Here is a 48,464-nt window from a genome sequence, read left to right on the forward strand (position 1 = left end):
AGACGGGGGGGGGGGGGCAGCAGCCCCCCCCGCCGTTTTCCTCCCCATCCCCCACTGACCGCGCCGCCGATGCGTGGCGCTGCGAAACGAACCCGGACGATCTGCCATGACCAAGCCTAAGAACGCCCCCAAGAAAACGCTCTGCGCCACCGATCCGAACGCCCCGCTTCGCGCTCGCATCCGCTTGGTGTTCCAGCCCGGCATGACGATCACCGAACTGGCGCGCAAGACGCAGGCGGAAGTGTCGAAGGTCAAGGATGCCGTCCAGAAGCTCCGCCGCCGTGGCGAGATCACCTGCGACGTGCCGCACAACCTGCCGGGCCACGCGCTGCGCAAGGAGTTCTCCGGCCCGACGATCACGGCAGAGATGCGGGCCAACTTCTGCCGGGCGGTTCCGGAGGACATGGCCGCTCAGATCGCCGCGTTTCCGGTGAAGAAGGTCACGAAGCTGCCGCCGGCCGGCTACCAGTCCAATTTCCCGCAGTTGCTCGGCTCCAAAGCCGCTTGGGTGGGGTGAGCCATGACCGGACGCGCCTGCACCGTGAACCCCTTCGAGCCGGGCAACTGGTCTCCGACCATCGCCGAAGTGGACGCACGCCCTGCCCCCGCTGTGGCCCGTGGCAATTGGGCGACGATCCACCCGACCGTCTACCCCAACCACGTCGCCCCTGTCGTCACTGAGCGTGACCGCGCGTCCATCGCCGCGGCCATGCACAAGGTCCGCCGCTTCGACAGCGCCGGCCGGGAGATTGCATGATGCCCGCAAAAGACGATGCCCGCCGCGCTCTGATTGCTGAGATGCACTCTCAAGGCATGAGCGATGTCCAGATTGGCGAGCGCCTTGGCGTGTCGAAGTCTGCCATCTGCCACATCCGCAAGGACATGGGCCTCCCGGCGGTGACGCGAGGCGGCCACAAGCAGCTTGTCACCGACGCCGACCTGATCAAGTGGGAGGCCGTTGGCATGAGCCGGCAGGAAATGGCGGAGCGGTCAGGCGCATCGCGCGTCACGATCACCAAGCGCCTGTGGGAACTCCGGAAGAAAGAAAAGCGGGCTGCGCAGGTTTCCGCCAGCGTGGTCACTGACGATGAGGAAGACGACGAGCCGACACCGACGATCATCGGCGACGCTCTGTTCCTCTCCGCCTTTGCCTCGGTCCGCGTGGCTCTTCCGACCAACTCCCGCCGGGCTGAGATCAGCAACCGTGACGGCCGGCTAATCGGCCTGCCGGTGATGATGTCCGCGCCCTCCAGCCTGTGCATGGGGGGCTGATATGGCCGCGCCCGAGAAAGCCATTCACATGGCTGTAGCCCGTTACCTCGCTCATGCCCTGCCGCTGCGGGCCGTGTGGCACCACTCACCGAACGGTGGCAGCCGGCATGTTCTGGAGGCGAAAGCCTTCCGTGACATGGGCACACGCGCCGGCTGGCCGGACATCGAAATCGTGTGGGAAGGTCGCGTCCACTTCATCGAGTTGAAGGCCGACAAAGGTCGCCTCTCTCCGGTGCAGAAGGAAGTCCACGCCGCCCTGAATGCAGCCGGCGCGACCGTCTCCGTCTGCCGCTCCATCGAAGACACTGAAACCGCGCTGCGCAGCCTGGGTATCCCGTTGCGCGCCAGCATCCAAGGAATTGCAGCATGAGTGACGTTGGTGGAATTGCCGCTGAGCGGCTGAAAAGCTTTGTCGAACGGATCGAGAAGCTTGAGGAAGAAAAGGCCGGCATCGCAGAAGACGTTAAGGAAGTTTACGCCGAGGCGAAAGGGACTGGTTTCGATACGAAGATTATACGACAAATTATCCGGCTGCGAAAGATGGACAAAGCCGACCGGCAGGAAGCCGAAGCTATCCTTGAACTCTACAAAGAAGCGTTGGGCATGGTGGAGTGAGGAATGTCCATTTCAAATGACTACTTCCTGATCCGCAACGCCATCGTCCGCGCCCGTGAGGCTGCCGGCATGTCGGTTGCGGAAGCTGCCCGGCGGTTAGGCGTTGCTCGCTCCACCGTTTCGGCCTGGGAGACCGGCCAGAACTTCATCCCGGCGGACAAGCTGTTCGGCTACGCGAAGTTGGTTGGCCTGCGCATCGTCGCCAACGTCGAACCCTCCCCGATTGAGCTTGCTGTGCGCCGTGCTGCGCCCGCCCTGGAGGCCGTCCAATGACCCCCTACGAAACCATCGTCATGACCGCCAAGCCCCATGCCAACGGCTATGCCGCCGACATGCGCCGCGGCTACGACGTGGCCGCTCAGCAACCGCTGCTGACCCGCGCTTGGTGGAGCACTCACCCTGTCACCAACACCCGGCCGCCTGTGGTGTGGCCCGTCAAGACGGAGGCGTGAGCATGTCCAAGCCCGCGCCAAAAATCCCCGCCTTCATCCGCCACAGCCAAGAGATGACCGACCGGCTGGAGTTCGCCGTCCTGCCCACGATGTTCGGCTCCGTCCTCAAGGGGATGCGCGAGAACCGGAACTATCGCGCCAACCCGCATGAACTGGCCTGGGTCGCTGCGACGTACCCAGACTTTGAGGAAGCCGCGGCGCAAGCGGTGGATGGGTTGCCGAAGCCAACAGGGAAGGGCGTCCGCGTCTTCGCTGATACGGTTGCCGCTTATGCCCTGAACGGCAACGGCATCAGCATGGCCCCCGGCTCTCTGCTGATGGCAACGGTCTACTGGACCAAGACCCTGATCGAAGCCGACTATCTGGTCCTCTACGAAGGCTCGCCATTCGAGCGCGGATACAAGTTCTTCTGGGATGAGGTGATGCTGCACCACGGCTCCGACCGCTGGTCGCCTCGCATCAAGGAACTGGACGGCTTCGCTGACCAGATCGTCCCGATCATCAAGCGCCGCATGAAGGTGCTCGGGCTCCTCACGCCGGCTGCCCAGCCCATCAGGGAGGCCGCGTGATGTCCACACACAGCGAAAGCCTCCGGATAGCGCAAGAGCACTGCAAGTGGGCTTGGTTCGCCGGCTACACGCCGCGGGCCGTCATAGAGAGCGTCATCAACCGCCCAACCAAGTCGGCCTTTCAGTTCACCTGGGACGATGCTCTGGCCGTCGTTCTGGCGTGGGCTGACGAGATGGGCGCAACCGGAATGCGGAGGGCGGCTTGATGCTCTCCACCAACCAATCCAGCGGCAAGGGGTGGCCACCCCTGGCACGGACGGCCCGCGCCGTGCCGGCCGCTGGACCCTACAGCGGGCAAGAGTGGGCACATGAGATGGATGGGGAAAAGAGCTTCTTATTGGCGCTCGGAAGCCGCGCCTATAACCGCCTCTATGGTGACGATGATTTCAGCGGGGACAAAGAGCACTTCGCCATGGTCGGCGATGAGATCAATGGCCTGTGTGGCGATTGGGAAAATGCGCGCATCCTGTGCCAGAGCCAGATTGAAGAGATACTGCTTGGGCAGATCATCTTCCTGTATGACGGGTACAAGCCCGTTCAGTTTGACGAAACGCCAGATCTTCCGAAGGAGCGCGAAGACTGGAGGACATGGTTCTCCATTCAGGCTCCCATCGGGAAGTTTAGGGCTGACTTCCTCTTCACTTGCATTGCGCAAGGGCATGTACGGCGTCTGGCTGTCGAATGTGACGGCCATGATTTCCACGAGCGCACCAAGCAGCAAGCGCAGAGAGATCGCGCCCGCGACCGCTTCATGGTCGCCGAAGGCATCACCGTAATCCGGTTTACCGGCTCCGAACTGTACCGCGACCCGATGTCTTGCGGCGAGCAACTGCAAGGCGTTCTGGAGAATTGCATGGACTCCGCCATGGTCGCGGCCGGGATGGTCAATGGCAGAAAGGACAGGCCATGAGCGCCACGCGCCCTTGGATGAAATTCTATCCGACCGACTGGCGCGGTGATCAAGCCTTGCGGGTTGTGTCGCTGGGGGCGCGGGGGCTGTGGATCGAATGCATGTGCATCATGCACGAGGCTTCTCCGTACGGCCATCTGATCATCAACGGCCACGCAGTGACAGACGCGCAACTCGCGGCGCTTGCCGGCACCGTCCCAGACCAGATCACAGCTCTGCTCAACGAACTGGAAACGGCGGGGGTCTTCTCGCGAAACCGCAACGGCGTGATCTACTCCCGGCGCATGACCCGTGACGAGAAGAAGCGGAAGGACGGGGAAAAATCCGAGAAGACAGGCACTTTGCCCAATAGCAGAAGGGGCAAGCAAGCGTCTGAGAAGTCTGGGAAAAATCCGCCACCCCCTGGGGTGGACGGTGGGGTGGTTGATCAACCACCCCTCACCCAGAAGCCAGAAGCCAGAGAAGAACCTACCAAAGAGGCTACCGCCTCTTTGGGCGCCGATGGCGCCAATGAGAACCAAGAGCCGTCCGAACGGGACTTGGTTTGGAAGAACGGCCTTCGCTGGCTGATGAAGCAGACGGGGCTGAAGGAGCCGAAGGCAAGAGGACTGATCAGCGCGTGGTGCAAAGGCGGAAACGAGGCCCTGCTGCTGTCGGTCCTTCGGGACTGCCGCGATCACCAGCCGCCGATTTTCGATGTCGTGCCTTGGATATTCGCAACCCTTGAAGACCGGAAGACCCGCAATGTCCGACAAGCCGAACAACATCGTCCCGCTGCCCGCACGTACGGGGAAGATGCTGACACCCGCCGCCGTGCGATCTTCAAGTCTCTGGCTGGGGACGTGGAGCCCAGCGGAGCCGCTGCCTGAGGGCGCCTCCGAACATCTCCCGGTGCTGGTGGAGGCGGCGGAGCGCGCTGTCGCCCCGGCGGATGTGAAGGCGTTCGCCGTCGCCATGGATGCCCTGGTGCAGTGGGTGGAGGTGTTTGGCGTCATTCCGCTCCCGGCGGACCCGGACAAAAGAGAGGCGCAGATCGGCGCCATCGTCGCCGGCTACCGCGCCCCACTCGCTGACCTTCCGGCCGACGTGCTGGTGAATGCAGTGCGCGCCACCATCGCAAACCATCAGTTCCGCACGCTGCCGATGCCGGCCGACATTCGGAAGTATGCAGAGGCCGAATTGCGCGAGCGGCAGGCCCGCATGCTGCGGCTCAAGACGGCTCAGCAGATTGCCGAGAGGCAGGCCAAGACGACCGCCGACTATGCGTTCCCCCGCGAGCGCACCCACGAACAGATCGCCGGCTTCTCCGCCGTGGTTGCCGCGGTCTCCCGCATCGACGCCGCTCCGAAGGCCATGCCCACCGAGCGCTCCGACCTCCACCCCGAAGACGACGACCGCCGTGCCGCAATCCTGCGTGTGCAGCAAGAGACGCGCGGCCTGCGCCGCATCCCCAAGCCATGGGAAGCCAAGCAGTGACCGCCCTTTCCTCCTGGGAGAAGACCCAATGAACGACGTCAACACCCCATTTTCGCCCGAAGAACTGGCGGAAGCCTGCATCGCTGACATGGAGGGCTGCACCTATCGCGGTCGCGTGGATGCCATCGCCGCCGCGATCCGAGGCGCCGTTGAGGCTGAACGCAAGAGCAATTCCAAGACGGCGGAAGCGACCGCGTTGCGCGACTTCGGCCGGCTCCCGTTCGGTCAGTTCGCATTTGCGCAGGAAGTGTCGATGGCTGCGGCGAAGGCGATTGACCCGTCGCGGTATCCGTCCACCACCTCCACGGAGGCCGCCCAATGACCGCGGCCAAGAACTCCACCCGCCAGATGCACGTCTACCGCGGCACCCCGCATTGCTTCGTGATCGGCGGGGAGGCGGAAGCCCGCGCTCTGCCGATCCGGGCGCTATGGGCCGCAGACGGCGGGGCATCGTGCCGACTGCATGCCACGCCGGCAGACAGCGAAGACGCCCTCTGGCACACGGGCGGATGTGCCGGCTGTGTCCGCAAGCTTCGGATGGAGCTTATCCGGGACGGCAAGCTGGAGCCTCACCCCTCCGTGAAGACCGGCCCGCTCCGTAATGGGGTGAAGGTCGCCGCCTGAACACTCGTTCCGCCCCTCATATCGCGCCGCTGGATGCGGTCTGAGGGTATGGCCGCTACCCATGTAGCCGGGAAGGGCAGAGGCCACTCAGAGACGCGCTGATGAGTCGGCGGAGCGGGCAGGGCATGCGGCGGAATGGCGACGTTGCCAGCGTTAAGACTACGGCAAGCATTGAGGCAAGGGCGCCGCAATTGAGGCAAGGGAAAAGCGGGGCGGTTGCAGTTTTGCTCTTCACGCGCCGCAAGTTGTGCTACAATCCAGCCCTAGAAACAGTTCGGGCCGGTTGGGCGCTGTAACGCCACCGCCGGCCCTGACCACTACGATAAACGGGAGTTACGTAATGGCTACTGATGAATTTGCCGGGAACGGCGCTGAAATGCAAGTCCACACTCCGGGGCCGTGGCTTGTGCAGCATGAAGGCAATGGCGAATTGGTCGTTTGGACCCGCCAGCCGCACACTGGCGCGCTCGCCACTGTCCACAGTGAGGACATCAACGGCGAATATCCGGCTGAGGCCAACGCCCGCCTGATCGCCTCTGCCCCCGATCTGTTGTCGATTGCAAGGCGTTGGATGGCGCTGAACGGTGAGTGGCACCCAACGCGCTACGCGGCAGAGAAGGCGCGTCTCATCGACGACACGCGCGCCGCTCTCCGCAAGGCGGGAGTAACGGACAATGGCTGACCTGTTCGTCTCGTATCAGGCAAAGATCGGCGAAGGCGCCATGTCCTTTGGTTGCTGCACGCTTGGCAACATCGGCGAGCCGCGCACAATGGACGCTGTTGAGCAGCTTCGCCTGTTCATCCAGAGCGATCTGCAAAGCCGTGGCAATCCATCGCCTTCCGTCGTGATCCTCTGGTGGAAGGAGTTGGGGCAATGACCACCTCACCCCGCGAAGCTCTAGAGCGCCTGACCCGCTGGCGGGACGTAGGCGACGGCCCTGTTGGCTACACCGCCGGCAATGAGGCGTTCGCCGCTGACGTGGCAGCTTTGCTGGACCTCGTACAAAAGCAGCACGAAGCGCTTGTGAGAGCCACGGTGCATCTCGTTGGCGCCGCTAGTGCCTATCGGACCCATGCCCGCCGGCATCACACGCTGACGCCGCGCGCTGTGACTGACCCTCTATTCACCACACGGGCCGCAGACTTTGAGCGTGCCGCTGACAGCGCCGGGATGGCGTGCCGTACGCTGTGTCTCCCGCCCGCCCCTGCGGAGGACAAGCCATGAGCGGCTTTGCTGTCGGGATGGCCGTTGGCGCCGTGCTGGTCTTCGCCCTCACGGTCGCCGCTAAGAACCGTGGGCCGTTGGACGACACAGACGACCACGCCACCGGCACCCGCTCCAACATGCGGGTTCTGATCGACCACAAGACGGGCTGCCAATACCTGCTGTCGGACGGAGGCGGATTGACGCCCCGTCTCGACGCCACCGGCAAGCACATCTGCGCCAAGGAGGTCCCCCATGGCTGATACCCTCACCCCGGAACAGCGGGCGCGAGATGTCCTTTCGGCGATCTGGAACGGAAGCGATGCCGTTCCCGCCATCGCGCACACCATCCGTGCAGCCGAGACGGCGGCCGTAGAGGCAGAGCGCGCCCGATGCGCCAAGATTGCCGACGAATGGCACGAGTGGTACGAGAAGCCCGGCTCCGGAACCCGGCACGCACAGCGGATCGCGCACCATATTCGCAACCCGGAGGCCGACAATGCCCGCTAACCCCTCGCTCATCGACACCTTGGCGCGTGACCTGTGGCTTGCCGATGCCCGCGCATGGCTTGCAGTCGCGCGACGCCTGGATGGGTTTGGGCTTCCGCCGGATGGTGACATCGACCCTGCTCAGTACGGCGAGCAGGCCAACATGCCGCTTTCCGGCCCGAGCTTCCGCGCCAAGTGGGAAGGGCAGGCTCGCGCCGCTCTCCGCTCTCTGCTAGAGGCCGGACCGACCGGCGCAATGCTTCCGGCGATCCTGACCTATGCTGAGAGCCAAACCGACATGGACGACGACGATGGCCCTGACGAGGCGAAGTGCCTTGCCTGGGACATTGCGCAGGGCATGAACGCTGCGCTCCGCGCCGCTCTGGAGGAAACCGGCAATGTGTGATCACGATCCGAACGACGCTACCATCCTCCCCGGCTTCATCGGCCCGACACAGGCCATGGGCGGGACGGACGGCATCCTAAGCCAAGACGAACTGGACGAACTTCTGGGCATCGGCAGACCGCTTATCGGTGGACCGCAGCCGTCCGCCCCGATCAGCCCGCAGGAGATTGTCGCATATCTGCGGGAAGCGGCAGGCGCCCCACCCGGACAGCAATCGCCATGGGATCATCTCGTCTGGCGGTTTGCTGCCGACGCCATCGAGGCGCTTACCGCCGAGAATGCCCGGCTGACCAGCGAACGGGACAAGGCGTTGGCTGAGTTCCGATGCGCGGAGCAAGAGCGCGACGTGTTTGTCCGCCGCGTTGACGAGCTTGAGAATATCGGTCCCGCTCGCCTCCTGCGGCACGAGAACGCCGAACTCAAGGCGGAGGCGGAGACGCTTAAGGGCGCTATCTGGCACGCCATCCAGTTTTCCCGTCGGCTACCGCACGACTACGACCACAAGCGGGACTTCACCGGAGAGACGGTCCCCATCAGGCGCGAAGCGCTTGGGCGGCTCTACGAGGCTGTCGGACACAGGGCCGAGGCGCCCGTTCAGGCGCCCCGCGAAATGCTGGAGGCTTTCGAGCGGATGAATGCCGACATGCAGGAGCTTTCAGACTTCGGACAGCGGTACCAGCCGGAGACCTACGCCACCACGGATCACGGCTGGTACGCCACCCACCGCGCCAATGTGGAGGCTGCCCACGCAGCAGCGGCGGCTCGTGCTGGGCTCCAGCGGTGCATCGGCCGCTTTGCCGAGGTCGCAGCCCGGCCCGACGAAGCCGAAGGCCTGCGCCCCCTGACCGAAGACGAAATCGCCTCACACAGCTACCTGCTGACCCGCGCCAAGGCCGGCGGCATCGACATGGACCTACTCGGCAAGCTGTGCCGCGAAGAGCCGGACGCCGACACCAAGCGGGAGGTGGACGAGATGATGGACGGGATAAAGGCCATGGACGGTAGCCCAAGCATCCTCTGCCATCCGGAATGGCCCACGCTGATGGCAGAAGCCTTGGCGCAGGTAAAGGCGGGAGACTGAGCCATGACCGACGCTGAGTTCATCGCCCTGCCGCTGGACGCCCAACGCGCCATCCTAGACGAGATGCGAGAGGGGCAGGCTCTTGCCGATCGGTGGGAGAGGATCGCCAGAAAGGCTATCCGCCTCGCTGGGCTTTCCGCCTTGGTCATGCTCGCCACCAACGCCATGTGGCTGTGGCTGGTTGTCGATCTGGTTGGCCGCGTCGGATCGCAACAGTGACCAGTATAAAGCTGGGAGGACTCTACGTCTACAAAGACACCGGACAGCCCGTCACCATAACAGAGGTCACTGAGCGTGACATATGGTGCGTGTTTGATTACGGTGACGGGAAGTGCGGAGTGGTGCTAGGACACGAAAGCGCCGCCGATGCGTTGCGCGAATACACGCCGCCGAAAGAATAGCCCTTCGGCGGCGTCTGCTGGTGTGGTAACATGCAGCCGTGCAACTGACCCGTCGTAGGATGGAAGATGTCCGCCCTTCAGCCCGTTCCGAACGCCCGCCGCGTCGGTGTGATTAGCCACCAAGCGCCCGTCCGGCAGTGTCAGGATGAGGTGACGGACTTAGGCACGCCGCAGACCCGCAAGCGGCTCCAGACGGACAACTGTCTGCTGATGCTCCACAAGGACCAGATCACGCAGGAACAATACGATGGGACGTGCCTGATCCGTGCCGCCTACCTGCTGATCGTCAACGGCATGGACGCCAAGGCCGCCACCTACGGCGAGCGGTTCGGCCATGGCACGGATGACTATGAGTCCGTGTGGGCCGTCATGGCTCAGGAAAATTACCTTGACTGGGTGGACGCCATGGCGGAGCGGGCGGCGGCCAACGCCAGAGCTAAGCGCGGCGGTAACAGGTGGCGTACGTGGCTCCCCATGGCCGTCATTGTGGATGGCATCACATGCCAACAGATTGCCGACCAGCGGGGCATGAAGACGCAGACGGTGGCGGAGTATCTGCGGGACGCATTAGACCTGTACAACGATGTGCGGTTCGGGCGGATCAAGCGGGACCGGAGGATGGCGGCCTAGCGCCTCAGTCTGGCGCACCAAACGAGCGCCTTGAGAAGCACGACGGCGGCGTCAGGCATGGGGCGGCGCCCCGTCAGCCAAGCGGACACGTCAGGAGCGCGGGCATTGGCCCCGGTGGTCCGATTGTAGCGGCCCATGAACTCCACATTGGACATGCCGAGCAGTCGCAGGATGCGGCGGGCGCGGTTCGGATCGAAGTTTCGGCGGTTTCGTATCGGCATGGGCTGATAGTGGCACGGCGGAGAAAATGCGGCAAGAGCCTAATTCCCTGTTGACGGCATGAGGCAAGTGCCTTACATTCGGTTCATCAAGACGACGCCAGCCACGGAGCGAACCATGAAGAACCTGACCAACGCCGACCGCGCCGCCGCCCTGAAGATGGTTGAGGGTTGGCTGGCTGGCGAAATCCTGAAGGAGACCGGCGCTTCTGTGCGGGTGCAGCGCGGCTCGCGCGGCAAGTGGTCTCTCTGGGGTTCTGCTGATGCCGTCGAGGCCGCGATGGCGATGGTGCTTGGTTCTGGCGTCGCCACCGAACAGGACCGGGTTGAGGATGACGGCGAGGTGTTCTCGTACTTCACCATCCACGGCGAGGCGTGATGGGTATTAGGGAATATCTGGAGGCCGTAAGAGGTCTCCAGTCTGCTGAGGGGCGTCATGCTGGCGTCCTTCGCGGCGGGCACACTGACGGAGAGTTCTTTTTCTACAACGGGAAAGGCTGCTGGAAGGTGCCTGTTAGCGAAGTGACAGAGTTCGTCGTTAGGGGCGGCGTCATGTATCCAGCTAAGGGCAAATGATGGCTTTGGTAGTGCGGTAAAGGGAAGCTTGACCCACGTCTCGTCCGGTACAGGGACACCAACAGCGGGAACCCGGCTAGACAGCCCGCGAAGAGATAGCGGCAGTAGCGCGCCGCCCGCACCACCAAGGCCAGCATTGGAGGCGACAGTGCCAGAGAAAAACATCCCCGTCATGAATTGCATGATGGTTTCCGTGATGACCGATGAGGGAGCGGATAAGCTGACGCTTGTCATTGAGTATATGGACGGCTCACTCGATTACGTGGACATGACGGCTGCGCAAGCGGTCAGGGTTGCGGGATTGCTGGCGCCGCAAGCTCGTGCGTATGAATGCCTTGATGAACTCTGCTTTGCCATCGAGCAGATGCAGGTTTTTGGAGACGACACAGGCGTTGAAGTCTGCCTAAAGGCTGCAAGAAAGCTCCTGCGCCAGCGTAATGAGACGGCAGGAGGACGTGTCAATTTTCAATCTTCAATCTGCAAGGAGGAATGAATGCGACATCCGAAAGGCCCTGGCGGTATCATCCCGATCATAGCGATTGTCGTCACGCTGCTGTTCATTTGGATCGTTGGCCCACCGCCGCCGTGAGGCCAAACCACTAAGCAGCCAGATATTATTTGGAGGGAACAGTGGAAGATAGCACGGCATTTGCGAGAAGCGCAGGGGTCCACTTAGGTAATGCGGTGATTGAGTTAGCGTCAGCATTGGCTTCAGCTGGAGGTGATAAGAAAGCGTTCCGATCAAGGGTTCAGAATGCCCTGGAGCGCGTGCGGGACGCGGAAGACGCGCTAATCAGGGCGGATATGGCTATTGTAACGGAAAGCAGCGAGCACAGAGCCATGACGGCTGGATGGCCTGCGGCTTCTGGGTGACAGCAACCATGCAATGGCGCAATCTAACCCGGTTGCGCCACCACACCACATTTTCGCTTGACCGATTGGGACAGTTGAGCGTACGTTCCAGATAGTGAACAGAATTGCGCCCGGCGGTAACTCGCTCGGGCGCTTTGTCGTTTTGGGGCCAGCGATGAGGAACCGTCCGGTCCAGATCGTGCGCGGCTCTGACTGGTGCGTTCCCTGGGAGGTTCGGAACGTTCCGGACGACGGCGTTCCGCTCGCCAGCTTCCGCACGCAGGGCAAGGCCCTAGGCTACTGCGCCACTGTCGGAGCCAAGGTTGTGGAGGTCATCCATGCCGGACAGCCCCAGCGACGCGCCGTTACCTGACGAACCCGCCACCGACGAAGCAGAGCCCGAATATGCCGCTGCTGTCGCTTTGTATCGTGAAGCTCTACCACGCCGGCCGATTATGACGGCGGGCGTTGAGGACTGACGCCATGGCCGACCCTACCGCTGACGCGCCTTCGTGGCTCACATGGGTGTTCGGCGGCGGAGCTGGCGTTGTGGCCCTCTACAATGCGTGGCAGTTCGTCGGCGCAAAGCTCAAGGCCGGCACGGCGGAGGCGAGGGCGGAGCGACAGGCGGCGGTCAAAGAGGCCGCAGAGAACGACATCATCAAGACGCTCCGTGAGCAGTTGGCCGAAGAGCGCCGCCAGCGGAGCGAGGATGTGGCCCAACTCAAGGCGCAGATAGCCGAGTGCCGCAAGGAAATCGGTGAGCTTCGCGAGCAGCTTGACGACGCCCTAGAGGCCCGCGTGCAAGCCATGCTGGAGGCCACCAGGGTCCGCGAGCAAAACGCACAGATCGAAACGCGGTTGGCGGAAGTCGGTCGCGAAAACACCGCGCTTGTGCTGGCTCATGGCGAGTTGGCCGGGTGGGTGATCGGGCTAGACCTTCCCGAAGGCGCCCGGCTTTCCCCGATCTACGGCAAGGCCAAGATTTGGCTGGAGCACAACCGGGCGCGATTATCGGACGCAGCGTGACGCCGCTTACCTTTGCCACCTAAGAGGCCATTGATCCGGCGGAAGCTTCTCTAGCAGCTCCAGCACAGGCATCCACGGCTTGGGTAGCGGACGGCTCCCATTCGTGACCGCAACGACGTGCGTGTATTGGCTTTCCATGGCGTCGGCGAACCGGCGCTTCCATCCGTAGCCTCCTAGAAGGGCTTCGGCGCGGCGGCAGAAATCGGCCGCTTTCGGTGTCAGGTGCATCGCTCCCCCGCAAACAATTACGCGCTGCGTAATTCTAGCATGCAGGATCGCCCATGACGACGTGCCAAGAGATTTGCGACGCCGCTTCCCACTGCGCCCCCTGCGCCCTAGACGCTGAGCTAGACCGCGTGAGCCGTGGCCGCATCGCTCCGTATGTGGAGGGCAGCGACGACACGGGCCGGTGGGCAGTGCTGAACGGTCGCTTCGTGCGCCACCCTGACGAGGATTGACGCCATGCCCGCCTGTCTCCACTGCGGCCTGACGGATGGCCGCCACTTCGACGGCTGCAAGGCGGCCCCTACCGTCGTCGGCTCCATCATCGCCATGTCAACGCGCCGCGCCTACGTCGTCACGAAGGACGCCGATGGCATCGACCGGGTGCGCGAGACGCGAGACGCCGGCTTCTACGATCCGCCGCCTGCGATCGGTGACACGCTGGTGAGGCTGGCTGACGGCACGCTGTCGCACAAGCCCGCACGGAGCGCCACGCAGAATGACGACATGCCGATCTGCGGGCCTGAGCGATTGGGCGACGGCCTGGACAGACTGGCGCAGACGCTCGCTGAGCGCGAGAGGGAGTGGTGATATGCTCAAGCTGACCCCCTATCCCCGCGCATCGTCCGGCAGCAAGTCCACCGCCGCCCGGATCGGCGACACGCTGTCGCTTGCCGGCGCCACCGAGCTTGCCGAGCGCATCCAAGCCCACTGGCACGGCCATCCTGTCGGGGTGCGCGTCGAGCCCATCCAGAAGGTGGACGGCGCCTGCATCGGCTACTGCGTCCGGTCCAACTTGGTCAACGGCCTTCCCCCGAGGTGAAGCCATGCTGATCGGCATCCTTGCCTTGGCTGGCTTGGCCGTGAATGCCTTTGGCGCTTATGCGGTTGGCGGTTGGCCCGCTGCCCTTTCCGTATTCGGTGGGTTCGGCGCTGGGTGGATCGCCCGCATCGGGGCCGCAAGGATGGAGCGAGACCTATGAAGCGCGTTCAGGTGATCGTGGAAGTCGATGCCGACGACAAGGTGTACATCGGTGACATCAACGGCGCCATTGGCGCGGCGCTCGAAGCCGCCGGCTCTGTCGATGTCCGGGGCGGACAGGTGTTCATGCGCACCGCTCGCGTCCTCAACAGGGCTGTCGCTGAGGCTGCCCGCAGACGGTACGACGACAAATGACCCGTTCCATGGCCCCCACCATTGCCGCCGTAGAGCGCATCACCCCACCCGCCGGCCCATCCGTCAGCCGCCTGGCCGAAAGCTACAACAATGGACACGCTGACGGCGTAAAGGCTGGAAGGGCCGAAGCCTTCGCCACGCTGCGATGGGCAGCAATCCCACTCCTACTCATTGGATACCTTACTGCCTGTGCCGTGCGCCTCATGTGAAAGGCCGGCTTGGGTGATCGGATAGAGGTGATGGGATGCCGTCCAAGCCTGCGCTGCATCGCGCCCCCGGATGGGCTCCGTTCAAGCGCGTCCGCACTGACCGGATAGACCGGGAGTACGGAACGCAGCGATGGCGCAAGCTTGCCCTCTCCATCATCGAGAGGGACCGCGGCATCTGCGCTATCTGTGGCCTGCCCGGCGCTGACACTGCCCACCACAAGATGGAGAAGCGGGAAGGCGGGAAGGACGAGCCGACCAATCTGGAGGCGGTCCACAGAGGGTGCCACAACGCGGCGCACGGAGCGCGCGGAAGGGGCAGGGCATAGGGGGGGGTGCATCCCTGGGCAGGTTGGGGTAGCGACCGGTCCGGGAGGCTTTCCGTGCGTGTGCAAAACCACAGCAAAAAGGTGCAACATGGCGCGACCGCGCAAGCCGACCGTGCTTAAGGTCGTCGGCGGCACTGCTCAGCCGTGCCGCATCAACAAGGCTGAGCCCAAACCGGAGCGCGGGAAGCCGTCTCCTCCGGCCCATCTGTCCGACAAGGCAAAGACGGCATGGGGAGAGGCGTCGGTCATCCTCGACCGCATCGGCGTTCTCACTGAGGCCGACGCCATCGCTATGGAGGGGTTGTGCGAAGCGCTCGCTGATCTGCGGACGGCACGGCAGGCGCTCGCCTCCTACGGCGGGAGCCTGACCTACGAGACCATGACGAAGGACGGCGGCAAGATGCACCGCGCCTATCCTGAGGTGGCGATGGTTGCCGACGCTGACCGCCGCCTTTCGATGTGGCTGGCGAAATTTGGCCTGACCCCTGCTGACCGCTCGCGCGTGTCCAGCGGCAACGACGACAAGGGCAAGGCCGATCCTTGGGCGGATTTCTGACATGGCGATAGCGAAGCGCAAGTCTGGAGGCGGGGCGCCCCCTTCGGCCCCGACAGGACGGCGCGACTACATCGCCATCGCGAATGGCTACATCGCCGATGTGGTCAGCGGGAAGATACCTGCCTGCAAATGGGTAATCGCCGCATGTGAGCGGCAAAAGCGCGACTTGGCCCGACAGGGCGATAAGGCATGGCCCTATCGGTTTGACGAGGAAAAGGCGTCTCGCATCTGTCGCTTCGTCGAGAACATGCCCCACACCAAGGGCAAGTGGGCGATCAAGAAGGCCGGCGACCCGCGCAGCAACCGGCTGCGGCTGGAGCCGTGGCAGGTTTTCCGGCTGACCACGATTTTCGGGTGGGTGAAGAAGGAAACCGGAACTCGACGGTTCCGCCGGGCATATAACTTTGTGCCCAGAAAGAACGGTAAGTCGGCAGAGGTGGCCGCGGTCGGCCTCTACATGCTGGCCGCCGATGGCGAATACGGCGCTGAGGTCTACTGCGGCGCGACCAACGAGGTGCAGGCGTGGGAGGTGTTCCGCCCCGCCAAGCTGACCGTTGAGCGCGAGACTGCTTTTTCTGAGAAGTTCGGTCTTCTGGCGAACGCGGCGAACATCAACCGCCTAGCCGACATGAGCCGGTTTGAGCCGATCATCGGCAAGCCCGGTGACGGCGCTTCCCCCTCTTTCGCCATCGTGGACGAGTACCACGAGCACCAGACGAACGACCTGTACGACACGATGGAAACCGGCATGGGCGCGCGTGAGCAGCCCATGATGTGGGTGGTGACGACGGCGGGCGATAACATCGCCGGCCCCTGCTACGACATGGACAGCCACGCTAGGAAGGTGCTGGAGGGACTGATTGAGGATGAGGAGTTGTTCGCCATCATCTACACGATTGATGACGGCGACGACTGGAAATCCGAGATGGCCCTTATCAAGGCCAACCCGAACTATGGCGTGTCGGTCTCGGCGGAATTCCTTCGGTCCAAGCAGGCTGAAGCCGTAAAGCGCACCTCTAAGCAGGGCGTTTTCAAGACGAAGCACCTGAACCTTTGGGTGCAGTCGCGGCAAGCCTGGATGAACATGGATGCGTGGCTGAAGTCTGGCGATTGCCCGGACATCGAAGAATACAGCGGGCAGCCGTGCCGACTGGCATTTGACCTTGCGTCGCGCACCGACATCGCGGCACGGGCTCAGTTGTTCACGACGCTTGAGGATGACGGGAAGACGCACTTCTGGCTGTACACGAAGCTGTACATGCCTTCGGAGAGCGAGCTTTTCGACAAGGTTCCGGCGCTGCGGCATTGGGCAGACGAAGGGCACATCGAGCTAACCGATGGTAACGAGATCGATCTGACCAAGATCGAGACGGACGCCATCGGAGAGCCGTGCGGCGGGCAGCGCGAAGGCGGCCTTGTGACTGAGTTCGAGGTTACAGAGGCGGTATTCGACCCTTGGCAGGCGACGCAGATGCGCCAGAACTTCCAGCGCGAAGCATCGTCGGTCCAAGTCATCGAGTTCCGAGCGCTGACGCAGAACTTCAGCCCGGCGATGAAGGAGTTGGAGGCGGCGGTTCTCTCTGGCCGCTTCCATCATGACAACAATCCGGTGATGAACTGGATGATGTCCAACGTCACCGTTAAGCCGGATGCGAACGACAACGTGTTTCCCCGCAAGGAGAAGCACGAGAACAAGATCGACGGCCCGGTGGCCGCAATGATGGCTATCGCCCGCGCTATGACTGGTGACCCGGACGGCACCGTTCCTGACGACTACGACCTACCTGTATGGGGCTAGAGCATGGCTGAAGCAAACACGACCGCAACGGGCGCCGTTGCGATGGACGCTGCGCGCCTTGTGCTGGCCGTGGTGGGTGCCGGGCTGATCGGGTATGGGGCATGGCTCCACTATCCGCCGGCCGGTTTCGTCTCTTCCGGGGCTCTGGTCTTCGCGGTCGCGGTGATCGGGGCGATGAGGGCGCGCTGATGGGCTGGCTAGGTGACTTTCTCGGCGGTGGCAGCGTGAGCGCCATGGAAGCCGGGAGCCAAACCAGCGGAACGGGCGACCCATCCGGTTGGCTAACCGATCTGTTCGGCGGGATGATCACAGAGACCGGCATTCGGGTGTCGATTTCTGACGCTCTGACGGTTCCGGGCGTGGCCGCGTCGGTCCAAGTGCTGTCGGATGACCTTGCCAAGGTGCCGATGTACCTGCATCGCAAGCTGCCGAACGGCGGTAGCGAGTTGGCGACGGATCACCCGCTCTTCCCGTTGCTGGCCGGCTGGCCGGCGCCGTGGCTGTCCACCTTCAACTGGCGGCGGACGCTGATCCACAACACGCTGACGCGCGGGAACGGCTTCAGCCGGGCGCGGTGGTCGGCTGAAGGCATCGTGGAGAGGATCACCAACGTCCAGCCGGGACGGATCACCACCCGGTGGACGGACGACGGAGAGCCCTATTACGACCTGTCCGGCACGACCTACGAGCGCGGGCTGTCGTGGAGGGACATCATCCACGTACCGTATCGGGCGTCCAGCGACGGGGCGGAGAATGGCGGCGTCTTCGGCGTCTCCCCGATCCACCAGCACCGCGAAATGCTGGCCTTGTGCATCGCAACTGAGCGGTTTGCGGCGAAGTTCTTCAAGAACGGTGCCCGGCCGTCTGCCGTGGTCGAAATGGACGGGAAACTGCCCAACGATCAGGTTGCGGCGCGCATCCGGGCAAGCCTGGAACGCACCTACGGCGGCGTAGACAACGCCTTCAAGATCGCGGTGCTGGAACTCGGCATGAAGCTGAAAGAGTTCAGCTTCAACAACGCCGATAGCCAACTTGTCGAGATCAGGAAGGAGCAGGGCGTCCAGTGCGCGCAAGCCTTTGGGGTTCCGCCGCACAAGATCGGCATCCTCGATCGCGCAACGTTCTCGAACATCGAGCATCAGGCCATCGAGTACGTCACCGGCCCGCTTTCCGCTTTGGCGGAAGCGCTGGAGTCTGCCATTGAGACGACGTGCCTCTCCGCCGCAGAGCGGGGCGTGTACTTCATCGAAGTGGACTTGGACGAGTTGAAGCGCGGCGACATCCTGAACCGCTACCGCGCCTATGCCATTGGCCGGCAGTGGGGATGGCTGAATGCCGACGAAATCCGCGAGTGGGAGCGGCAGAACCCGCTACCGGATGGGGCGGGCAAGGAGTTCCTGAAGCCCCTCAACATGATCCCGGCCGGGACAGACCCGACGCAGGACCAACCAGCGGACAAGCCGACCGCGCCGAACAAGGACTAAGCCCATGACCACCGTATTTGACGCGCTCACGGCGGAGCCGTGGGCGATCCAGGCCGATTGGCTGCACCGATTGGCATCAATCGCTCAGCGCGGCACCTTGGACAAGGAGGCCGCGGAGGCGGCGCGCTTGCTGCGGGAACAGGAAATGGCGATTGCCGCCGGCCCCTCCGCCCGCCGGCTGGAAGGCGCCCGCTATGCGATGGTGACGCAGGATGGCGTCGCCATTCTGCCAGTGTTCGGGCCGATCTTCCCCCGCGCCAACCTGATGACGGAGGTTTCCGGGGCAACGTCGGCCGGCGCGCTGCTGAACGACTACCGGTTGGCGCTGTCCAACCCGGATGTCGGCGCGATCATGGCGCTGATGGACACCCCCGGCGGCGCGGTCTCCGGCATCAATGCGGTGCATGACGCCATTGCTGCAGGCCGGAAGCAGAAGCCCACCAAGGCGTATGTGACCGGCACCGCGGCGTCGGCCGGATACTGGATCGCCTCTGCGGTCGGACCCGGCAACATCGCCATGGACCGGACCAGCATCGTCGGAAGCATCGGCGTTGTCGCTGCCATCCCTAAGCAGGTTGAACCTGGGTCCGATGGCGTGATGGCTGTGGAGATAGTCTCCGCCAATGCGCCGAACAAGCGACCCGACCCGACCACCGAAGAGGGCGCAGACACGATCCGCGCCACGCTCAACGCCATCGAGACGCAGTTCATCGCCGATGTGGCGAAGGGACGCGGCGTGTCGGTCGAGAAGGTCAAGAGCGACTTCGGCAAGGGCGGTGTAATGGTGGGCCAGGACGCAGTGACCGCCGGCATGGCCGACAAGATCATGAGCTATGACGCCGCCTTCAGCGAGTTGGCGGCCATGGTTCGGAATAAGCGGCGCGCTGACGCGCTGCGCAAGTAATCCCCCGGCGAAGGCTTGGGGTTCGTGGGCGCCGCAAGGCGCCTTTTTCGTTGGGCAACCTACAGGAGAATACAATGCCCCTCGATATCGTTGGCCTTCGCCAGGACCGCGCGAAGGCTTATGAGGGTCTGAACGCCATCCTGACCGCGACCGATGGCCGCGCCATGACGGCCGATGAGCAGGCGCAGTTTGACGCCGCCGAAGCCTCCGTGAAGGACTTCGACGCCAAGATCAAGAACGCCGAGCGCGTGCAGGCCCTTCGCGCGAACACCGCCGTCCCGTCGCGCGCCTCCGTCGCCGATGATGACCGCGGCACCAAGGCCGCCGCTCCGGTCGCCCCGGCGGCTCCCGCCGCCAAAGACGAGCCCGGCATCGATCTGGCCCGCTACACCCGCGCCATCGTCGCGGCCAAAGGCAATCTGGATCAGGCGGCTACCTGGGCATCGGCGCAGTTTGGTGAGTCCCACCCGGTGGTGATGGACATCAACTCCGCCATGCAGACGAACGACATGGCCGGCGGCGGCATCTTCGTTCCGGAGCGTCTGTCCAACGAGCTGATCGGCCTGCTGTACCCGAAGACGGTCATCCGCCGGATTTCCCGCGTGGTCCCGCTTGTCGGCGGCACGGACACCGTTCCCACCGTCGAGAAGGGCATCAACGCCTATTACATCGGCGAAGGTGACGACCTGACCACGGACGAGCCGTCGTTCGGCGCTCTGTCCTTCAAGGAGCGCGAGATCGCCTCGCTGGTCCCGCTGAGCAACAAGCTCCTGCGCCTGTCGCGCGTCGGCATCGACCAGTACGTGCGCGACATGATGCTGGATGGCTTCGCTCAGGCGGAAGACAACGCCTTCCTTCGCGGCGCCGGCACGGGCGCATCGCCGAAGGGCCTGCGCTACTACATCCCGCCTGCGCAGATTTACGATGCCAGCGGCGCCGCGACCCCGACCGCCGCTCAGGTGGACAGTGACACCCGCAAGATGATCCTTGCTCTGTCGCTTGCCGAAATCCCCATGACCAACGTCCGTTGGCTCATGCATGACCGCGTGTTCATGTATCTGGCCGACATGAGGGACAGCAACGGGAACAAGGTCTACCCGTCGCTGGAGGCGGCCAACCCGACCTTCCGCGGCTACCCGGTGGAGCGCTTCAACCGCATCCCCACCAACCTGTCGGACGGCTCCAACTCGGACTGCACCGAACTGTACCTGGGCGACTTCAGTTTCTCAATGGTCGCCGACAGCTACGCCGTCCGCATCGACGCCTCGGATACCGCCTCCTACAAGCAGGGCGGCAACATGGTGTCGGCCTACAGCAAGAACCAGACGCTGATCCGCGGTCTGGCCGGGCATGACTACGGCATCACCCGCCCCAAGGCGTTCACGATGCTGAACAAGGTCCGTTGGGGCGCCTAAGCGCCCCTTCACCTCTGACCAACAGGAGACAGCAGAATGTTCGCTCTGGAGCGAAACGTCGTCGCTGAGACGACCCCGATTGCCTTCGCCCTGACCCCGACCAGCGCTACCGCTGGCGGATCGGGCGACAACACCGCCGCGAACGGCGCCAGCATCGATGTGACCGGCTTCTCCGCCGGCCGCGTTGAGTCTGTCGGCTTCCTGATCGGCGCGACCGCCACTCTAGCCGCCACCAAGACGCTGACCGTCACGGCCAAAATCCAGACGAGCGACGACGGCTCCACCTGGACCGACGCCAAGGCGGCGGCCACCGTCCTGACCCTGACCGGCGCGACCGGCGGCAGCACGGAAACCGGCGTCGGCAAGATCGGCGTCTCGCTGGAGTACTGCGGCAAGTACGTTCGGGTGGTCGCCACCCCCGACCTGTCCGCGACTGGCACCGATACGGCCAGCATCTTCGGCACCGCCATCTTCGGCGGCGCTTACAAGAAGCCGTAATGGTCATCGTCCGCTTCCGCCGGAACGCTCCCCCGTATGCCGCGGGGGAGTTGGCGGGCTTCCCGACTGAAAAGGCGGATCGCCTTGAACAGGAAGGGGTGGTGGAGCGCCATTTGGCGGAAGAGGACGCGCCGGCCGCCCCCGATGCTTTCGATCCTGCCACCGCCGACGCTGCCGCCCTTCGCGCCTTCCTGATGGAGCGTGGCGTATCCGTCCACCACAAGACGGGCGAAGCGAAGCTCCGCGAACTGGCTGCCGCCGAACTGGCGAAGGAGTGACCATGCCGACCCTGACCGTCTCCGCGCCTGTCGCTGATCGCTCGCTGGTGTCGCTGGCGACGGTCAAGGCCGAACTCGGCATCACGGACACTGCGTCTGACACGATGCTAACCCGGTGGATCAAGGAACTGAGCGACAGCGTGTGCGAGGTCTGCGGCGTGGCTGCTGACCAAGCCGGCCGGCGGACTTTCCTGTCGGAAGGCGTGACCATCGCCTACCGGGCGCAGGAAATTCCCGAAGGGCTTGACCCGGCGCCGCTGATCCTGCCGTGGCGCGTCCCCGTTTCCATCTCCACCGTCACTGTCGATGGAACAGCGCTGACCGTCGCCGACGACGTAGAGGTGGAGCCCATGGCGGGGCTGCTGTGGCGCCTCAACGCCGATGGCTGCCGGACCCGCTGGGAACAGTCGAGAACGCTGCTGACCGGCACTGCCGGATGGGCGCTTTCCGATGTGCCGGCGGCAATTTCCAGCGCCGTAACCGATGCCGTTCGGTATCGGTGGTACGCACACACCCGCGGCGATCCGCTGTTGCGTTCCTACGAAAATCCCGATGTTGAAAAGCTGACCTACACCGATACCGATAAGGTCGAGATGACTAACGGCCTGCCGGATGCCGTCGTCGGTCGCTTGGCCCCATACACGAACATGGTGATCGGATGAGCGCATATGACCGCTTCGCCGCGTCTCTGCGCCGTGCGGGCCGCCAAATGTCGCTGAAGCGCCGCGTCGGGACCACCAATGCATTTACCGAATGCACAGTCTATGGCAAGGCGCGCTTCTATCAGCCTACGGAACTGATCGGGCTTGTGAAGCAGGGCGACCGGCGCATCCGCATTGCACAATCCGATATCGCCGCAGCCAGTTGGCCGGGGCCGCCCAAGGTTGGCGACTTACTGGACGGCGGGGCTGTGCAGGGCGCTGAGCATCTGTACGACGGCGAAACGCTCGTGGGCTTCGTCGTGTGGGTTAGGGGGTAGGGATGACCAGCGTTGTCGTCTATGACGCCGTCAGAGCGAAGGTAGAAGCTGATTGGTCCGCTACTCCGGTATCGTGGCCCAACGAAGCCTTTGACCCGCCGTCTGGTGAGCATTGGATTGCCCTCGAATTTGAGGGGCGGCTTTGGTCGCAAGAAAGCGTCGGCGGCGGCGATCCTGCTGAAGAGCGGTGGGACGAGAATGGAACCATATGGGTCCACTCCATCGCTCCTATTGGGGTTGGTGAACGAACGCAGCGCCAGAACGCCACTGACTTCATCAACCTTTTCCGCGGCACCGAGATCGGCGCCATTGAGTTTCAGGATTGCGAGATCGCGGCCGGCGGCGCTGACGACGACGGCTTGTGGTGGCGCATCACCGGCCGGATTGACTTCGTGAGGAAATGACAATGGACAAGCACACCGTAGCCAAACCCTTCGCCACTCTGACCCGTCGGTTCGCGCCTGGGCAGGAAATCACCGCCGCCGACATCGACGGCGCCGTCTCCTTCGCCGATTGGATCAAGCTGGGCTACATCGCCCCGCCCGCCCCGGCGCCCAAGGCCGCCAAGGAAGCCCCTGCGGCGGACTGACCGCCCACAACATCGAGACCATCGGCCGCCCTTGGAGGCGGCTTTTCTTTTGGCTGAGGAGAGCCGCCAGAAATGACCAGTTCCAACCGCGTCCAACTTGCCGCCGTTCTGGAAAGCACCATCGGCACCACGCCCGGCACCCCGCGCATGCGCAAGGTCCGCATGACCGGAGAGAGCCTGAAGTATTCCCCGGCCTTCGTGGACAGCGACGCAATCCGCGATGACCGCATGAGCGATGCACCGATCCAAGTGTTCAAGGAGAACAGCGGCGGCGTCAACGTCGAGATGCACTATCCGGTGCCGGACTCTGTGCTGTCCAACTTCATTGCCTCCGCGATGTTCCGCGACTGGATCAACACCCCGACACGCTACAATGACGGAACGGCCGACAGCGTCATCACCGACATCGGAACCACAGCCAACACGATCGCCTTCACGACCGGCGCGGCCTTCGTTGTCGGGCATCTGGTCCGCAATTCCGGTTTCGGCGTATCGGGCAACAACGGCTTGTTCCCGGTGACGACCGGCGGCGCTACGTCGCTCGTCTCCACTGGTGCCAGCTTCACGGCGGAGACGGCGCCGCCGGCTGAGGCGAGGGTGAAGGTTGTCGGCTTCCAAGGAACGAGCGGCGACATCACGGCCACGTCCACCGGCCTTGCGTCCACGACGCTGGATTTCACGACGCTGGGAATTTCGCCCGGCATGTTCTTCAAGATCGGCGGGACTGGCGCCGGCTTCCGTTTCGCGACCGAGGCGCTGAACACCTGGGTTCGGGCTACCGCCGTTTCTGCCCACGCCATTACCTGCGACCACCTGCCGTCCGGCTGGACGACGGACACCGGTTCCGGAAAGACGATCCGGGTGTTCTTCGGCGATTGGGTCTACAACGGGACCAGCAAGATCGCCATGACCTTCGAAAAGGGGTTCCTGGGGCAGGCCACGCCGACGTACATCGTTCAGCGGGGCATGATCGCCAACCAGATGCAGACACAGGTTCAGAGCCGCCAGAAGATCACCGGAAGCTTTGAGTTCATCGGCATGACCGGCGGCGAAAGCACGTCCACCCTGGATGCGGTTCCTGACGATGCGACGTCCAGCATTGTCGCTCCCGTAATGGCCGCCAACGTCAACCTTGGCCGGGTCAATGAGTACGGCTCCGCTGTTCAGTCGCCCAACTTCGTGAAGAGCATCGACTTCACGGTGAACAACAATATCTCGGGCATTGAGGCGGCTGACAACGACAGCTTCGTGGGGCACCGGGAAGGCGAATGCACCGTCACCGGTAGCATCGACACCTATTTCGGTTCCGACGCGATGCTGGCGCGGTTCTACGCCGGCATGCTGTCCAGCCTCAACTTCCGCGTCGCCAAGAACAGTCAGGCGCTCGTCTATCAGTTCCCGGCGATCACCTACAACAGCGATGGCAACCCGAATGCCGGCGGCAAGAACCAGGATGTCATGCTGAAACTTGGCTTCAAGGCCAGCAAGGACAGCCTGATCGGCGCGCACGTGGCGCTCCAGCGCTTCGAATACTACCAGGACTAAGCGAGACCCCGCGACCAACGGGAAAGAGGCTGCCTGACCGGGCGGCATGACGGTTCGCGCGAGCCGCGGGCGGGCGTTTGGTCGGCGCCCGCCCATCATCACGCACCAGACCAACCGACCAAGGGAACACGACAATGGAAAGCCTTGATCATCTGCTGATCGACGAAGACGTTTCGACCGCCGGCCGCTGGGTCCAGCCCGATCCGGACCTTCCGCTGCGCATCAAGACCCGCGGTTTCACGGATGAGTATTTCGACGCACAGGCCCGCATGCAGCGTTCCGCCGCCAAAGGCTTCAATGGCGACACTGAGCGCCTGCCCAATGCGCTGAAGCGTGAGATCAACGCCAAGTGCCTGCGCAAGCACTCGCTGGTTGAGGTGGAGGGCTGCGTCATCGGCGGTCAGGAACTCGACATCGAGGCATTCGGCGACCTGATCCAGACGGAGCGCGGCAAGAAGCTGCTCGGGCTGGCATTCACTGCCGCCGGCATGGCTCATGAGGCAAATACCGCCGAAGCCAAGGAAGCCGTGGGAAACTGACAGACGCCCTCCGGGACAGCCTCAACCGCAAGACGGAAGCCATGAACTGGCTGGCTGATCTTGCGGAGGAGGACCCGGACGCGGCGGAGCTGCTTGCGGCGCGGCAGAAGGACCAAGACCCGCCTGTGCGCCCACTGCCGTGGTGTCAGTGGGCTTGGCGCGCGTGGCACCGGCTCAAGGATGAGCGGCAGTGGAGAGGATGGGGCATGGGGCCGGCTGCGGCCTGCGGTATCCCGTACAGCGCTGTAGCTTCCTATGCTGACCGCCATGGGCACGACGCCGACGCACTCTATGACCTGATCGCCGCCATGGATGCCGTCTATCTGGAATGGATGGTGGAGCAGGACGCGGCGCGCGAGGATGGCTGACCATGGCAAATGCAGCGGCGTTCCGGGGGCAACTGAAGGTCTTCGTTGATCGAAACCTGTCCCCGGAAGCGCAGTCAGCCGCTCTGGCGCGCGCGGCGAAGGGCAAGCTTGCTGATCTGGTCAGGGCGGGCCGGGCATCACCGAATTTCCGCCGGTTTGTGGACGGCGCGGAAGGCGTGGTAGAGGAGCGTGTCGGGCCTGCGCCTCACGGTCAGATCGTCTACAGGTTCAATGCGTTGGGCGCGGTCGTGACCTTCGCTTTGAGCTTCCTCGTCAACCGGTCTCCTGCCCGATCCGGCACATACCGCCGCAGCTTTTACTTGGGCATCGTCACAGGCGGGAATACCGTTGGTGTGGCGGGGGCTGAGCGCTTCCGCTCCGGCAGTGACGGCGGCATGCGAGACGCCAAAGGTCGCTTCACGGCGTCCGGTCGTGATCTGGCCGGCGGAAAATTCGTGAAGATGCAGGACTTCAACCCTGACGCACTCACACCGAACGTGACGGAGATCGTCATCGGCAATACGCAGCCCTACAGCCGGAAAGTGGACGTACAGCTAGAAGGCAACAGGAAGCTGTCATTCAGCGTGCCGGCAGGGCTTTTCGATGACGCTGTGAGCGCAATCAAAAGCCGGTTCGGCACGCTTGTTGACGTTAAGCGCGTCTACACCATGACGTTTCCAGGGCAATACCGTCTCAAGCAAGAGCAGTATCACCAATCTGGTCGGAGGAAGGGACGGGGGAGAGGGCGGGCAGGCAAGCTTGTGGAAAGCCCGGCAATCGTCATCACGTCGCGGCTTTAGGGCAAGAGCATCTCCCATGGCTTAGAAGGATTTTGGCAGGGAGGGTAGGAATGGCCGCTATCACCCTAATGCCCGCGGATCAGGAATAGAGCGCCGCAGACGATTGCTGTGAACACGAGCGCGATGATGAGGACAACCTGATTGCTCTCCGTCGTCTCCCTGGCGCACGACCGGCACATGAGCAGGTATCCGTTCTTCCGTCGCCCATTGTGTCCCTTGAGAACCTGTTGGCTAACAAGCTGGTCACGCGGAAAATTCTGCTGACACCCATTGCAGCGCGGCATAGCTATGCACCAACATGGTTGTGGAATTCGTGGCCGCATCGCATGCACTTCCCCGCGTCTGCGGTTGAAAGCGCGTAGCAGTGTGGGCATGTCTTCGTCGTGTCTTCATGCTTCTGCGGCTCGGAGTTGGATAGCTCAGCGCCGCAAAACCTGCAAACAACCGCCGCCTTTTTGATCGTCTCCGCGCACCTAGGGCATTCCTTAGTGTCGGACGGCGGAGAGAGCGGTCGTGATGATGGGCATGAATAGCCGTCACCTCTATCGCGATATGGCGTCGCCTGAACCTTTAGCGAAGGTAGGGCCAAGAGGATCAGGATTGTGATCGGCGCGACCAGTACAGCGATGGCCACCCACCCGAACACTGACCGTCCCTTGTTGGACGCGACAACGCCACTGCAAATCACAAGGACAAGCCAGACGATCAACCACTCCACGGCATTCCTCCTTCGGTCTTTATCGAAAGAATGCACATAACCCCTAAGTGAGTCGACTCTTCGAAATCGATCCAAAGCCGCCCGGCAGTGCCGAGGCGGCTTTTTCTATGGAGCCCTCCAAATGGCCGAACAAGTCGCAAGCCTCGTCGCAAAGTACGACGATCAAGTTTCCGCGGGGGCGAAGGCTGCGGCGGACGCCATCAACCGGGTTGGGGATGCCGCTGATTACAGTGAACAGCGCGTAACCCGCGCCACGAAGAGCGGCGAGCAACTGTCTCGGCAGTATGATGAAAATGCGCGTCTGGCGGCAAAGGTTGAGCAGGTTACTGCCAGATATGCGCGAGAACTTGCGGACCTAGAGAGAAGCGAACTGTCTCTGGCTGAGAAGGAAAAGCTTCGCTCCAACATTCTCAGCCAACAGGAAGTTGCCATCAAGAAGGCGACGGATGCTCATGCCCGGTGGGTTGCCGGCATGCGGGCGTCCGAGGCCGCGGCAGGCGCTCAATCTTCGGCCATGAACGCGATGAACGCCAGTGCCGCTGCCACGCAAAAGGCGCTTGGCGGCGCCACTTCGGCCTTTGGCGGTTTCACGGGGGCGGCCAAAGGGGCATTCGACAGCATCTCGTCCGGCGGCAGCGTTATGGAAGCCGCTGTGGGGCAGATGACCGGAATGGCCGGCGGGATGGGCGCCGCCAACATTGCCGCCGTGGCTCTTGGTGTCGGTGTCGGGGCCTTGGCTGGCGGGGTCGGGTTGCTGGCTGCCGCGTCCATCAAGGCCGGCGATGCGATGACGCAGGTTGAGGGGCGTCTGCGGGCCGCGACCGGTTCGGTTGAGGCGGCGCGAGATGTCTACAACGACCTGTACCAGCTATCCCAAAAGTCCGGCATTGCCGTGGCGGAAAGCGCTGGGCAGTTCGTCCGGTTTTCCATCGCAGCGCAGGAGATCGGAGCAACCCGCAAGGAGGTCGTGCAACTCGTAGACACGATCCAGAAGTTTGCAGTTGTCTCAGGCTCAACCACGCAAGAGGCGCAAGCATCCGCGCAGCAGCTTGGTCAGGCTCTCGCGAGCGGCAAGCTCCAGGGAGATGAGCTGCGGTCGATCCTTGAGAACATGCCTGTGCTCGCGCAGTCGCTCTCGAAGGAGCTTGGTGCATCCATTGGTCAGCTTCGTGCAATGGGAACGGCTGGTGAGTTGACGTCTGATCGGGTGTTCAAAGCCCTGCTGCGGACGGCAGATGATGCCAACAAGAAGTTCGAGGCTATGCCGCTCACGGTAGAGCGGGCTTCCGGCATTATGGCGGCGGCATGGGAGCGGTTTACGGCTGAGATCGACCGTTCGCTTGGCCGGTCTCAGGCGTTGGCGGCCACAATCCGCGGCATGGCCGGGATGCTGGACGTGGTAACGGCGGCGCTGAAGCCAGACACTGCGATGGACAAGTACCTGACCGTTCAGCGGCAGGTTCTTGAGCTCCAGCGGCAGATCAACGCCGGAGAGAACGGGGCTCTTCCTGCTCAGAACACCATCAAGGATTTGGGCAACGACAACGGCGCCAGCAAGGCTGTGTTGGAGCAGAGGCTTGGTGTTCTGCGTGAGCAGGCGAAGACCCTCTATGATGCCGCGTTGGCTGAGCAACGGCTGCGTGAGAGGAGGGAGGATGAGGAGCGGGCGACTGCAGCGGCAACCGCCGCGGCTGCGGCGCAAACTGCGGCTACTGCTTCGTACAAGGAAACCGTGAAGGGGCTATATCCGCTCGAAGACGCTCTGATTGAGCGGAACAAGAAGAGAGCGGAGGTGATGTCTGCCCTTGAGTCTGGCGTCATTACGTTTGGACAAGCTCAGAAAGATAATGCGGCCATCGAAGCCGATTATCAGAAGAAGGTGGAGTCACTTACGCACTCCCAGCGGGATGCCGACAAGGCCGCAAAGGAGGCGGCGAAGAACGAAAAGCTGGTAGACGCACTCCAGCGTGAGTTCGATGCTCGTGAGCAGTCTGAACGCGCCATGGCGATTGAGACGGCCACACGGCGTCTGAATGAAAAGGCGACCAGCGATGAGCGCAAGGAGGTGGAGGCCCTTGCCGGCAGCCTCTACGACCTGAAGGCATCGCGGGATCAGGATGCGCGGTCTGCTCAAGCGCAGCTTCGGCTATCGACTGCCGGCATGTCGGAGAAACAGCGGGACCGCATTCTGGCTGACACCAAGATCATGTCAGAGGCAACGCGGCGCTTCGGAAATGATGTGACGGATGCGGCCACGGCAGCCGCAAAGCAGAAATGGATCGACAAGGAACGGTTCATTTCCGACACCGAGATAGCGGCTGGTGAGGCGGAGAAGTTCGCCAAAGACGTCAAAAGCGTTGCGGACGATATCGCTGGTGACGTGGCGGAAGCCATGTACGAGGGGATCACCGGCAAGGCCGACAGCATCCTTGACTGGTTCAAATCTCTGTTCAAGCGGATCGCGGTTGAGGCGATCAAAGCACAGATCGTCCTGCCGATCACCACGTCCGTCGTCGGCGCTGTCCCGTCGCTGTTCGGCATCCAGTCTCCGGGCGGCTCTGCTGCCAACCAGAACGGCGGCGGGCTGCTGAGCAACGGGAACCTGCTGTCGCTAGGGTCGAAGTTCCTTCCGACCGGCGGGATCAACGCGGCAATCGACAGTTGGGGCTACAGCGCTCTCGGGATCGGGACTGCCACGTCCACTGTTATCCCCGGCATCGGCGGGGCCGCGGCGACGACAGCGGCAACGACCATCAACCCGGCCACCGGCTCTCTCGCCGCCTACAACTCGTGGGGGGCGGCTGGGGCGCAGGGGGCGGGCAGCGGGGTCGCTGCTGGTACGGGCCTGTCCGGTCTTTTGGGGGCCGCTGGTGCTGGCGCTATCGGCGGTATGGCGGCTGGATACCTTGGAACGGCAACCAACTCCAAGGCGGTCGGCGGCCTATCCGGCGCAGCTCTCGGTGCTGGGGCGTCGTATCTCGGCGGATCGTTGCTAGGCATCAGCGCCATGACCGGCCCCATCGGCCTTGGCATCGCTGCGGCTGTCGGCCTCATCACTGGCTTGCTCGGCACTCAGAAGGCGACGGTCGGCAAAACGGCGTCTGCTGACGTGACGATCAACGCTGGCGGTAAGTCGGCAACCTACGGCAATGTACTGACGGACAATGACGGTGATCCGGCTGCCGGTCAGGCTCTCGGAACGGCGCTATCCGGCATCTACAGCATCGCGGCCATGGGCGGCGGAAAGCTGACCAAGGACTTCGGCATTGGTCAGACGCAGAAGGACGGCCTCTATGTTGCTGGCAGCGTGCCCTACAAGAAGTTCGGTGACGACATCTCCGGGCTGCTTCGATACACGCTGTTGGAACAGGGCGGCCTGAAGGACGGCGGGGCAAACACCATCAAGGCCCTGCAAAACAGCAAGGCGAAAGACTGGGAAGAGGCCGCTAAGGACATCGGCTTGGGCGCATCCATCGACGCGGGAAATACCGCGCTGAAGGAAATGATCAAGACGTTGAGCGGGGTGACGGACGCAGCGAAAAAGGCGGCGGACGACAGTTTTATGCCGATGTTTGACGAACTGGAACGCGCCAAGAAGCTGGGCATCGACGGTGCCTACAAGGACTTGGCGACCGACCAGTTGAAAGCCTATCTGGATCAGCTCCGCAACCCGCCGGACTTTACCCAAGTCCAGACGGACATGGCGACGCTGACCGGTCAGTTCCAGGCCGCTCGTGATGCCTACGCCCAACTGAACCCTGCGATGGTCACCTATGTGGACCAGATCGAGAAAGAGACGCGGGCGCGGATGGCGGCTGCGGTGCAGAACGACCAGAACCGCCAGTTGAATTCGGCTCTTGGCCGGGACTACGTGAACCAGATCAACGATCTGATTACGGCGCGCTCTGTCAACGAAAGGAACGCACTGGCGGTTGGAAACTCGACGCAGCGAGCGACGGAAATCTTCGACGCCTCGCTGCGAAATCTGCTGTCGGGCCTCAGCGCATCCGATCTGGACGTGGTGTCAACGCTGTTCTCTGGCAGCATCGGCGACTTGGCACGGTCGATAGAGGCGGCGAACACGGCCACACAGCAGGCTACACGGTTTGAGGAACTGTTCGGCCAAATCCGGCAGGACAACATCAACACCGAAATCGCCTCGCTCAACGAACAGAAGAGCGCGGCGAACGGCTTGCTATCGTCGTGGAAGAACCTGTCGTCGTCTATCGCTCAGGCCCGCCAAAGCCTGTTGGTGGGCGACTTGTCCACCTTGGACCCCAAAGCCAAGATGGACGCGGCCCTATCCGCCTATCGTGACGCGCTGGGCAAGGCGCAAGGCGGTGACGTGGACGCGGCGGGGCAGGTGTCGGGGCTGGCGCAGACGGCCTTGCAAGCCGCCCGTGCCTACTATGCCTCGAATGAGGATTACGCCCGCATCTTCAACGAGGTGAGCGGCGGGTTGGGCGATGTGGAGAGCGTGGCTAGCCGTCAGGTCTCGCTACAATCCGCCACGGTCAGCCGGTTGGACACCCTCATCGGCGTGCAGCAGGACGCCTTGCGGGCGCTCAATCAGCCGGCGCAGGCAGATGTAAGGACGCTCCTGTCTGGCCTGAGCGCGAGCAACCTTGGCGACTTGGTGCAGTGGGGGCAGCGGACTGGCTCAGACGTGCTGATGCAGGTCCTCCAGACTGCCGACACGAAGCTGGGGGCGGCGAACAACCCGTATCGCTACGGTGCGTCTGCCGATGCTCAGCGGATCGCTGACCACATGAGCACGGAAGACTTCCTGTCGGTCGGCAGGTCCATCGGCTTCAATGGGTCCATTGACGCGCTGAACCCGTGGATCGTGGCCTATTCGAAGCAGTCTGCCTTCGAAGGCGCGGTGAAGGCGTGGGGTTCGGCGCACGGATACCAAGAGGGCGGCATCGTCCGAAACGGTATTTGGGGCGTCGATAGCGTAATGGCCAAGCTTGCCGGTGGGGAAGGGGTGCTGACTGCCCCTGCCACCGCCGCCATCGGTGCGGGAGCGGTGGACTACATCAACCGCCACCACGCTTTGCCGGCCAATGACCGGTGGGGCGGCTCCAATGTGGTGCCGTACCAGCCGCGTCAGTCCGGCAACTCGGGTGGCTCGTCTGCCGACATCAAGCGGCAGAACGAACTCCTTGAGGAGCAAAACCGCCTGCTGACGGCCCTTCTCAGGACCACGGCGGCGGCCGGAGACGGCACGCTCAATGGGCTGGCGGAAGTCGCAGACAATGTGAAGGCCGTCGCCAAGAAGGCGTCTGGCGGGGGGCTTCGTGAATGACGATCCTGTTGTTTGAGGCAACGGTCTATGACCCGGTTTCGGCCGGGTCTGTGACCATCCGCGCTGCGTCAGCTGCCTACAATCACCCATCGGCCCCCGGTTTCTACCGGGGCGCCGTCCTGGGGGATGCGCAGGCGACGGCGACGGTGGCGCGCTCAGTCTGGCAGTCGGAAAGCGAATATGGCGCCGGCAAGTTGGACTTGGCGACCATCGACGTTGAGAACATCGACGGCTGGATGGACTGGCTGGTGACCAATGCGGCGACGTATGGGTTTTCCGGCCGGCTCCTGCTGCTGCCCGACACCACTACCGCCTATACCTCCGCTACCGTGCTGGCGACCGGCGTGATCGAGGGGGCGGCGTTCTCCTGGGATCGCGTCACCTTCCGTTGGCGCGACCAGATTGCCTACTTGCTGGACAAGGCCGCACAGTCGGTGAAGTTCGCCGGCTCCAACAGCCTGCCAAACGGGCTGGAGGGGGTGGACGACATCAAGGACCAGTGGAAGCCGGAATGGTGGGGCACGAACTACAATGTGCCCTTGGTCTGCGTCAACACGACGAAGCTTATCTACCAAGCCTCCGTCCGTGGCATGCAGGCCATCAGCGCCGTCTACGACAAGGGCGCGGCGCTGACGGCCGGCGGCACGTTCTCGACCATCGCCGACGTTCAGAACGACGCCGTGAAACCGTCTGCCGGTCAGTGGAAATGGTATACCGGGACGGACGGAACCTATGTCCGTCTCGGCTCCACTCCGGCGGGCGAAATCACCGCCGATGGGAGCGATGGGGTTAACAGCGCCGCCCGGACCATCGCTCAGATTTGGAAGCGAATGTTGGCCGTGTGGGGCATCTCCACGATCAGCAACAGTGACGTGACGGCGGCCGACATGGCGCAGCCGGGAGAGGTCGGCATCTGGCTCGGAACCAGTGAAGAGCAACGCCGCGACGCCATCAACAAGGTCCTGGCATCGGGCGGCTTCGTGACGTGGCTTGATGCCGGCGGCACATGGCGGATTGTCCGTGTGGAAGAACCGACCGGGACAAGCTCCGTCACCTTCAATGTGCTGCGGATCGGATCGGCCGCCCAAGCGAGCGATGGCGATATCCTCGAATGGGAGTGGGAGAACCCCGGAGACGGGACCGCCAGCCCAGCCTACATCGTGGCCCTGGCCTACGCCAGAAACTGGCTGGTGCAGTCCAAGGACAGCCTAGCCGGCGTCTCCTTGGCTGCCACGGGCACGACGCATGGCCTGCAATTCCTGACGAAGGAAACCAGGCAGGTGAAGCAGGAAGACAGCACGACGCTGACCAATGCCCCGCTCGCGCGCCAGACGAACGAAGACACGCTGTTCATCGACCAGACCGTGACCTCTACGGAAGCGTCTAGGCGGCTTGCCCAGCGGAAGAAGGGCGGCCCGAGGCGGGCGCGCATGAAGGTGAAGTTTGGCCCCAACACAGCAGCGGCGGTCGATCTGATGAAGGTCGTCACCATTCAGCTTCCACGGTTCGGCATGTCGTCGGGGCGCGCTGCGCTCGTAACCGGCATCACGCCTGATTGGTCCAACCAGACGGCGGACCTGTACCTCTATCTCTGAGGCTTCCGACATGGCGAATGCAAACAGCGGTGTCATCGGGTTTCCCCGATGGACCGACAGGACGACCTTTGCCCAGCCGGTGGGCTCTACGTCGTCCACCACCTACCCCGTCACCAACCTAGCAAGCCTGCCACTGGCGCAGGTGTGGCGCTCCGCCTCCGCCAGCACGACCGACGCTCAGTTCGTGGCGACCATGGACAAGCAGCGCGGCGTGCGTCTGGTGGGGCTGGTGGGCCACAACATCTCCTTGGTCGGCAAGATCAGGGTGCGGCTCTACTCCGACACCGGCATGGCCGCCTTGCTCTACGACAGCGGGTGGATCGACGCATGGCCTGTCGTCTACGCCTGGGATCAACTGGAGTGGGAAGACGACAACTGGTGGAGCGGCCAGTATACGGACCTTGAGACGACCGGTTACCGCTGGACCCGGCCGCTGTGGCTGGACAAGCAATATCTCGCGCGGGCCATCAAAGTCGAAGTGAACGATACCACAAACACTGCCGGATACTTAGAGTGCGGAATGTTTGAGGTAGCTCAGGGATGGCAAGTCGGCATCAACTTCGGATACGGCGCTCAGTACGGTTTCCGCTTCCGCTCGCAGTCGGTTGAGGCTATTGGAGGCGCAAAATACTTTGAGCGTCGAGACAAACCGCGTGTGTTCAAGGGGCAAATCAGCTATCTTGAGCGTGACGAAGCCATGGCAAAAGCATTCGAGCATCAGCGCCAAATGGACCTCGACACACCGTTCCTCTGGATGCCTGACCCGACCAGCACGACCAACTTGCTTCGCGAGGTATTTCTCGCTCGCAACGTTGACCCTGGACTGATGGCGTACGCCAGCCCATCGCGCGACACAGTGCCGTTGGCTTTTGAAGAGGTGATGTGATGACAGCAGTTACTTTCCCCAACGGAAACGGCTACTCGGATGCGGGCGAGACCGCCAACGACATGCGTAACGGCGGGTTCCGGACGAACATGCTTCCGATGATCGGTGACACCATCGCCGTCGCGAACAACGCCGTCACCGCTGCCGCCGCCGCCGTGCCTGCTGCCACAACCGCCACGACCGCCGCCACCACGGCGACGCAGCAAGCCGCCATCGCCGTAGCCGCCGCCAACACGGCAGTCGGAACGAGCCTCATCAAGCAGCCCAGCGAAATCGCCGGCATCGACCCGGTGTTGGACTTCGTGTTCAGCGCCTCTACCGCCGTGCCAAGCGGCGTCATCACCGGCTCAAGCAGCAAGTGGGTGACGGGACCGAACGGCCTGCTGACCAGCGTGGCGGCCGGGACATGCCCCATCGACTACGACCCCACCACGGGCGTCACGCGCGGGTTGCTGGTGGAGGAAAGCCGGACGAACCTGCTGACTAATAGCGTCAGCCTTAGCGGATGGAGCACGTCCTCTGCCACCAGAACGCTTAATGCCGCAACTGGCATTGATGGTGCGCAAAGCGCTTCCAGGTTTGTCGCGACAGCCACAAGCAACACGTCGCCCAACGTTACTCTGAATACGACATCAGGCACGACGTATGTGATGTCATTGTACTGCAAGTTGGAAGTTGGCTCAACCTGGATGAGAGTCCGCCTTGCTGATGGTTCAACTACAGTTCTGAATGCGTGGTTCAATATTTCGACAAGAGCAGTTGGAACTGTGAACGCGGCAACGGGAACCATAACTAGTTTTTCCGCTGCGCAGCCAATCAACGTCGGTAATGGCTGGGTGAGAATTGGTGTTACTTTTTCAACAACAGCATCAACGCTGGCATTTGCTTGTGCCGCGGCGACAGGCGACGGCGTCGGGGCTATGGCGATCGGCGATCAGTGGCTCATGGGTTGGGCGCAGCATGAAGCCGGCTCCTTCCCCACCTCATACATCCCGACAGTCGGCTCCACCGTCACCCGCGCCGCAGACGTCAACACCCTACTGCTGTCCTCTGTGCCGGGGTGGAATGCATCGGAGGGGATGATCTATGTTGAGGCAGAACTTTCATACGGAGTAACGCCGATCAGCCAGACATTACTCTCTCTCGATGATGGCACGGCAAACAACATCATCACGCTGTTTTCAGAGTTGAACAGCGGAAAGCTGCTTTTCCGTACTGCGAATGGTGGGGTGACATCGACGGACATTCTGCTTTCGACTTTGGCGGCAGCGCCCACGTCCACCTTCAAAGCAGCAATAGCGTGGTCATCTGGCGTCGCAAGGGCTTCCTTCAACGGTTCTTCGCTGTCAGTAACGGGGACCGTTGTCCCCGCCGTTACAAAGCTGTCGATTTTCAATCGCGGAGACGGCTTGCGTCCGGCAACAGGACGCATCCGCCGCCTGACGCTTTTCCCCCGCGCCCTGTCCAGTTCCACCCTCCCACTCCTGACCGCGTGAGGCATCCATGAAGACCCTAAGGCTCCGCGCGGACACTGAGGCCGCGCTTATCGACGCCCTGCCGATGCTCCGGACAGTCGATGCAGACGGCGCTCCGTGCTGGCTGACCGCCGGCCCGGTGTGCGACGTGGACCCAATCGGCCCGCTCACGCTGACGGCCCCTGTGGTCGATCCAGAGACAGGGGAGGTGATGGAGCCTGCCGTCGTGGATGAGCGGTGGCATGCAAACCTGCGCGGCCCGCGCATCGGCGCTGCCCCTGCCGAGTGGGAGGCCATCGTCTCCGCTGCTGAGCCATTCACGCTCAGCGACATCGCCAATCCCCGCAGGAGGTTCCAGGCATGACTTATCCATTCGCAACCAGGAACACCGCCGGAATGATGTCGCCCAGGCTGGCCGAACTGGCGATGAGCACGATGATCTGGTCCGGCACCAGCACGGGCAGCGGCAATGCGCAAGTCATCAGTCCTGAGTTCCCCGGCCTCCTCAAAGGTCACCCAACGTATGTGTTCGTCGCGGGCTACTCAAATACGGGGGCGACGACCCTTTCAATCGACGGCGGCGCGACCAACACCAGCCTGAGAAAGGCTGACGGAACGGCGCTGATCGGGGGTGAGATCATCGCAGGCGCAGCATACACGGCTATCTACGACGGCACCTATTGGCGGCTCCTTGGCGGTGCTGGCGGCGCGTCTTTCCTGACCGGGGCTGCGACGAAAACGACCACCTACACCGTCGCGCTGACCGACAACAAGTCGATGATTGAGGCGACTGGCACCTGGACGCTAAGCCTGCCCTCCGTAGCAACAGCCGGTGCCGGTTTTACCATCGTCGTGAGCAATACCGGAACTGGCACCATCACCTTTGATCCGAACGGCTCTGAGCTGGTCAATGGAGGCTTGACCCTCGGTCTTCCGCCGCAGCGCTGGGCGATCTTGCTCTGCGACGGCACTGGATGGCGTTTGATGATGGCGGCGAGCGCTGCGGCTTTCAGTGCCACGACCTGGAACCCGAGCGACAAAAACGCCAGCATCACTCTTTCGAATGGCAATCTTACTGCGTCTACGTCGTCAGCATCGGCCATAAGCGTACGCTCAACGACAATCACCGGAACCGGGAAATATTACTGGGAAGTCTCTATAGACGCTGGGGTCGGAGACCATGAAATTGGAGCAGGAACGACATCGGCTACGCTGTCTAGTTTTCTTGGCGCTGATGCAAACGGCTGGGGCTATGGGCTTGACGGTCGCAAGTACAACAGCAATGCCGGTTCATCATACGGTTCATCTTTCACAGTCGGCGACATAGTCGGCATAGCGCTTGATACAGTCAATGGTAAGATTTGGTTCTCCAAAAACGGAGTTTGGCAAGCTAGTGGCGACCCTGCTGCTGGGACAAACCCGGCATTTTCGAGCGTGTCGAGTGCAGCAATTCCAATGATGTCCGAAGGCAGTGGCGGCACGTCGCATTCAGCGACCGCCCGTTTCTCTCAATCGTCTTGGGCGTTCGCGGCGCCCACCGGCTTCAGCCAAATCCCATAAAGGTGACGCATGGACATCTTCGAAACTGTTCCTCCATTTGACGCGCGCACCCACCGTCAGGCGCACACCTACGCCGATACCCCGGACCCGGAGCGCGACCGGATCGTCCGGGTGTGGGGCGTGGAGCCGATCCCGCCGGAGGAAATCGCCGCGGGGGCACTCGCTCAGCGCCGGGGTGAGCGCGACGCGGCCATGCCGGAAGCGCTGAACATCCTGTCCCGCCACCGCAACCAGCGGGACTACGGCCTACCCACGACGCTGACCGACGAACAGTCGGTAGCGTGGGCCGTGTACCTCCAGGGCCTCCGAGATTACCCCGAGACGGGCGTCTGGCCTGACAAGCCCGAGTAGACCGCGACAAAACTCCACACCAAACAGGCGCCCGGCCAGTCCGCGGCGCCTTTCGCATTTCTGGAGGCATCCATGCCATATATCGACTTCGCCGTTCCAGCAATTGCCGCAGTTATCTTCGCCGTCCTGCACCGTATGGCAGGCGGCGGGAACAGCCTAGGCATCGGCACGCAGGTTACCCGCGTCCTGCTGTGGGCTGTCCCTGTTGGCCTGCTGCCGGCGGTGCTTACGATGGCCGGGCTGTCTACGCTGCCGCTGTGGTGTGCCCCGGCAATCGGCGGATTGACGTGGATGGGCCGCGCTGACACCCCGCACGGCGCTGGTCAAGACCTGAGGGTTCCATGGAAGACGCCAGACAGTGCGCAAGGCATGGACCGCATCGCCAAGGCGGAACGGCTCGGCTATCTGCTGTCCGCCGGGCGGTCTCGGTACTGGTTGCTGTCCGTGCCGCTTGTCTTGGCGGCATCTCCAGCCTTGGTCCTGCTGCCGCTTCTCTCCTACGGCTATCTGGCAAGCTACCTGATCGGCCTTTGGCTTGAGGGGCGCGGGCTTGTCTTCCGCCGCTGGATCACCTTCCGGTGCGAGTGGGGAGAGTTCCTATTCGGCGGGTTCTTCGGCGGCACCCTGACCACGATCCTGATGCATATCTGAGGAGCCTGACATGACCAAGCCCGTATGCCCCGCCGCCGTCGATCTGGTGAAGCATTTCGAGGGGCTGAAACTGAAAGCCTACCTCTGTCCCGCCGGGGTCTGGACATGCGGTTGGGGCGCCACTGGCGACGGCGTGACCCCGACGACGGTCTGGACGCGCGAACAAGCGGAGGCGCGCCTTGCGGCTGATCTGGCGGAGGCTGCGGCCGATGTTGACCGCTACGTGCGTGTACCGATCAACGATGATCAGCGGGGGAGCCTCTCCAGTTTCGTCTTTAACCTCGGGGCCGGCTCGCTGTGCCAGTCCACTCTACTGCGAAAGTTGAACTCTGGTGACGCGATCGGTGCTGCTGCTGAGTTCGGCAAGTGGGTCTATGCTACGGTGGACGACAAGCCAACCAAGTTGGCCGGGCTGGTCTCCCGCCGTGCGGCAGAGGCCGCGCTGTTCCAGGGCCGCGACTGGACCGACGTTGCGCCAGCCGTGCCCGATCCGCAACCGCAGGCCGTTACCGCTCCCGCCGGCCCCGACGCTGACCGCATCAAAGCAATCCAGCGCATCGTCGGCGTGGTGCCTGACGGACACTATGGGCCGCTGACCAAGGCGGCGGTGATCCGGTGGCAGGCGGCGCACTCGCTACAGGCTGACGGCGTGGTTGGGCCGCGCACGGCTGCCGCTATGGGCCTTTGACCGACTTTACCCGCTTTTACCTGAAAACCGCTCAAATCGCCCTAGGAGGGGCTACCGACCATGCCCGACATCGACTGGCGTGCTGCCGCCACCTATGCCGCAGAACGCTTTGCTGAGCCGTCTACCCGCCTTGCTGTGGGCGCCGTCCTGTCCCGTGTCCTGGGGCACTATACCCCGGAAGACGTGTCCCTGTGGCTTGAGGTGGCAGGGTACGTGCTGACCGGCGTGATTGCCGCTGTGCCGGACAGAAGTCTAGCAAAGTCTAGCGCGGGACAGTAGGCATGGGCGCCGCACTCACCTTTCTCGGCACCAGGGCAGGCGGCATCGTCGCCTTGGTGCTGGGCGGCCTGCTGATCGTCTTAGCGGGTGGGCTGGGCTTCTCACTGTGGCTGACCCGCTCCGATCTGGCAGACGAACGCCAGCGGGCCGATACGCTGGAAAGCGCCGTGAAGCTCCAGAACGACGAAGTGATGGCTTGGCAGTCCAAAGCCGCTGCTGCTCAGACTGCCGCTTCCGCCCGCGCCATCGCCGCTTTGAAGCCACGGCCCAAACCTTCGACGGCGACCATATCGGAGTTGAATGCATGGATGTCCGGAAAGTAGCCCTTGCCGCCGCTCTACTGGTCGCGGGATGCGCCTCAGAGCCGACCGTGGTCAAGGTGCCGGTCGTAGAGCGCGCCGTTCCTCCGGCGGAGCTGGTGGCGCCTATCCAACCGCCGGGGCCGATCTTCTCCGCTCCGGCGTCATCCTCCGTGGCATGCGTCGATCCGGCAGGGCGTGATGCCTTGGTGTCCTACGTCGATTTGCTGCGGCAGAGGCTTGATGCGTGGAGAGCATGGGCGGTGCCGTGAATGGGTTCCCGGTTCCGGCATCCTACCTCCGAAACCGGGAATATCCACTTTAGGAAGTAACCGCAAAAACGAGCACTTGCACGCCGACTATTCTAGCTTCCGGCCATGATGTCAGCAAGGCGAAAAGCAGCCTCTATAGACGCCGCTTTTGCCAGAACATCGATACCGCCGTGGTCATGCGTGAAGACGAAATACCCCTCAGACCCCATGTGCTCCGCTCCGGCATCGACGATTGTCTGCCGGGCAAGTGAGCCGATGCAGATGGTGCGCTCTCCGCACTGTATGCTGATGATGTCTTCCATCTGACCTCTGCGAGGAATGCCGGCTTTCCACCGGGCGGGGTTCAGCGCTCCGGAACGCCTCACCTCTGCCGCTCTATACGGGGTCGGCATCACGGCCGGCGGTTGCCCCCGGCGGCTCGCCAGTCCGCCCATGAGCGGGTGGCTACCTGTTTCGACACTGGGCTGGACCGCTCGCTCCCCACACCGATTTAGCCCGCTGTCGGCGGTAAGGCGCACAACGTGCTCCCGCCTTGGCGTGTTTACGGTCCCTAGCCTCGTCCGTCCGCCAGTGCCGATCCGTATGCGGCGGCGCTCACCATCCGGAATGCGGCCGTCCTGAAGACAGCCGGGTGAACCCCGCCGCAACTCGCCTGCCCCAACATGCGCGGGGCGAATAAGCAACTGGCAATGCGGTCATACCGTCTGTCGCCAGTGAGCCCCCGGCACGCCGAGGGTGGGTATCCCGTGCATGTGGTCATCGATCCTAGGGCAACGCCTACGCTTCTGCCCACTCACCCCGATCAACGGTCCGGACGTCTCCGGTAGGATCGATGACCACACGCTTGCCCAATCGGGCGAATACTGGCCGGGAGGCGGAAGCCCATCCCCCGGCGTGGCCTGCTATTGGTGCGGTTCGGCCAGTCCCGCCAGTCCCCCGTGCTTTCCGAGGCGTCACCGCTGGGCGGTTTCGTTGCGGGCCGGTCTCCCGGCTCTCTGGCTAAGGTGGGTGTTCAAATTCCCAACGGCACCGAAATAATCGCCAGAGCCTCGCGCGCTTTCAGGACGGTCCATCCCGTCTGCCGCAACGCCGCCATTATAGCGCGACACCCCGCCACGCTCAACCGGTGATGAGTCCTGACGGGACGATTTCGATCACTTCCACGCCAGCATCCCGCGCCAACTTCGCCATGCCGCGCGTTCCTCTGCCGCCGGGGAACGCCACCACCACATGCGGCTTGCAACGCTCCAGCATGCGGGCGTTCCGCTTCGGCCCGGCGGCATTCCCCTCTGCATTCCAGCGTGCCGGGAAGCCCAGATACGGCGTCTCCCGAGCCTTCGCCCATTCCTCTGCCCATCGGTCAGCCCCGGACAGCATGCCTCGCTGAACACAGGCGCCATGGATGACCAGATCAACGCCGCGCGCTTCGTTCAGCCGGTCCAGTTCGGCAAAGACGGCCTTGTGGTCTTGGAAATCACGCCCGCCGCATACCAACACCCGAATGGTCATACCCCCTCCATGATGCGCCGGTATTCCCTATCAAGCTGATTGGGCTCTTCGCGCCATCGGCCGCGGAAATCAGTCTTGTCCTTGTTGCTCTTCCCAAGGTTGCAATCACCACATAAAACTTGTAGATTTGACAATTCAAGCTCAAGATGCGGGTATCGGCTTCGCGGCTTGATGTGATCGACGTGCATCACGGCGCCGGTTTGTGGCGTGGCGCCGCAGCACATGCAGCGCGCCCCATGGATTTGCAGCGCCTTGTATCTGAGTTCACGCCACTCCCGTGTCTCGTAAAAACTCTGCACCTTCTTCGGTCGCGGCTTGGGCTTTGGCGCCGGCTTTCCATCGTCGTCGCGGACTAGCTGCCGGCGCTTCTTTGCCTCCTCCCGGTCCACCTTCGGGACGCCACGACCATCGAAGCGCATGGGGTTGCCCGAGAAGCTAACCAGCGGGGGCCTTTCCCCCGGCGGCAGTGCGTCGAAGAACTCGACGAAGCGTGGGCGCGCATTGTCTCCCTTGCCGCGCAAGCCGTTCCTGATCTCCGGCGGCAGGGCATGGTCGCTCGCCAGCATGAAGCCAAGCTTCTTGGCGCTGGGGGAATTGTTGAATGTGTGGCCTCTGGCGTAGAGCCACGAAATCGCCCTGGTGATGAATTGCCAGTTCATCTTCGGTTTGGCAGGCTTAAACAATCTGGCCTCCGTCGTTACGAAGGCGGGAGAAGCCGCTTGATGCCGGACGCGCATGGGAATACGCTGCGTCGGAGCGTCAAGGCGTGCTACCACACGCCGCTCATTGGGGCCAAGGGGAGCCGCTAACTCCCTTTGGACTCCACAGAGTCGCAGAACAGACGATGAACGTCAAGCCCGCGCTCAGTCTGTGGATACTGCCTCCGCCCCAAACCCCAACACCTCGTGCCGGTTAGCTCTCAAAGATGACTGGCGCTCCAGGGTAGGCGATGGAATAGGTGTACGGCCCATACTCCGGCAGAAGCACGGGAACCCATATGACGATCCTCAGCGGAAAGCCATCAGCGTTGATGCCGAAAATGGCTGGGACGGCGGCGGCGGCGCTGATGTACTCAGAGCCTTCAACGGTGATCTGTCGCTCTGGTCCGCCGTTGACCTTGACGTGATACGTTTGGCTCATGCTGTCCTCCATGTTCGGTCTAGTAGGGAAGGGCGCCTAGGGCTGTCGCTGTATGGGGCGCTCGTCGATCTCGGCCATGTCGCCATCGCCAAAGCCCTCATCCGTGCCGACGACGCTCCAGTAGCCTCCGTCGTCGCTGCGGCACCACTCTCCCACTGTCCACCCTCCGTGGCATATGATCCACTTGCGGTGGCGCACCCAATAGAAGCCGGCGGCCCGCGTCTGTGCTGCTGTGCTCATTTGTCGGCTCCCGGCGGAGGGGGAGAGGCGGCAATGCCCTGTGACACAGCATGCCGCATGCGCTCGCGCTGGTCCTTCATGTGCTCTAGGTCGGTCCATGCGTTCATGGCGACGGCGGCCATGTGGTCGGTGGCCTCTGCCTGTGTCACCACCCAATCGGCCTTATCCAGTGCTGAGAGATAGGCCCGGATAGCGGCCCTAGCTGCGATCATGCACATGTCGTCCACGATCCGCTTGGCGTCGGCGGCATCCTTCGCCATGTTCTCCACGTACATCGTATCGGCCAGTGCAACGCCGAACGGGTCTTTGCCGGCCGTCATGTGGTCGCGCAATTCAGCCGCCACGGCCTCAATGACGGCTTCGTCCTGTGTGCTCATGGCGTCTCTCCCATGCTATTGACGATCCGCACGACGTACTCAAGGGTATCGCCAGTGAGGTATACCCGCCTCCCATTCGCGTCGCGGACATCGTAGGAAATCGAAATGTCCGGCGGACGGCCCGGAGATGCATAATCGACCGCTGTCTTGACGATCTTCCATGGCGTCGGGTGTGCTGTGGTCATTTCGTCTCTCCCGTATCGGATCGTGCCGGTAGCTCTATCCCTAGAAGGGAGGCGGCTTGCATCCAGCGGACAGGTGGCGCGGACATCGACCCATCGGCATTGCTGTCCCAACATGCGCCATCTGACCAGCATGGCGGCGGCTCGCCGGGGCCGTGATGCACCCAAGCGCCGCACGGCTGGTCGTCGTCATCCACGCCGATGCCTTCCGTCCAGGCGATCAGGTGGCGGTCGCCAAAGCCGCGAATTTCGGCCCGGAAGATCGTCCCGTCGCGCGGCGCATCCGACATCGGCCGCCAATCTCCGCAGCTAGCCACAGCGGCCTTTCCTGCATCGCTGGCCTCCCAGCCCGCCGGGTATCCATGCCGCTTCTGCGCCAGCCCCTGACGGCCAAGGGCCGCCAAGAGCAACTGTGTTGATCGGCCGATCGGGTTCCATGGCTGCGTCATGCCGGCCAGCCTTTCGAGGGTGACGCGCTGGTTGCTGGTCAGCTTACCCATTGCTGGCTTCCTCCGTATTGGCGGCGGACTTGACCTCGACCATCTCGTACAGGTCAGGCAGGTAGACCCAATCGCCGTCAATCATGACGTTTCGCCCGTTAACTCCGACCACTTCGCCACAGCGCGGGAAGAAGTAGCCGCGGCGACGGTCAACGTCATTGCTCCGCAGGTAGCGGACAAGCTTCCCCATCAGCTTCTTGGCTTCTGCCGCCGTGCTCGGCTTGATGTTCTCGCCTTCAAGGCAGAGGCACTTTGCCATCACTCATCCCCCTTGTGTCCGGTGGGCTGCGTAGCGTCACGTAGCCACTCACGGCCGGCGTCGGTCAGCACCCAAATCCCATCCGATCCGGGCGCCCGCGTGGCGTACCCAGCGCCCTTGAGCAGGCGTTGGATGTCGGCGCCCAAGAAACGCCATTTGAAGGCGGAGCCAGCGACCGGCTCGGCCGCTTCGTGGAGCCGGAACGTGCCGTCTGCGCCGATGCCGATAGCGCGCAACCGGTTCCGCAGATCGTCCAGCATGTCGCTCATGGCTCCCCTCCCTTGGTGTCCCGGAGGCGGGAGGCGCACATAGCCAACAGCTTCCACTTGATTGCCTTCTTCGCCTCAGCAAATTGCTTTTGCATGGCGATGTGCGTTTCCATGGCTTCCCTGTTCAAAGCAAGGGCGGATTGCACTTCTTCCCAAGTGTCGCAGATGAGCTTCACTTTGCGGGCGACCATCCAAGTTTCCGGCTCGTGCTCATCAATTGAGCCGTCACGCTCAAGCTGACGCACATAAAGGCGGGTTCCGCTGTCGCTGGCCCGAGTGACGTACCGAACGCCGCCAACAATGCTCCACTCGTATAAGCCGGTCCCGAGAACGTACTTCCCAGAAACGCTGTGCCAGTCGGTATCTTCGGATGCTGCCTGCATCGTCATGGCTCCCCCTTCTCTTTGAGGCGGACACCGGCGCCACCGGACGCATCACGCTTGGCGGCACGCTCGCGCCTCGTCAGTTCTCTCCTCAATGCCTCCTCCACAATCTCGACCGCATCGCCGCGCTTTCTCGACAGAGCATCCAGCCTTGCCAGAAGCGTTTCATCAATGCGGAATGACCTGAGTTGCTTCGTTTTCATGGGTGGCATTGTAGCTACAAATCCTCTTGACGGCAAGGGGTTTCTGTAGCTACATTACAGCATCACGGGGCGATGAACAACGGAGCCGAACATGACCACCTTCGCCACGCACGACGAACTTCTGGCTGCCGCCCGCGCCTCTGCCAAGGCGGCGACGGTCGCCGAGGCGCAGCGGATAGCCGCCAACCTGCCGGGGAGGATCGCTGAACTTGTAAGCAAGGCTGATGAGTTGATGGCGAAGTGGTCGGCTCTCCACTACGAGATGAGCCGCCGCCCGCTTGGCCCCGAACGTCTCAAGGTATGGGAGAAAGCGAGGAAGGCGGAAACCGCGTGGCGCGAAGCTGACCTAGAGGCCCGCAAGGCGCAGGCCGCATTGGAAGCCTTTCAGGAGCGTGCTGCCGCTCCTGTCCGCAAGCGCCCGTCGCCGTCATTCGGCAAGCGCATTTCCGCACTCGCCGCCCGCTGCTGAACCGTCAACGAACTTTTGACAGTTGGAGAGACCATGAACGCCATCGAACTTGCCGCCGAACTCCGCGACGGATCAAAGCGCGGCACCGACACCTGCTTGCTTGCCGCCGATATGCTTGAGGAACTGTACGGGCGCCTTGTCGGGCTGCGCAAGGAAGTCGAAAAGGCACTGGATGCCAGCCAGATCAACTTGGACAGCGAGAGCGACGACTACGGTAGCGGTTTCGACCACGCGCATTCGATCTTCTACCAGCGCGTCATGAACGTTCTGCGCTGACCGCCCATCCCCCACCATCCCGGAGTACACGCCATGACCGACAAAGCCACGCTTTAACATCTTCCCCACGAATAAAGCCAGGGGATTTCCAAGAGCAGCCTAAGCCGCTCTCTTCAGTTCGCGCTTCAACGGCTTCCCAATGGAAAACCTCGGCGCAGGCTGTGTTCCAGCCCTCAAGATATTGCGGGCAGCATTAGTATCGGCGTTGGCCGCATGCCCGCAATGTCCACACCTGAAAGTCGCTTGGCTCTCGCGACTTGCTTTGTCGATGGCGCCGCAGCATGAACACGTCTGCGACGTGAAGGCAGGGTTTACTTTACGCAGTTCGCCGCCGCGCTCTGCCAGTTTGTAGGCAAGAAGTGCCTCAAACTGGAACCAAGCGTTGTTCAGGATCGCGCGGTTAAGCCCAGCCTTCTGCCGCACGCTCCGGCCCGGCGCTTTTGCTGTGCCGGCGGCGCTCGCGGTCATGTTGCGCGTCTTCAACGCTTCGATCACCACCACGCCATGGGTGCTCGCAATCTCGGTGGTGCGTTCATGGCTCCAGTGCAGGCGGACGCGCGCCATCTTCGCCTTGGTGCGGGCAAGCAACTTCTTCGCCGCGTTCCGGCGGTTCGATCCGCGCTTGCACTTTGCCAGCTTTCGCGCCTGCTTCCGGGCGCGCCGGTCCAGCACGTTAAGCCGTTCGCGCGGCATGTCCATGAAACGTCCGTCCGACAGGGCAAGCGTGTGGATTACGCCGCGATCAATGCCGACAGCAGGGCCGAAATTCTGCGGCGCTTCGTGCTCAACCTCCGTCGAGAACACGACGTGCCAGCCTAGCGCATCACGCTTCACTGTCACGTTCTTGACCGCGCCAGGAATGTCGCTGGTTAGGCGAAACTTTACCTCGCCGATCTTCGGCAGGCGGACGACGCCCCACTTGGCGTTCAGCTTGCGCCATTGGCAGTTGCGTCCGCTGAACCTGAAGGCGTCATTCTCCCCGCGCTTGCGCGGCGTCGGGTAGTCGGCGCGGCCCGCAAAGAAACTTCCGAATGCGCTATCAAGATCGCGAAGGGCCTGTTGCTGAGGGATGATCGAAACCGCAGCTATCCACTCGAACTCGGCGCGCAACACCGTCAACTCGCGAGCCTGCGACGGGTAGCTGATGGACCGCCCGGTGCTTGTCTTGAACTGCCGCCACCAGTCTCGGCGCTGCTCCAAGGCGAGATTGTAGACGAGGCGGCACACGCCCGCATATTGGCCGAACAGAGCTTCTTGCTCGTCGGTCGCATACAGTCGGAACTTATAGCCTCGATGGGTGACGCTCATGCCAAGAAGTATCGCACGGCGTTCATGTTTTGTCTAATGGCCGCGCGGTAGGGCAGGGCGGTTAAGCCGCCTTCCCCGGCCAAGGCCACGGACCCTCATAAAACACGCCTTCCTGCGGCAGCCCGCACCCCACGTCCACCGCCTCCAGCCTCAGCCCTGCGGCAAGCGGCCTCTCTGACGCCAGCGACACGGCGCGTGACGGGTTGGCCGCTCGCACTTTCAGGACAATTGACGGCACTTCTGTCGAGCCCTGGAAGCCCTTCACGCCGTACATCCTCATCGCCATGGCACCCTCGCATCTATCCCCACGGCGATCTTATCCCGTCCTGCGCCGCACGCGCTACACCTCCACGGCAGGTCCGCCGGGTGCCGGCCATATCCCCAGCGCATCAGCAGCGGGCCGGCGTCAAGCTCTACCTGATGGCCGCACGCCCGGCACCGCACGGCAACGGTGTCTCCGTGGCGCTGCCAGTCGCCAAGGCAGCGGAATTCCTTCGTGCTCATAGCCCATCACGCCAGACGGCGGGGCAGGGTGTCAACGACAAAGGGCCACCCATTGCGGTGGCCTTGTTGCTGTCTGGACACGCTCATCCGAAAGCGGGAGCGATGCGGTATCGGATGCATGGCAGAAAGTTATTTACACAACACCTAGGCGATCCTATGCGATCTGCGACATATGGACAAACAGGAAACGCAACGGAAACGAAATTACTAGACTGTTTATTTCGTTAATGTCCTATTTTGGGAAATTTTTCACTTAACACATAATCAGCATT

Annotated in this window: 70 protein-coding genes; 58 read left to right on the top strand and 12 right to left on the bottom strand. The window is 62.9% G+C overall.

Annotation, left to right across the window (positions count from 1 at the left end):
- Positions 1 to 106: 106 nt before the first annotated feature.
- The 56 genes from TSH20_RS03730 to TSH20_RS04005 all read left to right on the top strand — a co-directional run bounded on the left by TSH20_RS03730 (position 107) and on the right by TSH20_RS04005 (position 40,325).
- Complete coding sequence (locus TSH20_RS03730) at positions 107 to 517, top strand: hypothetical protein (protein ID WP_109073465.1); 411 nt, start codon at positions 107 to 109, stop codon at positions 515 to 517.
- 3 nt (positions 518 to 520) lie between these two features.
- Positions 521 to 757, top strand: a complete 237-nt coding sequence (locus TSH20_RS03735; protein ID WP_109073466.1) for a hypothetical protein — start codon at positions 521 to 523, stop codon at positions 755 to 757.
- The gene (locus tag TSH20_RS03740) at positions 754 to 1,272 is read left to right on the top strand and encodes a helix-turn-helix domain-containing protein (protein WP_109073467.1); all 519 of its coding nucleotides are present in this window, start codon (positions 754 to 756) and stop codon (positions 1,270 to 1,272) included. Before TSH20_RS03735 ends, TSH20_RS03740 begins: the two co-directional genes overlap by 4 nt.
- 1 nt (position 1,273) lies before the next feature.
- Positions 1,274 to 1,642, top strand: coding sequence for a VRR-NUC domain-containing protein (locus tag TSH20_RS03745; RefSeq protein WP_109073468.1), 369 nt, complete (start codon positions 1,274 to 1,276; stop codon positions 1,640 to 1,642).
- A complete protein-coding gene (locus TSH20_RS03750) occupies positions 1,639 to 1,887 on the top strand; it encodes a DUF2312 domain-containing protein (protein ID WP_109073469.1) in 249 nt (82 codons plus the stop codon). Before TSH20_RS03745 ends, TSH20_RS03750 begins: the two co-directional genes overlap by 4 nt.
- A gap of 3 nt (positions 1,888 to 1,890) precedes the next feature.
- Entirely contained in the window at positions 1,891 to 2,160 is a 270-nt protein-coding gene (locus TSH20_RS03755) for a helix-turn-helix transcriptional regulator (RefSeq protein WP_109073470.1), read from the top strand.
- Positions 2,157 to 2,339 carry a hypothetical protein gene (locus tag TSH20_RS03760; RefSeq protein WP_109073471.1) on the top strand — a complete coding sequence of 61 codons (183 nt, stop codon included), beginning with the start codon at positions 2,157 to 2,159 and terminating at the stop codon, positions 2,337 to 2,339. The genes TSH20_RS03755 and TSH20_RS03760 overlap by 4 nt, the downstream gene beginning before the upstream one ends.
- Positions 2,340 to 2,341: 2 nt before the next feature.
- Positions 2,342 to 2,908 (top strand): hypothetical protein, encoded by a 567-nt coding sequence (locus TSH20_RS03765; protein ID WP_109073472.1) that lies wholly within the window; start codon positions 2,342 to 2,344, stop codon positions 2,906 to 2,908.
- On the top strand, positions 2,908 to 3,114 hold the full coding sequence (locus TSH20_RS03770) for a hypothetical protein (RefSeq protein WP_109073473.1): 207 nt from the start codon (positions 2,908 to 2,910) through the stop codon (positions 3,112 to 3,114). Before TSH20_RS03765 ends, TSH20_RS03770 begins: the two co-directional genes overlap by 1 nt.
- Positions 3,114 to 3,818, top strand: coding sequence for a DUF559 domain-containing protein (locus TSH20_RS03775; protein WP_109073474.1), 705 nt, complete (start codon positions 3,114 to 3,116; stop codon positions 3,816 to 3,818). Before TSH20_RS03770 ends, TSH20_RS03775 begins: the two co-directional genes overlap by 1 nt.
- Positions 3,815 to 4,687, top strand: a complete 873-nt coding sequence (locus TSH20_RS03780; protein WP_109073475.1) for a hypothetical protein — start codon at positions 3,815 to 3,817, stop codon at positions 4,685 to 4,687. Before TSH20_RS03775 ends, TSH20_RS03780 begins: the two co-directional genes overlap by 4 nt.
- 22 nt (positions 4,688 to 4,709) lie before the next feature.
- Complete coding sequence (locus tag TSH20_RS03785) at positions 4,710 to 5,294, top strand: hypothetical protein (RefSeq protein ID WP_109073476.1); 585 nt, start codon at positions 4,710 to 4,712, stop codon at positions 5,292 to 5,294.
- 28 nt (positions 5,295 to 5,322) lie between these two features.
- Positions 5,323 to 5,616 carry a hypothetical protein gene (locus TSH20_RS03790; RefSeq protein WP_109073477.1) on the top strand — a complete coding sequence of 98 codons (294 nt, stop codon included), beginning with the start codon at positions 5,323 to 5,325 and terminating at the stop codon, positions 5,614 to 5,616.
- Positions 5,613 to 5,918 (top strand): hypothetical protein, encoded by a 306-nt coding sequence (locus TSH20_RS03795; protein ID WP_109073478.1) that lies wholly within the window; start codon positions 5,613 to 5,615, stop codon positions 5,916 to 5,918. The genes TSH20_RS03790 and TSH20_RS03795 overlap by 4 nt, the downstream gene beginning before the upstream one ends.
- A 340-nt stretch (positions 5,919 to 6,258) precedes the next feature.
- Positions 6,259 to 6,600 (top strand): hypothetical protein, encoded by a 342-nt coding sequence (locus TSH20_RS03800; protein WP_146205322.1) that lies wholly within the window; start codon positions 6,259 to 6,261, stop codon positions 6,598 to 6,600.
- Positions 6,593 to 6,796: a hypothetical protein gene (locus TSH20_RS03805; protein WP_109073480.1), complete on the top strand. Its 204-nt coding sequence runs from the start codon at positions 6,593 to 6,595 to the stop codon at positions 6,794 to 6,796. The genes TSH20_RS03800 and TSH20_RS03805 overlap by 8 nt, the downstream gene beginning before the upstream one ends.
- A gap of 343 nt (positions 6,797 to 7,139) precedes the next feature.
- A complete protein-coding gene (locus TSH20_RS03815; RefSeq protein WP_109073482.1) occupies positions 7,140 to 7,385 on the top strand; it encodes a DUF6440 family protein in 246 nt (81 codons plus the stop codon).
- Complete coding sequence (locus TSH20_RS03820; protein ID WP_109073483.1) at positions 7,378 to 7,632, top strand: hypothetical protein; 255 nt, start codon at positions 7,378 to 7,380, stop codon at positions 7,630 to 7,632. The genes TSH20_RS03815 and TSH20_RS03820 overlap by 8 nt, the downstream gene beginning before the upstream one ends.
- Positions 7,622 to 8,017: a hypothetical protein gene (locus TSH20_RS03825; protein ID WP_109073484.1), complete on the top strand. Its 396-nt coding sequence runs from the start codon at positions 7,622 to 7,624 to the stop codon at positions 8,015 to 8,017. Before TSH20_RS03820 ends, TSH20_RS03825 begins: the two co-directional genes overlap by 11 nt.
- Positions 8,010 to 9,098 (top strand): hypothetical protein, encoded by a 1,089-nt coding sequence (locus tag TSH20_RS03830; RefSeq protein WP_109073485.1) that lies wholly within the window; start codon positions 8,010 to 8,012, stop codon positions 9,096 to 9,098. Before TSH20_RS03825 ends, TSH20_RS03830 begins: the two co-directional genes overlap by 8 nt.
- 3 nt (positions 9,099 to 9,101) lie before the next feature.
- The gene (locus tag TSH20_RS03835) at positions 9,102 to 9,317 is read left to right on the top strand and encodes a hypothetical protein (RefSeq protein ID WP_109073486.1); all 216 of its coding nucleotides are present in this window, start codon (positions 9,102 to 9,104) and stop codon (positions 9,315 to 9,317) included.
- Positions 9,318 to 9,565: 248 nt separating this feature from the next.
- Positions 9,566 to 10,129 (top strand): hypothetical protein, encoded by a 564-nt coding sequence (locus tag TSH20_RS03840; protein WP_109073487.1) that lies wholly within the window; start codon positions 9,566 to 9,568, stop codon positions 10,127 to 10,129.
- Positions 10,130 to 10,465: 336 nt separating this feature from the next.
- Positions 10,466 to 10,726, top strand: coding sequence for a hypothetical protein (locus tag TSH20_RS03845; protein ID WP_146205321.1), 261 nt, complete (start codon positions 10,466 to 10,468; stop codon positions 10,724 to 10,726).
- Positions 10,727 to 11,071: 345 nt separating this feature from the next.
- Positions 11,072 to 11,416, top strand: a complete 345-nt coding sequence (locus TSH20_RS03850; protein WP_146205320.1) for a hypothetical protein — start codon at positions 11,072 to 11,074, stop codon at positions 11,414 to 11,416.
- Positions 11,417 to 11,950: 534 nt separating this feature from the next.
- Positions 11,951 to 12,148 carry a hypothetical protein gene (locus TSH20_RS34530; RefSeq protein ID WP_146205319.1) on the top strand — a complete coding sequence of 66 codons (198 nt, stop codon included), beginning with the start codon at positions 11,951 to 11,953 and terminating at the stop codon, positions 12,146 to 12,148.
- A 110-nt stretch (positions 12,149 to 12,258) separates the two neighbouring features.
- Positions 12,259 to 12,804, top strand: coding sequence for a demethoxyubiquinone hydroxylase family protein (locus tag TSH20_RS03855; protein ID WP_109073490.1), 546 nt, complete (start codon positions 12,259 to 12,261; stop codon positions 12,802 to 12,804).
- Positions 12,805 to 13,266: 462 nt separating this feature from the next.
- Positions 13,267 to 13,617, top strand: a complete 351-nt coding sequence (locus TSH20_RS03860; RefSeq protein WP_109073491.1) for a hypothetical protein — start codon at positions 13,267 to 13,269, stop codon at positions 13,615 to 13,617.
- 1 nt (position 13,618) lies between these two features.
- Positions 13,619 to 13,849, top strand: coding sequence for a hypothetical protein (locus TSH20_RS03865; RefSeq protein ID WP_109073492.1), 231 nt, complete (start codon positions 13,619 to 13,621; stop codon positions 13,847 to 13,849).
- Between the two features lie 156 nt (positions 13,850 to 14,005).
- Positions 14,006 to 14,203: a hypothetical protein gene (locus TSH20_RS03870; protein ID WP_109073493.1), complete on the top strand. Its 198-nt coding sequence runs from the start codon at positions 14,006 to 14,008 to the stop codon at positions 14,201 to 14,203.
- A 623-nt stretch (positions 14,204 to 14,826) separates the two neighbouring features.
- The gene (locus TSH20_RS03880) at positions 14,827 to 15,294 is read left to right on the top strand and encodes a phage terminase small subunit P27 family (protein WP_109073495.1); all 468 of its coding nucleotides are present in this window, start codon (positions 14,827 to 14,829) and stop codon (positions 15,292 to 15,294) included.
- A 1-nt stretch (position 15,295) separates the two neighbouring features.
- Positions 15,296 to 17,092, top strand: a complete 1,797-nt coding sequence (locus TSH20_RS03885; protein WP_109073496.1) for a terminase TerL endonuclease subunit — start codon at positions 15,296 to 15,298, stop codon at positions 17,090 to 17,092.
- Positions 17,093 to 17,095: 3 nt separating this feature from the next.
- Positions 17,096 to 17,281 carry a hypothetical protein gene (locus tag TSH20_RS34535; protein WP_109155474.1) on the top strand — a complete coding sequence of 62 codons (186 nt, stop codon included), beginning with the start codon at positions 17,096 to 17,098 and terminating at the stop codon, positions 17,279 to 17,281.
- On the top strand, positions 17,281 to 18,576 hold the full coding sequence (locus TSH20_RS03890) for a phage portal protein (RefSeq protein ID WP_158281946.1): 1,296 nt from the start codon (positions 17,281 to 17,283) through the stop codon (positions 18,574 to 18,576). The genes TSH20_RS34535 and TSH20_RS03890 overlap by 1 nt, the downstream gene beginning before the upstream one ends.
- A 4-nt stretch (positions 18,577 to 18,580) precedes the next feature.
- Positions 18,581 to 19,480, top strand: a complete 900-nt coding sequence (locus tag TSH20_RS03895) for a S49 family peptidase (protein ID WP_109073498.1) — start codon at positions 18,581 to 18,583, stop codon at positions 19,478 to 19,480.
- Between the two features lie 74 nt (positions 19,481 to 19,554).
- The gene (locus TSH20_RS03900; protein ID WP_109073499.1) at positions 19,555 to 20,895 is read left to right on the top strand and encodes a phage major capsid protein; all 1,341 of its coding nucleotides are present in this window, start codon (positions 19,555 to 19,557) and stop codon (positions 20,893 to 20,895) included.
- A gap of 36 nt (positions 20,896 to 20,931) precedes the next feature.
- Positions 20,932 to 21,393: a hypothetical protein gene (locus tag TSH20_RS03905; protein ID WP_109073500.1), complete on the top strand. Its 462-nt coding sequence runs from the start codon at positions 20,932 to 20,934 to the stop codon at positions 21,391 to 21,393.
- A complete protein-coding gene (locus TSH20_RS03910; protein WP_109073501.1) occupies positions 21,393 to 21,671 on the top strand; it encodes a hypothetical protein in 279 nt (92 codons plus the stop codon). Before TSH20_RS03905 ends, TSH20_RS03910 begins: the two co-directional genes overlap by 1 nt.
- Before the next feature lie 2 nt (positions 21,672 to 21,673).
- On the top strand, positions 21,674 to 22,333 hold the full coding sequence (locus tag TSH20_RS03915) for a hypothetical protein (protein WP_109073502.1): 660 nt from the start codon (positions 21,674 to 21,676) through the stop codon (positions 22,331 to 22,333).
- Complete coding sequence (locus TSH20_RS03920; protein WP_109073503.1) at positions 22,330 to 22,650, top strand: hypothetical protein; 321 nt, start codon at positions 22,330 to 22,332, stop codon at positions 22,648 to 22,650. The genes TSH20_RS03915 and TSH20_RS03920 overlap by 4 nt, the downstream gene beginning before the upstream one ends.
- A gap of 2 nt (positions 22,651 to 22,652) precedes the next feature.
- Positions 22,653 to 23,054 carry a phage tail terminator-like protein gene (locus TSH20_RS03925; RefSeq protein WP_109073504.1) on the top strand — a complete coding sequence of 134 codons (402 nt, stop codon included), beginning with the start codon at positions 22,653 to 22,655 and terminating at the stop codon, positions 23,052 to 23,054.
- Positions 23,055 to 23,056: 2 nt separating this feature from the next.
- Positions 23,057 to 23,239: a hypothetical protein gene (locus tag TSH20_RS03930; RefSeq protein WP_109073505.1), complete on the top strand. Its 183-nt coding sequence runs from the start codon at positions 23,057 to 23,059 to the stop codon at positions 23,237 to 23,239.
- A 72-nt stretch (positions 23,240 to 23,311) separates the two neighbouring features.
- On the top strand, positions 23,312 to 24,784 hold the full coding sequence (locus TSH20_RS03935) for a phage tail tube protein (RefSeq protein WP_109073506.1): 1,473 nt from the start codon (positions 23,312 to 23,314) through the stop codon (positions 24,782 to 24,784).
- 134 nt (positions 24,785 to 24,918) lie between these two features.
- Positions 24,919 to 25,323 carry a hypothetical protein gene (locus TSH20_RS03940; RefSeq protein WP_247871095.1) on the top strand — a complete coding sequence of 135 codons (405 nt, stop codon included), beginning with the start codon at positions 24,919 to 24,921 and terminating at the stop codon, positions 25,321 to 25,323.
- Between the two features lie 41 nt (positions 25,324 to 25,364).
- Positions 25,365 to 25,691, top strand: coding sequence for a hypothetical protein (locus tag TSH20_RS03945; RefSeq protein ID WP_109073508.1), 327 nt, complete (start codon positions 25,365 to 25,367; stop codon positions 25,689 to 25,691).
- A 2-nt stretch (positions 25,692 to 25,693) separates the two neighbouring features.
- Entirely contained in the window at positions 25,694 to 26,491 is a 798-nt protein-coding gene (locus TSH20_RS03950) for a hypothetical protein (RefSeq protein ID WP_109073509.1), read from the top strand.
- Positions 26,492 to 27,330: 839 nt separating this feature from the next.
- Complete coding sequence (locus TSH20_RS03955) at positions 27,331 to 32,517, top strand: tape measure protein (protein ID WP_109073510.1); 5,187 nt, start codon at positions 27,331 to 27,333, stop codon at positions 32,515 to 32,517.
- Positions 32,514 to 34,112: a hypothetical protein gene (locus TSH20_RS03960; protein WP_109073511.1), complete on the top strand. Its 1,599-nt coding sequence runs from the start codon at positions 32,514 to 32,516 to the stop codon at positions 34,110 to 34,112. The genes TSH20_RS03955 and TSH20_RS03960 overlap by 4 nt, the downstream gene beginning before the upstream one ends.
- A 10-nt stretch (positions 34,113 to 34,122) precedes the next feature.
- Positions 34,123 to 34,998, top strand: a complete 876-nt coding sequence (locus TSH20_RS03965) for a hypothetical protein (protein WP_109073512.1) — start codon at positions 34,123 to 34,125, stop codon at positions 34,996 to 34,998.
- Positions 34,998 to 36,494, top strand: a complete 1,497-nt coding sequence (locus TSH20_RS34540) for a hypothetical protein (protein ID WP_146205318.1) — start codon at positions 34,998 to 35,000, stop codon at positions 36,492 to 36,494. The genes TSH20_RS03965 and TSH20_RS34540 overlap by 1 nt, the downstream gene beginning before the upstream one ends.
- Positions 36,495 to 36,501: 7 nt before the next feature.
- Complete coding sequence (locus TSH20_RS03975) at positions 36,502 to 36,837, top strand: hypothetical protein (RefSeq protein WP_109073514.1); 336 nt, start codon at positions 36,502 to 36,504, stop codon at positions 36,835 to 36,837.
- Entirely contained in the window at positions 36,834 to 38,033 is a 1,200-nt protein-coding gene (locus TSH20_RS03980; RefSeq protein ID WP_109073515.1) for an SPRY domain-containing protein, read from the top strand. The genes TSH20_RS03975 and TSH20_RS03980 overlap by 4 nt, the downstream gene beginning before the upstream one ends.
- A gap of 9 nt (positions 38,034 to 38,042) precedes the next feature.
- Positions 38,043 to 38,384, top strand: a complete 342-nt coding sequence (locus tag TSH20_RS03985) for a hypothetical protein (protein ID WP_109073516.1) — start codon at positions 38,043 to 38,045, stop codon at positions 38,382 to 38,384.
- Positions 38,385 to 38,456: 72 nt separating this feature from the next.
- Positions 38,457 to 39,035 carry a hypothetical protein gene (locus TSH20_RS03990; protein ID WP_109073517.1) on the top strand — a complete coding sequence of 193 codons (579 nt, stop codon included), beginning with the start codon at positions 38,457 to 38,459 and terminating at the stop codon, positions 39,033 to 39,035.
- A gap of 10 nt (positions 39,036 to 39,045) precedes the next feature.
- Complete coding sequence (locus tag TSH20_RS03995) at positions 39,046 to 39,723, top strand: glycoside hydrolase family protein (protein ID WP_109155473.1); 678 nt, start codon at positions 39,046 to 39,048, stop codon at positions 39,721 to 39,723.
- Positions 39,724 to 39,783: 60 nt separating this feature from the next.
- Positions 39,784 to 40,002, top strand: a complete 219-nt coding sequence (locus TSH20_RS04000; protein ID WP_109073518.1) for a hypothetical protein — start codon at positions 39,784 to 39,786, stop codon at positions 40,000 to 40,002.
- 2 nt (positions 40,003 to 40,004) lie between these two features.
- Positions 40,005 to 40,325, top strand: a complete 321-nt coding sequence (locus TSH20_RS04005) for a hypothetical protein (protein ID WP_109073519.1) — start codon at positions 40,005 to 40,007, stop codon at positions 40,323 to 40,325.
- Between the two features lie 340 nt (positions 40,326 to 40,665).
- Here TSH20_RS04005 and TSH20_RS04010 read toward each other — a convergent pair whose 3' ends face one another.
- From TSH20_RS04010 to TSH20_RS34550, 11 genes are all read right to left on the bottom strand, one after another.
- Positions 40,666 to 40,875, bottom strand: a complete 210-nt coding sequence (locus TSH20_RS04010; RefSeq protein ID WP_109073520.1) for a hypothetical protein — start codon at positions 40,873 to 40,875, stop codon at positions 40,666 to 40,668.
- An 817-nt stretch (positions 40,876 to 41,692) separates the two neighbouring features.
- On the bottom strand, positions 41,693 to 42,082 hold the full coding sequence (locus TSH20_RS04015; RefSeq protein ID WP_109073521.1) for a DUF2493 domain-containing protein: 390 nt from the start codon (positions 42,080 to 42,082) through the stop codon (positions 41,693 to 41,695).
- The gene (locus tag TSH20_RS35235; protein ID WP_199231848.1) at positions 42,079 to 42,765 is read right to left on the bottom strand and encodes an HNH endonuclease signature motif containing protein; all 687 of its coding nucleotides are present in this window, start codon (positions 42,763 to 42,765) and stop codon (positions 42,079 to 42,081) included. The genes TSH20_RS04015 and TSH20_RS35235 overlap by 4 nt, the downstream gene beginning before the upstream one ends.
- A 229-nt stretch (positions 42,766 to 42,994) precedes the next feature.
- Positions 42,995 to 43,222 carry a hypothetical protein gene (locus TSH20_RS04025; RefSeq protein WP_146205317.1) on the bottom strand — a complete coding sequence of 76 codons (228 nt, stop codon included), beginning with the start codon at positions 43,220 to 43,222 and terminating at the stop codon, positions 42,995 to 42,997.
- Between the two features lie 236 nt (positions 43,223 to 43,458).
- Positions 43,459 to 43,839 (bottom strand): hypothetical protein, encoded by a 381-nt coding sequence (locus TSH20_RS04035; RefSeq protein ID WP_109073524.1) that lies wholly within the window; start codon positions 43,837 to 43,839, stop codon positions 43,459 to 43,461.
- Positions 43,836 to 44,024, bottom strand: coding sequence for a hypothetical protein (locus TSH20_RS34545; RefSeq protein WP_146205316.1), 189 nt, complete (start codon positions 44,022 to 44,024; stop codon positions 43,836 to 43,838). Before TSH20_RS34545 ends, TSH20_RS04035 begins: the two co-directional genes overlap by 4 nt.
- Positions 44,021 to 44,521 (bottom strand): hypothetical protein, encoded by a 501-nt coding sequence (locus TSH20_RS04040; RefSeq protein WP_109073525.1) that lies wholly within the window; start codon positions 44,519 to 44,521, stop codon positions 44,021 to 44,023. The genes TSH20_RS34545 and TSH20_RS04040 overlap by 4 nt, the downstream gene beginning before the upstream one ends.
- Entirely contained in the window at positions 44,514 to 44,780 is a 267-nt protein-coding gene (locus TSH20_RS04045) for a hypothetical protein (RefSeq protein ID WP_109073526.1), read from the bottom strand. The genes TSH20_RS04040 and TSH20_RS04045 overlap by 8 nt, the downstream gene beginning before the upstream one ends.
- The gene (locus tag TSH20_RS04050; protein ID WP_109073527.1) at positions 44,780 to 45,049 is read right to left on the bottom strand and encodes a hypothetical protein; all 270 of its coding nucleotides are present in this window, start codon (positions 45,047 to 45,049) and stop codon (positions 44,780 to 44,782) included. Before TSH20_RS04050 ends, TSH20_RS04045 begins: the two co-directional genes overlap by 1 nt.
- Positions 45,046 to 45,438, bottom strand: coding sequence for a hypothetical protein (locus TSH20_RS04055; protein WP_109073528.1), 393 nt, complete (start codon positions 45,436 to 45,438; stop codon positions 45,046 to 45,048). Before TSH20_RS04055 ends, TSH20_RS04050 begins: the two co-directional genes overlap by 4 nt.
- Positions 45,435 to 45,635, bottom strand: coding sequence for a hypothetical protein (locus TSH20_RS34550; protein ID WP_146205315.1), 201 nt, complete (start codon positions 45,633 to 45,635; stop codon positions 45,435 to 45,437). The genes TSH20_RS04055 and TSH20_RS34550 overlap by 4 nt, the downstream gene beginning before the upstream one ends.
- Positions 45,636 to 45,726: 91 nt before the next feature.
- Between TSH20_RS34550 and TSH20_RS04060 the strand changes: the two genes are divergently transcribed.
- Complete coding sequence (locus tag TSH20_RS04060) at positions 45,727 to 46,104, top strand: hypothetical protein (RefSeq protein WP_109073529.1); 378 nt, start codon at positions 45,727 to 45,729, stop codon at positions 46,102 to 46,104.
- 33 nt (positions 46,105 to 46,137) lie between these two features.
- Positions 46,138 to 46,380: a hypothetical protein gene (locus TSH20_RS04065; RefSeq protein WP_109073530.1), complete on the top strand. Its 243-nt coding sequence runs from the start codon at positions 46,138 to 46,140 to the stop codon at positions 46,378 to 46,380.
- Positions 46,381 to 46,479: 99 nt separating this feature from the next.
- Here TSH20_RS04065 and TSH20_RS04070 read toward each other — a convergent pair whose 3' ends face one another.
- Positions 46,480 to 47,688: an RNA-guided endonuclease TnpB family protein gene (locus TSH20_RS04070; protein WP_109073531.1), complete on the bottom strand. Its 1,209-nt coding sequence runs from the start codon at positions 47,686 to 47,688 to the stop codon at positions 46,480 to 46,482.
- Positions 47,689 to 48,464 lie beyond the last annotated feature (776 nt).

This window comes from Azospirillum sp. TSH20 (genome assembly GCF_003115935.1).
In the GTDB taxonomy this organism is placed as follows: Bacteria; Pseudomonadota; Alphaproteobacteria; order Azospirillales; family Azospirillaceae; genus Azospirillum.

What these genes read in the sequence shown, in the direction of transcription:
- TSH20_RS03915 (WP_109073502.1), top strand. Translation starts at nt 21,674, where the DNA reads ATGCCGACCCTGACCGTCTCCGCGCCTGTCGCTGATCGCTCGCTGGTG.
- TSH20_RS04040 (WP_109073525.1), bottom strand. Translation starts at nt 44,521, where the DNA reads ATGGGTAAGCTGACCAGCAACCAGCGCGTCACCCTCGAAAGGCTGGCC.
- TSH20_RS04015 (WP_109073521.1), bottom strand. Translation starts at nt 42,082, where the DNA reads ATGACCATTCGGGTGTTGGTATGCGGCGGGCGTGATTTCCAAGACCAC.
- TSH20_RS03965 (WP_109073512.1), top strand. Translation starts at nt 34,123, where the DNA reads ATGGCGAATGCAAACAGCGGTGTCATCGGGTTTCCCCGATGGACCGAC.
- TSH20_RS03750 (WP_109073469.1), top strand. Translation starts at nt 1,639, where the DNA reads ATGAGTGACGTTGGTGGAATTGCCGCTGAGCGGCTGAAAAGCTTTGTC.
- TSH20_RS03765 (WP_109073472.1), top strand. Translation starts at nt 2,342, where the DNA reads ATGTCCAAGCCCGCGCCAAAAATCCCCGCCTTCATCCGCCACAGCCAA.
- TSH20_RS03825 (WP_109073484.1), top strand. Translation starts at nt 7,622, where the DNA reads ATGCCCGCTAACCCCTCGCTCATCGACACCTTGGCGCGTGACCTGTGG.
- TSH20_RS04055 (WP_109073528.1), bottom strand. Translation starts at nt 45,438, where the DNA reads ATGACGATGCAGGCAGCATCCGAAGATACCGACTGGCACAGCGTTTCT.
- TSH20_RS34550 (WP_146205315.1), bottom strand. Translation starts at nt 45,635, where the DNA reads ATGAAAACGAAGCAACTCAGGTCATTCCGCATTGATGAAACGCTTCTG.
- TSH20_RS04010 (WP_109073520.1), bottom strand. Translation starts at nt 40,875, where the DNA reads ATGGAAGACATCATCAGCATACAGTGCGGAGAGCGCACCATCTGCATC.
- TSH20_RS04045 (WP_109073526.1), bottom strand. Translation starts at nt 44,780, where the DNA reads ATGGCAAAGTGCCTCTGCCTTGAAGGCGAGAACATCAAGCCGAGCACG.
- TSH20_RS03790 (WP_109073477.1), top strand. Translation starts at nt 5,323, where the DNA reads ATGAACGACGTCAACACCCCATTTTCGCCCGAAGAACTGGCGGAAGCC.
- TSH20_RS03775 (WP_109073474.1), top strand. Translation starts at nt 3,114, where the DNA reads ATGCTCTCCACCAACCAATCCAGCGGCAAGGGGTGGCCACCCCTGGCA.
- TSH20_RS03945 (WP_109073508.1), top strand. Translation starts at nt 25,365, where the DNA reads ATGAACTGGCTGGCTGATCTTGCGGAGGAGGACCCGGACGCGGCGGAG.
- TSH20_RS03755 (WP_109073470.1), top strand. Translation starts at nt 1,891, where the DNA reads ATGTCCATTTCAAATGACTACTTCCTGATCCGCAACGCCATCGTCCGC.
- TSH20_RS03830 (WP_109073485.1), top strand. Translation starts at nt 8,010, where the DNA reads ATGTGTGATCACGATCCGAACGACGCTACCATCCTCCCCGGCTTCATC.
- TSH20_RS03900 (WP_109073499.1), top strand. Translation starts at nt 19,555, where the DNA reads ATGCCCCTCGATATCGTTGGCCTTCGCCAGGACCGCGCGAAGGCTTAT.
- TSH20_RS03930 (WP_109073505.1), top strand. Translation starts at nt 23,057, where the DNA reads ATGGACAAGCACACCGTAGCCAAACCCTTCGCCACTCTGACCCGTCGG.
- TSH20_RS03730 (WP_109073465.1), top strand. Translation starts at nt 107, where the DNA reads ATGACCAAGCCTAAGAACGCCCCCAAGAAAACGCTCTGCGCCACCGAT.
- TSH20_RS03745 (WP_109073468.1), top strand. Translation starts at nt 1,274, where the DNA reads ATGGCCGCGCCCGAGAAAGCCATTCACATGGCTGTAGCCCGTTACCTC.
- TSH20_RS03760 (WP_109073471.1), top strand. Translation starts at nt 2,157, where the DNA reads ATGACCCCCTACGAAACCATCGTCATGACCGCCAAGCCCCATGCCAAC.
- TSH20_RS03780 (WP_109073475.1), top strand. Translation starts at nt 3,815, where the DNA reads ATGAGCGCCACGCGCCCTTGGATGAAATTCTATCCGACCGACTGGCGC.
- TSH20_RS34545 (WP_146205316.1), bottom strand. Translation starts at nt 44,024, where the DNA reads ATGACCACAGCACACCCGACGCCATGGAAGATCGTCAAGACAGCGGTC.
- TSH20_RS03805 (WP_109073480.1), top strand. Translation starts at nt 6,593, where the DNA reads ATGGCTGACCTGTTCGTCTCGTATCAGGCAAAGATCGGCGAAGGCGCC.
- TSH20_RS03925 (WP_109073504.1), top strand. Translation starts at nt 22,653, where the DNA reads ATGACCAGCGTTGTCGTCTATGACGCCGTCAGAGCGAAGGTAGAAGCT.
- TSH20_RS03890 (WP_158281946.1), top strand. Translation starts at nt 17,281, where the DNA reads ATGGGCTGGCTAGGTGACTTTCTCGGCGGTGGCAGCGTGAGCGCCATG.
- TSH20_RS04005 (WP_109073519.1), top strand. Translation starts at nt 40,005, where the DNA reads ATGGGCGCCGCACTCACCTTTCTCGGCACCAGGGCAGGCGGCATCGTC.
- TSH20_RS03950 (WP_109073509.1), top strand. Translation starts at nt 25,694, where the DNA reads ATGGCAAATGCAGCGGCGTTCCGGGGGCAACTGAAGGTCTTCGTTGAT.
- TSH20_RS03840 (WP_109073487.1), top strand. Translation starts at nt 9,566, where the DNA reads ATGTCCGCCCTTCAGCCCGTTCCGAACGCCCGCCGCGTCGGTGTGATT.
- TSH20_RS04070 (WP_109073531.1), bottom strand. Translation starts at nt 47,688, where the DNA reads ATGAGCGTCACCCATCGAGGCTATAAGTTCCGACTGTATGCGACCGAC.
- TSH20_RS04025 (WP_146205317.1), bottom strand. Translation starts at nt 43,222, where the DNA reads ATGAGCCAAACGTATCACGTCAAGGTCAACGGCGGACCAGAGCGACAG.
- TSH20_RS03815 (WP_109073482.1), top strand. Translation starts at nt 7,140, where the DNA reads ATGAGCGGCTTTGCTGTCGGGATGGCCGTTGGCGCCGTGCTGGTCTTC.
- TSH20_RS03885 (WP_109073496.1), top strand. Translation starts at nt 15,296, where the DNA reads ATGGCGATAGCGAAGCGCAAGTCTGGAGGCGGGGCGCCCCCTTCGGCC.
- TSH20_RS03940 (WP_247871095.1), top strand. Translation starts at nt 24,919, where the DNA reads ATGGAAAGCCTTGATCATCTGCTGATCGACGAAGACGTTTCGACCGCC.
- TSH20_RS03935 (WP_109073506.1), top strand. Translation starts at nt 23,312, where the DNA reads ATGACCAGTTCCAACCGCGTCCAACTTGCCGCCGTTCTGGAAAGCACC.
- TSH20_RS03860 (WP_109073491.1), top strand. Translation starts at nt 13,267, where the DNA reads ATGCCCGCCTGTCTCCACTGCGGCCTGACGGATGGCCGCCACTTCGAC.
- TSH20_RS03795 (WP_109073478.1), top strand. Translation starts at nt 5,613, where the DNA reads ATGACCGCGGCCAAGAACTCCACCCGCCAGATGCACGTCTACCGCGGC.
- TSH20_RS03880 (WP_109073495.1), top strand. Translation starts at nt 14,827, where the DNA reads ATGGCGCGACCGCGCAAGCCGACCGTGCTTAAGGTCGTCGGCGGCACT.
- TSH20_RS03980 (WP_109073515.1), top strand. Translation starts at nt 36,834, where the DNA reads ATGACTTATCCATTCGCAACCAGGAACACCGCCGGAATGATGTCGCCC.
- TSH20_RS04035 (WP_109073524.1), bottom strand. Translation starts at nt 43,839, where the DNA reads ATGAGCACACAGGACGAAGCCGTCATTGAGGCCGTGGCGGCTGAATTG.
- TSH20_RS03960 (WP_109073511.1), top strand. Translation starts at nt 32,514, where the DNA reads ATGACGATCCTGTTGTTTGAGGCAACGGTCTATGACCCGGTTTCGGCC.
- TSH20_RS03985 (WP_109073516.1), top strand. Translation starts at nt 38,043, where the DNA reads ATGGACATCTTCGAAACTGTTCCTCCATTTGACGCGCGCACCCACCGT.
- TSH20_RS34535 (WP_109155474.1), top strand. Translation starts at nt 17,096, where the DNA reads ATGGCTGAAGCAAACACGACCGCAACGGGCGCCGTTGCGATGGACGCT.
- TSH20_RS03770 (WP_109073473.1), top strand. Translation starts at nt 2,908, where the DNA reads ATGTCCACACACAGCGAAAGCCTCCGGATAGCGCAAGAGCACTGCAAG.
- TSH20_RS03870 (WP_109073493.1), top strand. Translation starts at nt 14,006, where the DNA reads ATGAAGCGCGTTCAGGTGATCGTGGAAGTCGATGCCGACGACAAGGTG.
- TSH20_RS04050 (WP_109073527.1), bottom strand. Translation starts at nt 45,049, where the DNA reads ATGAGCGACATGCTGGACGATCTGCGGAACCGGTTGCGCGCTATCGGC.
- TSH20_RS03920 (WP_109073503.1), top strand. Translation starts at nt 22,330, where the DNA reads ATGAGCGCATATGACCGCTTCGCCGCGTCTCTGCGCCGTGCGGGCCGC.
- TSH20_RS03820 (WP_109073483.1), top strand. Translation starts at nt 7,378, where the DNA reads ATGGCTGATACCCTCACCCCGGAACAGCGGGCGCGAGATGTCCTTTCG.
- TSH20_RS03975 (WP_109073514.1), top strand. Translation starts at nt 36,502, where the DNA reads ATGAAGACCCTAAGGCTCCGCGCGGACACTGAGGCCGCGCTTATCGAC.
- TSH20_RS03855 (WP_109073490.1), top strand. Translation starts at nt 12,259, where the DNA reads ATGGCCGACCCTACCGCTGACGCGCCTTCGTGGCTCACATGGGTGTTC.
- TSH20_RS03740 (WP_109073467.1), top strand. Translation starts at nt 754, where the DNA reads ATGATGCCCGCAAAAGACGATGCCCGCCGCGCTCTGATTGCTGAGATG.
- TSH20_RS04000 (WP_109073518.1), top strand. Translation starts at nt 39,784, where the DNA reads ATGCCCGACATCGACTGGCGTGCTGCCGCCACCTATGCCGCAGAACGC.
- TSH20_RS03905 (WP_109073500.1), top strand. Translation starts at nt 20,932, where the DNA reads ATGTTCGCTCTGGAGCGAAACGTCGTCGCTGAGACGACCCCGATTGCC.
- TSH20_RS03995 (WP_109155473.1), top strand. Translation starts at nt 39,046, where the DNA reads ATGACCAAGCCCGTATGCCCCGCCGCCGTCGATCTGGTGAAGCATTTC.
- TSH20_RS03735 (WP_109073466.1), top strand. Translation starts at nt 521, where the DNA reads ATGACCGGACGCGCCTGCACCGTGAACCCCTTCGAGCCGGGCAACTGG.
- TSH20_RS03955 (WP_109073510.1), top strand. Translation starts at nt 27,331, where the DNA reads ATGGCCGAACAAGTCGCAAGCCTCGTCGCAAAGTACGACGATCAAGTT.
- TSH20_RS03990 (WP_109073517.1), top strand. Translation starts at nt 38,457, where the DNA reads ATGCCATATATCGACTTCGCCGTTCCAGCAATTGCCGCAGTTATCTTC.
- TSH20_RS03910 (WP_109073501.1), top strand. Translation starts at nt 21,393, where the DNA reads ATGGTCATCGTCCGCTTCCGCCGGAACGCTCCCCCGTATGCCGCGGGG.
- TSH20_RS03835 (WP_109073486.1), top strand. Translation starts at nt 9,102, where the DNA reads ATGACCGACGCTGAGTTCATCGCCCTGCCGCTGGACGCCCAACGCGCC.
- TSH20_RS03895 (WP_109073498.1), top strand. Translation starts at nt 18,581, where the DNA reads ATGACCACCGTATTTGACGCGCTCACGGCGGAGCCGTGGGCGATCCAG.
- TSH20_RS03845 (WP_146205321.1), top strand. Translation starts at nt 10,466, where the DNA reads ATGAAGAACCTGACCAACGCCGACCGCGCCGCCGCCCTGAAGATGGTT.
- TSH20_RS03800 (WP_146205322.1), top strand. Translation starts at nt 6,259, where the DNA reads ATGGCTACTGATGAATTTGCCGGGAACGGCGCTGAAATGCAAGTCCAC.
- TSH20_RS34540 (WP_146205318.1), top strand. Translation starts at nt 34,998, where the DNA reads ATGACAGCAGTTACTTTCCCCAACGGAAACGGCTACTCGGATGCGGGC.
- TSH20_RS03865 (WP_109073492.1), top strand. Translation starts at nt 13,619, where the DNA reads ATGCTCAAGCTGACCCCCTATCCCCGCGCATCGTCCGGCAGCAAGTCC.
- TSH20_RS04060 (WP_109073529.1), top strand. Translation starts at nt 45,727, where the DNA reads ATGACCACCTTCGCCACGCACGACGAACTTCTGGCTGCCGCCCGCGCC.
- TSH20_RS04065 (WP_109073530.1), top strand. Translation starts at nt 46,138, where the DNA reads ATGAACGCCATCGAACTTGCCGCCGAACTCCGCGACGGATCAAAGCGC.
- TSH20_RS34530 (WP_146205319.1), top strand. Translation starts at nt 11,951, where the DNA reads ATGAGGAACCGTCCGGTCCAGATCGTGCGCGGCTCTGACTGGTGCGTT.